Annotated in this window: 53 protein-coding genes, 1 tRNA gene, 4 pseudogenes and 1 riboswitch (2 of these 59 cut by a window edge); of the genes and pseudogenes, 28 read left to right on the top strand and 30 right to left on the bottom strand. The window is 65.3% G+C overall.

Annotation, left to right across the window (positions count from 1 at the left end; translation table 11 throughout):
* From ccoP to ACQ858_RS11155, 3 genes and pseudogenes are all read left to right on the top strand, one after another.
* Positions 1-608, top strand: the 3' portion of a protein-coding gene (gene ccoP / locus ACQ858_RS11165) for a cytochrome-c oxidase, cbb3-type subunit III (protein WP_431276680.1). 316 nt of this gene lie to the left of the window's left edge; only the last 608 of its 924 coding nucleotides appear in the window; its start codon lies beyond the left edge, outside the window; its stop codon occupies positions 606-608.
* A gap of 52 nt (positions 609-660) precedes the next feature.
* A pseudogene (ccoG, locus tag ACQ858_RS11160) lies at positions 661-2,057 on the top strand (cytochrome c oxidase accessory protein CcoG).
* A gap of 20 nt (positions 2,058-2,077) precedes the next feature.
* Positions 2,078-2,344, top strand: a complete 267-nt coding sequence (locus ACQ858_RS11155) for a FixH family protein (protein ID WP_431276679.1) — start codon at positions 2,078-2,080, stop codon at positions 2,342-2,344.
* A 64-nt stretch (positions 2,345-2,408) separates the two neighbouring features.
* Here ACQ858_RS11155 and fnr read toward each other — a convergent pair whose 3' ends face one another.
* Positions 2,409-3,125: a fumarate/nitrate reduction transcriptional regulator Fnr gene (gene fnr, locus ACQ858_RS11150; protein WP_431276678.1), complete on the bottom strand. Its 717-nt coding sequence runs from the start codon at positions 3,123-3,125 to the stop codon at positions 2,409-2,411.
* 121 nt (positions 3,126-3,246) lie between these two features.
* Here fnr and hemN point away from each other — a divergent pair.
* The 4 genes and pseudogenes from hemN (at position 3,247) to ACQ858_RS11130 (ending at position 6,579) form a co-directional block, all read left to right on the top strand.
* Positions 3,247-4,664: pseudogene (gene hemN, locus ACQ858_RS11145) on the top strand (oxygen-independent coproporphyrinogen III oxidase).
* A gap of 2 nt (positions 4,665-4,666) precedes the next feature.
* Positions 4,667-5,380, top strand: coding sequence for a sulfite exporter TauE/SafE family protein (locus ACQ858_RS11140; protein ID WP_431276677.1), 714 nt, complete (start codon positions 4,667-4,669; stop codon positions 5,378-5,380).
* Positions 5,381-5,445: 65 nt separating this feature from the next.
* Positions 5,446-5,898 carry an azurin gene (gene azu, locus ACQ858_RS11135; RefSeq protein WP_431276676.1) on the top strand — a complete coding sequence of 151 codons (453 nt, stop codon included), beginning with the start codon at positions 5,446-5,448 and terminating at the stop codon, positions 5,896-5,898.
* 96 nt (positions 5,899-5,994) lie between these two features.
* Positions 5,995-6,579, top strand: coding sequence for a hemerythrin domain-containing protein (locus ACQ858_RS11130; RefSeq protein WP_431276675.1), 585 nt, complete (start codon positions 5,995-5,997; stop codon positions 6,577-6,579).
* A gap of 3 nt (positions 6,580-6,582) precedes the next feature.
* Here the strand turns inward: ACQ858_RS11130 and ACQ858_RS11125 are convergent, their stop codons facing one another.
* Positions 6,583-7,758 (bottom strand): GNAT family N-acetyltransferase, encoded by a 1,176-nt coding sequence (locus ACQ858_RS11125; protein ID WP_431276674.1) that lies wholly within the window; start codon positions 7,756-7,758, stop codon positions 6,583-6,585.
* Positions 7,759-7,768: 10 nt separating this feature from the next.
* Positions 7,769-8,707 (bottom strand): DMT family transporter, encoded by a 939-nt coding sequence (locus ACQ858_RS11120; protein WP_431276673.1) that lies wholly within the window; start codon positions 8,705-8,707, stop codon positions 7,769-7,771.
* A 90-nt stretch (positions 8,708-8,797) separates the two neighbouring features.
* On the opposite strand from ACQ858_RS11120, the gene ACQ858_RS11115 reads away from it, so the two are divergent.
* Positions 8,798-9,136 carry a P-II family nitrogen regulator gene (locus ACQ858_RS11115; RefSeq protein ID WP_088957270.1) on the top strand — a complete coding sequence of 113 codons (339 nt, stop codon included), beginning with the start codon at positions 8,798-8,800 and terminating at the stop codon, positions 9,134-9,136.
* Positions 9,137-9,250: 114 nt separating this feature from the next.
* Here ACQ858_RS11115 and ACQ858_RS11110 read toward each other — a convergent pair.
* The 5 genes and pseudogenes from ACQ858_RS11110 to ACQ858_RS11090 all read right to left on the bottom strand — a co-directional run bounded on the left by ACQ858_RS11110 (position 9,251) and on the right by ACQ858_RS11090 (position 12,296).
* Positions 9,251-9,840, bottom strand: a pseudogene (locus ACQ858_RS11110) (TIGR00730 family Rossman fold protein).
* Positions 9,841-9,925: 85 nt separating this feature from the next.
* The gene (locus tag ACQ858_RS11105) at positions 9,926-10,411 is read right to left on the bottom strand and encodes an RDD family protein (protein ID WP_431276672.1); all 486 of its coding nucleotides are present in this window, start codon (positions 10,409-10,411) and stop codon (positions 9,926-9,928) included.
* Between the two features lie 83 nt (positions 10,412-10,494).
* Positions 10,495-11,289, bottom strand: a complete 795-nt coding sequence (locus tag ACQ858_RS11100; protein ID WP_431276671.1) for a DUF3106 domain-containing protein — start codon at positions 11,287-11,289, stop codon at positions 10,495-10,497.
* Positions 11,290-11,304: 15 nt separating this feature from the next.
* Complete coding sequence (locus ACQ858_RS11095) at positions 11,305-11,733, bottom strand: DUF3619 family protein (RefSeq protein ID WP_431276670.1); 429 nt, start codon at positions 11,731-11,733, stop codon at positions 11,305-11,307.
* On the bottom strand, positions 11,730-12,296 hold the full coding sequence (locus ACQ858_RS11090) for an RNA polymerase sigma factor (RefSeq protein WP_431276836.1): 567 nt from the start codon (positions 12,294-12,296) through the stop codon (positions 11,730-11,732). Before ACQ858_RS11090 ends, ACQ858_RS11095 begins: the two co-directional genes overlap by 4 nt.
* 279 nt (positions 12,297-12,575) lie before the next feature.
* Here ACQ858_RS11090 and ACQ858_RS11085 point away from each other — a divergent pair, with 279 nt between their 5' ends.
* The 7 genes from ACQ858_RS11085 to ACQ858_RS11055 all read left to right on the top strand — a co-directional run bounded on the left by ACQ858_RS11085 (position 12,576) and on the right by ACQ858_RS11055 (position 21,827).
* Positions 12,576-14,351: an acetolactate synthase 3 catalytic subunit gene (locus tag ACQ858_RS11085; RefSeq protein WP_431276669.1), complete on the top strand. Its 1,776-nt coding sequence runs from the start codon at positions 12,576-12,578 to the stop codon at positions 14,349-14,351.
* A gap of 136 nt (positions 14,352-14,487) precedes the next feature.
* Entirely contained in the window at positions 14,488-14,979 is a 492-nt protein-coding gene (gene ilvN / locus ACQ858_RS11080) for an acetolactate synthase small subunit (RefSeq protein WP_076998466.1), read from the top strand.
* Positions 14,980-15,023: 44 nt separating this feature from the next.
* A complete protein-coding gene (gene ilvC, locus ACQ858_RS11075) occupies positions 15,024-16,040 on the top strand; it encodes a ketol-acid reductoisomerase (RefSeq protein WP_431276668.1) in 1,017 nt (338 codons plus the stop codon).
* A 164-nt stretch (positions 16,041-16,204) separates the two neighbouring features.
* Positions 16,205-17,038: a CDP-diacylglycerol--serine O-phosphatidyltransferase gene (gene pssA, locus ACQ858_RS11070; RefSeq protein ID WP_431276667.1), complete on the top strand. Its 834-nt coding sequence runs from the start codon at positions 16,205-16,207 to the stop codon at positions 17,036-17,038.
* 179 nt (positions 17,039-17,217) lie between these two features.
* Positions 17,218-18,921: a 2-isopropylmalate synthase gene (gene leuA, locus ACQ858_RS11065; RefSeq protein WP_431276666.1), complete on the top strand. Its 1,704-nt coding sequence runs from the start codon at positions 17,218-17,220 to the stop codon at positions 18,919-18,921.
* Positions 18,922-19,001: 80 nt separating this feature from the next.
* A complete protein-coding gene (locus ACQ858_RS11060; protein ID WP_431276665.1) occupies positions 19,002-20,540 on the top strand; it encodes a 2-isopropylmalate synthase in 1,539 nt (512 codons plus the stop codon).
* Between the two features lie 114 nt (positions 20,541-20,654).
* A complete protein-coding gene (locus ACQ858_RS11055) occupies positions 20,655-21,827 on the top strand; it encodes a serine hydrolase (RefSeq protein WP_431276835.1) in 1,173 nt (390 codons plus the stop codon).
* Positions 21,828-21,888: 61 nt separating this feature from the next.
* Here ACQ858_RS11055 and ACQ858_RS11050 read toward each other — a convergent pair whose 3' ends face one another.
* The 3 genes from ACQ858_RS11050 to aat are packed head-to-tail and all read right to left on the bottom strand — an operon-like array spanning position 21,889 to position 24,230.
* Positions 21,889-22,683 (bottom strand): IclR family transcriptional regulator, encoded by a 795-nt coding sequence (locus ACQ858_RS11050; protein WP_431276664.1) that lies wholly within the window; start codon positions 22,681-22,683, stop codon positions 21,889-21,891.
* 54 nt (positions 22,684-22,737) lie between these two features.
* Positions 22,738-23,481, bottom strand: coding sequence for an arginyltransferase (locus ACQ858_RS11045; protein WP_431276663.1), 744 nt, complete (start codon positions 23,479-23,481; stop codon positions 22,738-22,740).
* Positions 23,478-24,230: a leucyl/phenylalanyl-tRNA--protein transferase gene (gene aat, locus ACQ858_RS11040; protein WP_431276662.1), complete on the bottom strand. Its 753-nt coding sequence runs from the start codon at positions 24,228-24,230 to the stop codon at positions 23,478-23,480. The genes ACQ858_RS11045 and aat overlap by 4 nt, the downstream gene beginning before the upstream one ends.
* 118 nt (positions 24,231-24,348) lie before the next feature.
* Between aat and ACQ858_RS11035 the strand changes: the two genes are divergently transcribed.
* A complete protein-coding gene (locus ACQ858_RS11035) occupies positions 24,349-26,679 on the top strand; it encodes a xanthine dehydrogenase family protein molybdopterin-binding subunit (protein WP_431276661.1) in 2,331 nt (776 codons plus the stop codon).
* A 19-nt stretch (positions 26,680-26,698) separates the two neighbouring features.
* Here the strand turns inward: ACQ858_RS11035 and pobA are convergent, their stop codons facing one another.
* On the bottom strand, positions 26,699-27,880 hold the full coding sequence (gene pobA / locus ACQ858_RS11030; RefSeq protein ID WP_431276660.1) for a 4-hydroxybenzoate 3-monooxygenase: 1,182 nt from the start codon (positions 27,878-27,880) through the stop codon (positions 26,699-26,701).
* A gap of 119 nt (positions 27,881-27,999) precedes the next feature.
* Between pobA and ACQ858_RS11025 the strand changes: the two genes are divergently transcribed.
* The 9 genes from ACQ858_RS11025 to ACQ858_RS10985 all read left to right on the top strand — a co-directional run bounded on the left by ACQ858_RS11025 (position 28,000) and on the right by ACQ858_RS10985 (position 36,360).
* Positions 28,000-28,770 (top strand): IclR family transcriptional regulator domain-containing protein, encoded by a 771-nt coding sequence (locus ACQ858_RS11025; RefSeq protein ID WP_431276659.1) that lies wholly within the window; start codon positions 28,000-28,002, stop codon positions 28,768-28,770.
* A gap of 55 nt (positions 28,771-28,825) precedes the next feature.
* The gene (locus tag ACQ858_RS11020; protein ID WP_431276658.1) at positions 28,826-29,485 is read left to right on the top strand and encodes a response regulator; all 660 of its coding nucleotides are present in this window, start codon (positions 28,826-28,828) and stop codon (positions 29,483-29,485) included.
* Positions 29,486-29,492: 7 nt separating this feature from the next.
* Positions 29,493-30,815, top strand: a complete 1,323-nt coding sequence (locus tag ACQ858_RS11015) for an ATP-binding protein (RefSeq protein ID WP_431276657.1) — start codon at positions 29,493-29,495, stop codon at positions 30,813-30,815.
* 104 nt (positions 30,816-30,919) lie between these two features.
* Positions 30,920-32,404 (top strand): DegQ family serine endoprotease, encoded by a 1,485-nt coding sequence (locus ACQ858_RS11010; protein WP_431276656.1) that lies wholly within the window; start codon positions 30,920-30,922, stop codon positions 32,402-32,404.
* Between the two features lie 142 nt (positions 32,405-32,546).
* Positions 32,547-32,873, top strand: a complete 327-nt coding sequence (locus ACQ858_RS11005; RefSeq protein ID WP_431276655.1) for a hypothetical protein — start codon at positions 32,547-32,549, stop codon at positions 32,871-32,873.
* A 345-nt stretch (positions 32,874-33,218) separates the two neighbouring features.
* Positions 33,219-33,605, top strand: a complete 387-nt coding sequence (locus ACQ858_RS11000; RefSeq protein WP_431276654.1) for an FHA domain-containing protein — start codon at positions 33,219-33,221, stop codon at positions 33,603-33,605.
* 74 nt (positions 33,606-33,679) lie between these two features.
* Positions 33,680-34,663, top strand: coding sequence for a LysR family transcriptional regulator (locus tag ACQ858_RS10995; RefSeq protein WP_431276653.1), 984 nt, complete (start codon positions 33,680-33,682; stop codon positions 34,661-34,663).
* Positions 34,664-34,953: 290 nt separating this feature from the next.
* Positions 34,954-35,946 carry a hypothetical protein gene (locus tag ACQ858_RS10990; protein WP_431276652.1) on the top strand — a complete coding sequence of 331 codons (993 nt, stop codon included), beginning with the start codon at positions 34,954-34,956 and terminating at the stop codon, positions 35,944-35,946.
* A 96-nt stretch (positions 35,947-36,042) separates the two neighbouring features.
* Positions 36,043-36,360, top strand: coding sequence for a DUF1090 family protein (locus tag ACQ858_RS10985; protein WP_431276651.1), 318 nt, complete (start codon positions 36,043-36,045; stop codon positions 36,358-36,360).
* Positions 36,361-36,390: 30 nt separating this feature from the next.
* On the opposite strand, the gene ACQ858_RS10980 is transcribed toward ACQ858_RS10985, so the two are convergent.
* A complete protein-coding gene (locus ACQ858_RS10980; RefSeq protein WP_431276650.1) occupies positions 36,391-36,573 on the bottom strand; it encodes a DUF3606 domain-containing protein in 183 nt (60 codons plus the stop codon).
* Positions 36,574-36,961: 388 nt separating this feature from the next.
* The gene (locus ACQ858_RS10975; RefSeq protein WP_431276649.1) at positions 36,962-37,855 is read right to left on the bottom strand and encodes an AraC family transcriptional regulator; all 894 of its coding nucleotides are present in this window, start codon (positions 37,853-37,855) and stop codon (positions 36,962-36,964) included.
* Positions 37,856-37,995: 140 nt separating this feature from the next.
* Between ACQ858_RS10975 and ACQ858_RS10970 the strand changes: the two genes are divergently transcribed.
* Complete coding sequence (locus ACQ858_RS10970; protein WP_431276648.1) at positions 37,996-38,751, top strand: SDR family NAD(P)-dependent oxidoreductase; 756 nt, start codon at positions 37,996-37,998, stop codon at positions 38,749-38,751.
* Between the two features lie 58 nt (positions 38,752-38,809).
* Here ACQ858_RS10970 and ACQ858_RS10965 read toward each other — a convergent pair whose 3' ends face one another.
* The 6 genes from ACQ858_RS10965 to ACQ858_RS10940 form a co-directional block, all read right to left on the bottom strand.
* Entirely contained in the window at positions 38,810-39,157 is a 348-nt protein-coding gene (locus ACQ858_RS10965) for a thermonuclease family protein (RefSeq protein WP_431276647.1), read from the bottom strand.
* 279 nt (positions 39,158-39,436) lie between these two features.
* Positions 39,437-39,512, bottom strand: a tRNA-Asn gene (locus tag ACQ858_RS10960).
* Positions 39,513-39,578: 66 nt separating this feature from the next.
* Positions 39,579-40,526, bottom strand: a complete 948-nt coding sequence (locus ACQ858_RS10955) for a thiamine phosphate synthase (RefSeq protein WP_431276646.1) — start codon at positions 40,524-40,526, stop codon at positions 39,579-39,581.
* The gene (locus ACQ858_RS10950; RefSeq protein ID WP_431276645.1) at positions 40,523-41,341 is read right to left on the bottom strand and encodes a thiazole synthase; all 819 of its coding nucleotides are present in this window, start codon (positions 41,339-41,341) and stop codon (positions 40,523-40,525) included. Before ACQ858_RS10950 ends, ACQ858_RS10955 begins: the two co-directional genes overlap by 4 nt.
* Before the next feature lie 8 nt (positions 41,342-41,349).
* On the bottom strand, positions 41,350-41,547 hold the full coding sequence (thiS, locus tag ACQ858_RS10945; RefSeq protein ID WP_431276644.1) for a sulfur carrier protein ThiS: 198 nt from the start codon (positions 41,545-41,547) through the stop codon (positions 41,350-41,352).
* Positions 41,547-42,602: an FAD-dependent oxidoreductase gene (locus tag ACQ858_RS10940; RefSeq protein ID WP_431276643.1), complete on the bottom strand. Its 1,056-nt coding sequence runs from the start codon at positions 42,600-42,602 to the stop codon at positions 41,547-41,549. Before ACQ858_RS10940 ends, thiS begins: the two co-directional genes overlap by 1 nt.
* Positions 42,603-42,702: 100 nt before the next feature.
* Here ACQ858_RS10940 and thiD point away from each other — a divergent pair, with 100 nt between their 5' ends.
* On the top strand, positions 42,703-43,548 hold the full coding sequence (gene thiD, locus ACQ858_RS10935) for a bifunctional hydroxymethylpyrimidine kinase/phosphomethylpyrimidine kinase (protein WP_431276642.1): 846 nt from the start codon (positions 42,703-42,705) through the stop codon (positions 43,546-43,548).
* Here the strand turns inward: thiD and ACQ858_RS10930 are convergent.
* The 8 genes and pseudogenes from ACQ858_RS10930 to ACQ858_RS10895 form a co-directional block, all read right to left on the bottom strand.
* Complete coding sequence (locus ACQ858_RS10930; RefSeq protein WP_431276641.1) at positions 43,493-44,830, bottom strand: purine-cytosine permease family protein; 1,338 nt, start codon at positions 44,828-44,830, stop codon at positions 43,493-43,495. The two genes, thiD and ACQ858_RS10930, sit on opposite strands and share 56 nt — an antisense overlap.
* Before the next feature lie 74 nt (positions 44,831-44,904).
* Positions 44,905-45,013, bottom strand: a riboswitch (TPP riboswitch).
* 60 nt (positions 45,014-45,073) lie between these two features.
* Positions 45,074-46,143: pseudogene (locus ACQ858_RS10925) on the bottom strand (NAD(P)/FAD-dependent oxidoreductase).
* A complete protein-coding gene (fdxA, locus tag ACQ858_RS10920) occupies positions 46,101-46,430 on the bottom strand; it encodes a ferredoxin FdxA (RefSeq protein WP_340354853.1) in 330 nt (109 codons plus the stop codon). Before fdxA ends, ACQ858_RS10925 begins: the two are co-directional and overlap by 43 nt.
* Positions 46,431-46,472: 42 nt before the next feature.
* Complete coding sequence (locus ACQ858_RS10915; protein WP_431276640.1) at positions 46,473-47,807, bottom strand: sulfate adenylyltransferase subunit 1; 1,335 nt, start codon at positions 47,805-47,807, stop codon at positions 46,473-46,475.
* A gap of 124 nt (positions 47,808-47,931) precedes the next feature.
* On the bottom strand, positions 47,932-48,888 hold the full coding sequence (gene cysD, locus ACQ858_RS10910; protein WP_431276639.1) for a sulfate adenylyltransferase subunit CysD: 957 nt from the start codon (positions 48,886-48,888) through the stop codon (positions 47,932-47,934).
* A 47-nt stretch (positions 48,889-48,935) separates the two neighbouring features.
* Entirely contained in the window at positions 48,936-49,556 is a 621-nt protein-coding gene (locus tag ACQ858_RS10905; protein ID WP_431276638.1) for a phosphoadenosine phosphosulfate reductase family protein, read from the bottom strand.
* A gap of 31 nt (positions 49,557-49,587) precedes the next feature.
* Entirely contained in the window at positions 49,588-49,980 is a 393-nt protein-coding gene (locus tag ACQ858_RS10900; protein ID WP_431276637.1) for a DUF934 domain-containing protein, read from the bottom strand.
* On the bottom strand, positions 49,977-51,758 hold the full coding sequence (locus ACQ858_RS10895) for a nitrite/sulfite reductase (RefSeq protein WP_431276636.1): 1,782 nt from the start codon (positions 51,756-51,758) through the stop codon (positions 49,977-49,979). Before ACQ858_RS10895 ends, ACQ858_RS10900 begins: the two co-directional genes overlap by 4 nt.
* 352 nt (positions 51,759-52,110) lie before the next feature.
* Here ACQ858_RS10895 and ACQ858_RS10890 point away from each other — a divergent pair, with 352 nt between their 5' ends.
* Positions 52,111-52,371, top strand: a complete 261-nt coding sequence (locus tag ACQ858_RS10890; protein WP_431276635.1) for a hypothetical protein — start codon at positions 52,111-52,113, stop codon at positions 52,369-52,371.
* Between the two features lie 15 nt (positions 52,372-52,386).
* On the opposite strand, the gene ACQ858_RS10885 is transcribed toward ACQ858_RS10890, so the two are convergent.
* Positions 52,387-53,841, bottom strand: a complete 1,455-nt coding sequence (locus ACQ858_RS10885; protein WP_431276634.1) for a GntP family permease — start codon at positions 53,839-53,841, stop codon at positions 52,387-52,389.
* Between the two features lie 4 nt (positions 53,842-53,845).
* A protein-coding gene (locus ACQ858_RS10880) for a patatin-like phospholipase family protein (protein ID WP_431276633.1) crosses the window boundary here: on the bottom strand, positions 53,846-54,758 show its 3' portion. 101 nt of this gene lie beyond the right edge of the window; the window shows 913 of its 1,014 coding nt (coding positions 102-1,014); its start codon lies off the right edge, out of view; the stop codon is at positions 53,846-53,848.

Raw genomic sequence — 54,758 nt, 5'->3', positions numbered from 1 at the left:
CCAACCAGGAGCTCGAGCCGGTCTATGCGGCCTACACCGCACTGCCGGTGGAGAAGGTCGCGACCGATCCGGGCGCAATGGCGATCGGCGAACGCCTCTTCCTCAACAACTGCGCACAGTGCCATGGTTCCGATGCGCGTGGCGGCAAGGGCTTTCCGAACCTCACCGACAACGACTGGCTGCACGGCGGCTCGCCGGAAAAGATCAAGGAGTCGATCACCCTGGGCCGCATCGGCGTGATGCCGCCGATGGCGGAAGCCGTCGGCACGCCGGAGGACGTGAAGAACCTCGCCAACTACGTGCTGAGCCTCTCAGGCAGCCCGCACGACTCGGTGCGCGCGGGGCTGGGCAAGAGCAAGTTCACCGTTTGCGCGTCGTGTCACGGCATCGGCGGCGTCGGCAACACGGCCGTGGGTGCGCCGAATCTCACGGACCAGATCTGGCTGCACGGCTACGGGCTTGACGCGGTCATGCAGATGATCAACAACGGCAAGACCAACCAGATGCCGGCGCAGCAAGGCCGCCTGACGGAGGCCCAGATCCACGTGCTGACCGCCTATGTGTGGGGCCTGTCGAACGGCAAGGCTTCGACGGCCGGCTCGCCCTGAAGGTTGAACCGTGTCGGATTCTGCTTCGTCGCCAAGCCCCGCGCCGCGCCGCGTGATCCCGATCGCGGCTGCTGAAAAGGGCGGGGCCTCTACGAGGCGCACAGGAAGGTCTACCCGCGCTCCATCGACGGCGTCTTCGCGCGCTGGCGCTGGGTGATGGTGTTCGTCACCCAGCTGGTGTTCTATGGCATGCCGTGGCTCGAATGGGGGCAGCGGCAGGCGGTGCTCTTCGATCTGGCCAGCCGGCGCTTCTACATCTTCGGGCTGGTTCTGTATCCGCAGGACCTGATCTATCTGACGGGGCTGCTGGTCATCTCGGCGCTGTCGCTCTTCCTGTTCACCGCGGTGGCGGGGCGCCTCTGGTGCGGTTATACCTGCCCGCAGACGGTCTATTCGGAGATCTTCCTGTGGATCGAGCAGAAGATCGAAGGCAACCGCACGGCGCGCATGCGGCTGGACGACAGCGAGCTCTCGATCGAGAAGCTGGTCAAGAAGTGGTTCAAGCACGTGGTGTGGCTGGGCATTGCGCTGTGGACGGGCTTCACCTTCGTCGGCTACTTCACGCCGATACGTGACCTGGGCCTGGCCTTCCTGCAGACGCACATGAGCGGCTGGGAAGTCTTCTGGGTGCTGTTCTACGGCTTCGCGACCTATGGCAATGCGGGCTTCATGCGCGAGCAGGTCTGCAAGTACATGTGCCCGTATGCGCGCTTCCAGAGCGCGATGTTCGACCGCGACACGCTGATCGTGAGCTACGACACCGAGCGCGGCGAGCCGCGCGGCGTGCGGGCCAAGGGGGTGGATGCGCGCGCACTGGGGCAGGGCGACTGCATCGACTGCTCGCTGTGCGTGCAGGTGTGTCCGACCGGCATCGACATCCGGCAGGGCCTGCAGTACGAGTGCATCGGCTGCGGCCTGTGCGTGGATGCCTGCAACACGGTGATGGACAAGCTCGCCTCGCCGCGCGGCCTGATCCGCTACGACACGCAGAACAGCATGGCGGGGCACTGGTCGTCGCAGCAGATGCTGCGCCGCGTGCTGCGGCCGCGGGTGCTGATCTACAGCGGCATCCTGGTCGCGCTGTGCATCGGCTTGCTGGTCAGCCTGGTGATCCGCACGCCGCTCAAGGTGGACGTGGTGCGCGATCGCGGCACGCTGGCGCGCATCGTCGAAGGCGGCCGGATCGAGAACGTCTATCGCCTGCAGATCATGAATGCGACCGAAACGACGCAGCACTACCGCATCGAGGCGCGCGGCCTGGACGGCCTCCATGCCTCGCCCGATCAGCCCGTGGAAGTGGGGCCGGCGCAATCGCGCTGGGTTGCGGTTCGCCTGCAACTGCCGTACGGCGGCGCGGACCCGGGTTCGCATCCGGTGTATTTCGACGTACGCGCGGCCGAGGGCGGGGCGCAGGTTTCGGAGAAGGCGACCTTCATGGTGCCTCGGTGATACGTGTCAAGGAGATGACGATGAACGCAGCGAACGAGAACGATGCAGTCGCAAGCCAACCCTGGTGGCGCTTCCCGCTGCTGTGGATGGTCCTTGCCGGTCCCGCGGTGGTGGTGGTCGCGAGCTTCGTCACCCTGTGGCTCGCCATCCGCTCGCCGGACCCCGTGGTGGCGGAGGACTACTACCGCCGGGGCATCGAGATCAACAAGACCCTCGCCGACAAGAAGCTGATGCCGGCCATGACCGGCCGCAACCACGCCGCGACGCCGGCGGAAGATGTGCAGTGAGGGGCGCGCACTCGGCGGGCCGGCGGAGCCGGTTTCGCGGGTGCCCTGGATCGGGTTGCGCCGATCAGCAGCCTGCCGGTGTGATCAAGCGGCGAAGGCCTTCGGCGTCGACGATGCGCAGGTTGCGCTGCTGGACTTCGATGAGCCCCTCTTCCATGAACTTGGAGAGGGTGCGGCTCACGGTTTCGAGCTTGAGACCGAGGTAGCTGCCGATTTCCTCGCGCGTCATGCGCAGCACGAGCTCGGAGCGCGAGAAGCCGCGTGCATGCAGGCGCTGGGCGAGGTTGGTGAGGAAGGCCGCGAGGCGCTCTTCGGCGCGCATGCTGCCCAGCAGCATCATCACACCGTGCTCGCGCACGATCTCGCGGCTCATGATCTGGTGCACGTGCCGTTGCAGTGCCGTGACCTCGCGCGAAAGCTCCTCGATGCGGTCGAAGGGCATCACGCAGACTTCGGAATCCTCCAGCGCCACCGCGTCGCAGGTGTGCTGGTCGTTGACGATGCCGTCAAGGCCGATGATCTCGCCGGCCATCTGGAAACCCGTCACCTGGTCCCGGCCGTCCTGGCTGGCCACCCGGGTCTTGAAGACACCGGTGCGAATCGCATACAGCGAGGTGAAGCGATCGCCGTTCCGAAAGAGCATCTCGCGTCGGCGGACCTTGCGTCGTTTGGCCACGATGTCGTCGATGCGTTGCAGCTCGCCGGGCTCCAGCCCCACCGGCATGCAAAGCTCCCGCAGATTGCAGCTCGAGCAGGCGACCTTGATGTTTTCGGTTTTCATTGATGTATGTCGAGTATGTTGCCGATTCTGGAGCCGGGCGTGGGCGTGGGCTTTGATTCACATCAAGGATAGGGGGCGCCCCGGCGGCATAGTGCCTGTAGACCGCCCTTGATCGCCTGCGATGAACTCTTCCCCTGCATTCGCAACCGCTTCGCCTTCCCAGGTGCTGCCGTCGCCCGCCGTGCTGCGGCGTTTCGACGTTGCCGGTCCGCGTTATACCTCCTACCCGACGGCGGATCGGTTCGTGGATGCCTTTACGGCCGACGACTACGTCCAGGCGCTGCACCAGCGCAGCGCCACCGGGATGCACGGGCGGCCGCTGTCGCTGTACGTTCACCTCCCGTTCTGCGAATCGCTCTGCTACTACTGCGCGTGCAACAAGATCGTCACCCGCCACAAGCACTGGGCGGTTGAATACCTCGACTACCTGGAGCGCGAGTTGACGCTGCAGGTGGCGGAGCTGGGCCGGGGGGCGTCGGTCAGCCAGTTGCATCTGGGGGGCGGTACGCCGACCTTTCTCGACGACGAGAGCCTCGGCAGGCTGCTGACGATGCTCGGGCGCGAATTCACGCTCTCGCCGGAGCGGGAGCAATCCATCGAGATCGACCCGCGTACCGTGAACGGCGCGCGGCTCGAGCGACTGGCCAGACTCGGGTTCAACCGGCTGAGCTTCGGCGTGCAGGATTTCGATCCGGACGTGCAGAAGGCGGTGCACCGCATCCAGCCTGCGGCCGAGGTCTTCGACCTGATGGCGAGCGCGCGGTCGCTGGGATTCCGCTCGATCAACATCGATCTCATCTACGGGCTGCCGAAGCAGAGCCGGGCCTCTTTCGACCGCACGCTGGCCCAGGTGTGCGAATTGCGACCCGACCGGATCGCGCTCTACGCCTACGCCCATCTGCCGGAGCGCTTCAAGCCGCAGCGGCGCATCGCGGCAGAGGATCTGCCGGACGCGAAGACCAAGGTCGAGATGCTGTCGCGGGCGATCGCCGCCTTCTCCGCCGCCGGGTATGTCTACATCGGCATGGACCATTTCGCGCTGCCGGACGATCCGCTCGCGATCGCCAAGCGCCAGGGGCGGCTGCATCGCAATTTCCAGGGCTACAGCACGCAGCCGGACTGTGATCTGGTGGCGCTGGGTGTCTCGGCCATCGGCCGCGTCGGCGCAACTTACAGCCAGAACGCCAAGACACTCGAGGAGTACTACGACCTGCTCGGCCAGGGGCGCATCCCGGTGGTGCGCGGCCTGGCGCTCACGCGGGACGACGTGCTTCGCCGCGCAGTGATCATGGCGATCATGTGCCAGGGACAGGTGGATTTCGAGACCGTGAGTCTCGCGCACCTGATCGACTTCAAGGACCACTTCGCACCCGAGCTCGCCGCGCTCGGCCCCTGGCCGCGCAAGGGCTGGTGCGCGTGAGCGACCGCGACATCGAAGTCACGCCCACCGGCTGGTTCTTCGTGCGCGCCATTGCGATGGTGTTCGATCGCTATCTGCAGGCCGATCGCAACCGGTCGCGCTTTTCGCGGATCGTCTGACGATGCAGACGGCATTGCTCGGAGCGGCGCTCGTCATGGGGCTTGCCGGCGGGCCGCACTGCGTGGCGATGTGCGGCGCGCCCTGCGCAGGCGTCATCCGGATCGCGCGAGCGCCCGAAGGCAGCGCCGCCGCGCTGACAGGCGCGGACGTGCGCGGGCAGGCCGCGACGCTGGCATTCCACGCAGGGCGCGTGTTGAGCTACGCCGCTGCCGGCGCGATCGCCGCGGTGGCTATGCAAGGCGTCGGATTCGCCAGCGAGCGGCTCGCGGCCATGCGGCCGTTCTGGGTGCTGCTGCATGTGGCGGTGCTCGCATGGGGGCTGTCGCTCGCGGTGCTCGGCCGGCAGCCGGTCTGGGCTCACCGGGCCGGGCGCACGCTTCAGGCGCGGCTTCGGCCGCTGACCGGATCGCCAGCCGGCGTGCTGGCGACGGGGGCGCTTTGGGCCCTGATGCCGTGCGGCCTGCTGTACTCCGCGCTGATGCTGGCAGCGCTGGCCGACGGCCCCGTCCAGGGTGCGATGATGATGGCCGGTTTCGCGGCCGGGAGCGGGGTGTCGCTGATCGCTGCACCCTGGCTCTGGCAGCGGATGAGCGCCGGAGCGGGCGTCGCCCGTAAGGAGTGGGGGAGCCGGGTCGCGGGTGCGCTGCTGGCGGCGGTCGCCTTCCACGCGCTGTGGGCCGACCTCGGCCGGCAGATCGAACTCTGGTGCCGCTGAACGGCGTTCTCGAACCGGCCGTTTGCGCGCAAACTCAAATTTCAACGGAGAGCTAAAAGATGAAGATGAAGATGAAAACAACGTGCGCCGCGGCGCTCTGGCTGGCATTGCTCGGCTCGGCTTCGGCCGCCACCTGCGATGTAGAGATCGAGGGCAATGACGCGATGCAGTTCAACAAGAGCAGCATCGACGTGCCGCAGAGCTGCAAGCAGTTCACGGTGAAGCTCAAGCACGCCGGCAAGCTGCCGAAGACGGCCATGGGGCACAACTGGGTGCTGACGACGCCGGCCGATGCGCAGGGCGTCGCAGCCGATGGCATTGCGGCCGGTCTCGACAAGAACTACCTGAAGCCCGGCGATGCGCGCGTGATCGCCTTCACGCCCATCGTCGGCGGCGGCGAATCGGCGTCGGTGACTTTCGACACCAGCAAGCTCAAGGCAGACCAGAACTACATGTACATCTGCTCCTTCCCGGGGCACTCAGCCCTGATGAAGGGCTCGCTGAAGCTCGTCAAGTAAGGAGGCGGATGCGCGCCGCTTGTGCGCGCGTTTGATCTGCCTCAAGGTCGCCAGGTGCGTCGGGTGCGAAGCTGCCACCATTCACGGAGAGAGGCCATGACACACGCCACCTTGCGAATCATTCGCGATGAACACTCGGCCCTTTCGGCCATGCTGCGGTCCATCGTCCTGTTGCTGGCCGAGCATCGCTCGAAGCGCACGCTGCCCGACTTTGCGGCGCTGCGCGCGATGCTGTTCTACGTCGACGAGTTTCCCGAGAAGCGGCATCACCGCAAGGAATCCGAGCTCTTGTTCCCGAAGCTGCGAGCCCGCACGCCGATTTCGCGCGAGTTGCTGGACCGGCTGGACGATGATCATGCGCGCGGCGAGCGCAAGATCCGCGAGGTGGAGCATGCGCTCCTCGCCTTCGAAATGATCGGCGAGCCGCGCCGGAAGGCTTTCGAGCAGGCGGTCGATCGCTACGTCGAGTTCTATCTGTCACACATGGCGCTGGAAGAAAGGGAGATTCTTCCGCTCGCCGAGAAGGTGCTCACCGAGGAGGACTGGGCGCAGCTGGACGAAGCGTTCAGCGCGAACCGCGACCCGTTGACGGGCTGCGAGCCCGAGCCCGACTACGAGGCCCTCTTCAGGCGAATCGTCAACGCGGTGCCGGCGCCGATCGGGCTGGGCGCGCAGCGCTGAGCTTCAGTCCTCGTGGCGAAAGGGGCTGCGTTCCCCGAGGTGGTCCATGTAGTTCCGGATGCCGGCGTCTTCGCGCTCGAGGAAACGCTCCACCGCATCCGCGAATGCCGGATGGGCCAGCCAATGTGCGCTGGTGGTCTTGATCGGCATCAGGGCACGCGCCATCTTGTGCTCGCCTTGCGCACCGCCTTCGAAGCGCTGCACGCCGTGCTCGATGCACCACTGCAGGGGCTGGTAGTAGCAGGCCTCGAAATGCAGGCAGTCCACGCGCTCGACCGCGCCCCAGTAGCGGCCATAGGCGAGCAGCGGATGGTCGGAGGCGTTGTCGCCGGCCACGCCGGCTGAAAGCGCGATGAGGCTCGATGCGATCGGCTTGCCCTCGCGCTCGGCAATGAAGAGCAGCCACGCCTCCGGCATCGTCGCCGCCATGCGGTGGAAGAAGTCGCGGTTCAGGTACGGCGGATTGCCGTGCTCGCGATAAGTGCGCGCGTAGCAGCGATAGAAGAAATCCCAGTCGGCATTGGAGATGTCCGCGCCGCGCGTCCAGCGGAAGCGCACGCCCGCATCGCGAACCTTGCGGCGTTCCTGTCGGATCTTCTTGCGCTTGTCGTGCGAAAGGCTCGAGAGGAAGGCGTCGAAATCGCTCCAGTGCTCGTTGGTCCAGTGGAACTGGACCGTGTGGCGAAGCATGAGTCCGGCATCCGCGCAGGCCGCGACGTCGTCGTCGGCGCCGAAGAGCAGATGCAGCGACGAAACACCCGTCTGTTCGCACCAGGCGACCAGCGCACGTACCAGCAGCGCACGGCTGAGCGCATCGCGAGCGAGCACGCGCGTGCCGGGGACGGGGGTGAACGGCACCGCGACGACCGCCTTGGGGTAGTAGTGCAGCCCGTGCTGCTGATAGGCATTGGCCCAGGCCCAGTCGAAGACGTATTCGCCGTATGAATGGTCCTTGACATAGAGCGGGCAGGCGGCCAGGAGCCGTTCGTCGTGCCACAGCGTCACGAAGTGCGGAGCCCAGCCGGTGCCCGGCGACGCGCTGCCGCTGGCGTCGAGCGCGCTCAGATACGCGTGGCGCATGAAGGGGGACGGTGCGGCCTGCGCGGCGAGCAGCCCGTCCCAGGCGGCGGCGTCGATCTCGGCGACCGAGCGGTGGATGCGGATGACCGGTTCGCTCAAGGCAGTCTCGTCAGGTCCTTCGGGTGCCGAGGGTCTCGGCCACATAGATGCCGCCGAGCACGAGGGCGAGCGCCGCCGCGTGATATGGGGACAACGGCTCGCCAAGGACGAGCACCGCAAGCAGCGGCCCGAAAATCGGCACCAGATTGAGAAACACGCCGGCCCGCGCCGGTCCGATCAGCCCCACCGCGTGGATGAAGGTGATTTGCGACACGAAGGAGGGAAGCAGGCCGGTGAAGATGATCAGCGCGACGCCCTTGGCGGTCGGCATGAAGAACTGCCCGGTCGCGATCTCCGCCGCGACCAGCGGCAGCGAAACCACGCAGGCCACCGCGGCGGTCGCTGCGAAGAAGACGATCGCCGGCACCGCGGGCCGGTTGCGCAGGCCGAGCGCGTATCCGGCGTACAACAGGCAGGCGACGATGATCCAGACGTCGCCGATGTTGAAGGCGAGGCTCGCCAGCAAGGCCGGATCGCCGCGCGACGCCACGACGCCGATGCCGGCGAGCGTCATCACGACGCCGACGATCTGCAGGCCGCGGATTCGCGTGCCGAAGAAAAGGAAGCTGCCGACAAGCACCAGCACAGGAATGGTGCCCTGGATGATCGCAATATTGATGGCGGTCGTGTGATGCGCAGCCGCATAGAACAGCGCGTTGAACCCGGTGAAGCCCAGCGTGCCCATCAGCGCAATGGAGCGCCACGAGGGGAGCAGTGTTCGCCAGTGCGCCGCGATTTCGCGCCGCGATGTGAGGCCGAGCGCCACGCAGCAGACGATCCAGCGCGAAAAGGTCAGCATCATCGGGGAGACCTCGCCGACGGCGAGCCGCGCGGCGACTGCGTTGGCGCCCCAGGTCAGGGTGGTGAAGACCAGCAGGAAGCAGGCCTGACCCTGTGGGCTCGGGATGACCGAGTCGAGGAGGTTGGCGAAGGGAGAACCTGTGCGCATGGCTGGGAGAGGGTAACAGCCCTCGCGATCACGTGTGGGTCGAGGGCTTGCGGGCCTGCGCCCCGAAATGCGGATGACATAATGGTTTGTATGAAGCAAATCACAGCCATCCTCAAACCGTTCAAGCTCGATGATGTGCGCGAGGCCTTGGCCGAGGTGGGCGTCACCGGGCTCACCGTGACCGAAGTCAAGGGTTTCGGCCGCCAGAAGGGGCACACGGAACTCTACCGGGGTGCCGAGTACGTCGTGGACTTTCTGCCGAAGATGAAGGTCGAGGTCGTGGTCAACGAGAACGACGTCGACCGGTGCGTCGACGCGATCGTCAGTGCTGCGCGCACCGGCAAGATCGGCGACGGCAAGATTTTTGTGACCAACGTCGAGCGGGTGGTTCGCATCCGCACCGGCGAAGAAGACGAAGCCGCGGTATAGGCTCGCCTCCAGGCTGCGCGCACTTCGTGTCGCTACGCCAACCCCTTCCGGGGGCAACACCGGCGGCCCGGCAGAGCCGGCTCCGCGGTGTTTCTGGTTTGATCCGTGGGCCGTTTAGAGGACTTCGGCGAGTTTGTCGCCTCGGGGGTGGCGGCCGGCTTCTTCGACGAGGGCTTCGAGCAAGGCGGGTGCGTCATTGCTGGAGCGGACGAGGTCCATTTGCCATTCGCCCATGAAGCCTTCGCGCACGCTGTGAGCCAGGAAGCTCAGCAGGGCGTCGTAGTAGCCCGCCACGTTCAGGATGCCGACCGGCTTGTCGTGATAGCCGAGCTGGCGCCGGGTCCAGATCTCGAACAGTTCCTCGAAGGTCCCGATGCCGCCCGGCAGGGCGAGGAAGGCATCGGCGCGCTCGCCCATCATGGCCTTGCGCTCATGCATGGTGTCGACAACGTGGAGTTCGTCGCTCTGGCGGTTGGCCAGTTCCTTGTCGACCAGCACCTTCGGGATGATGCCGACCACGCGGCCGCCGGCGGCCGGGTGGCTTCGGCGACAGTGCCCATGAGCCCGGTCCGGCCGCCACCGTAGACCAGCTGGCCGCCGTGCTGGCCGATCCAGCGGCCGACGGCCTGCGCCACCTGGGCGAATTCCTGCCGCTCGCCAGGGCGCGAGCCGCAGTACACACAAATCGAAAAAGAAGGAGTCATCCCCGAATCATGCACGCCCCCGGCGTCGACGATGTGGCAAAGCGTTGCCACGAGGCAGCGATCCAGGCGAGGGGCTCGGTGCCGCTCATCGATTGCCGAGCGGCTTCGATGCGACAAGGCGGGTGCCGGCCCATGCGTCATGCCAGAACTGGCGTTCGGGCTGAAAACGCGCCAGCAGCGCCCACACGGCGACCCAGCCGAAGACCAGCACCGCCGATTCGCCCGCACCGAGCCCGAACGGCGAGATGGCCGCCAGCGGCGGCAGGAACCAGATCCAGCTCAGCAGATAGCGCAGCAGCGCCCGAGCTTGGGTGAGTGCGCGCCCATGTCGGTCGACGACCCGGATGCCCCAGGTTTTCATCGCCAGCGTCTGCCCATGGGCCCAGAACCAGACGAAATAGACACCGAAGACGATGAACAGAAACGCCTGAAGCAGATGCCGCCGCGAATCCATGCCGCTGCGCATCTGGCCGAGGGTGCTGAAAAGCCAGCCGGCGACGAACACGACGGCGAAAAGCAGCAGGCCCTCGTAGAGCCAGCAGGCCATGCGGCGCCACAGTCCGGGCGCCATCAGGGACGCAACCGCGGTGTCGTCGGTGGGCGGACCAAGGGAATCGGGATTGCCAGAAGAAGCAGAACGCATCGGCACCTGGCTCAGGGCGTCGAAGCGGGTTGTTGTTCCGACGCCCTCGGCGGGACGTCGGTTGCGCCCGGCGGCGGAACCTGCGCCTCGGCGCTGACCGGCGGAAGGTTCGGCGCCGGGGCTGGAGCGGGCGCAGGAACCGGCACCGGGCGCGCGGCCGCGACGGGGGCTGGAGCGGGCGGCGGCGCAAGCTGAATCCTCGGTGTGTGCTGGCCGTCTTGCCCGGCGGCGGGAATGGGCACGAGCTTTTGTTCGGGAACGGGGCGGATGGTCGGCGCCGCGCCGGGTGCCTTCGCCCTCTTGGCGCGCTCCGCCAGCTCGCTCTTTTCCTCGTCGCTGAGCGCCTGGTAGGCCTCCCATTTCGCCTTGCGCTCATCGACAGGAACTTGCTTGACGGTGGCAAAGTTGACCCGCGCCTGAGCGCGTTGCTGGTTGGTCAGGCCCGCCCATTCGGTCATGCGACTATGGAGCACCGCCTGGTCCTCCGGCGTCATCCTCGCGTAGTCGCGGGAAAGCGCCAGCCACTTGCGCTTGTGGGGTTCCGTCAACTCGTCCCAGTAGGGCGCGAGCGGCTGCAGCGCCTTCTGCTGTCGCGCAGTGAGATCGCGCCACAGCGGCTTGGAGGCAACTGCCGGCTTGGCGGGGGTGGTTTGCGGCGACGCCGAACTTTTGACCGACTGGGCCTCTGCGGACGGCGCGGCGAGACCAGCGGCCCCGATGACGAGACCGGCGCTCAACCAGACGGCGGCCGTCAGCGGACGCGCGAAATCGAGCGCTTCAGCGCGGGAGAGGAGGCACGGACGCATTCGGCTGCGGGGCGATCAGCGTTCGGACGCGTCGTCCGACGTCTTCACGAACTGAGCGAATCCCGGGTCGGTGTAGGCCGCGGGCGGGAGATCGTCGGTGAGCAGGGCGGAGTCGATTGCGGCAATCTCATTGGCACGGTTGTCTTCCTGCATCACGCTGATCGCGACCAGGCCTGCGACAAGGGCGACCAGCGGAATCACCGAGCCGATCCGCGTCCACCAGCCTCCGCCGAGCGTCGCTGCTCCGCCGCGCGACAGCACCACGGGCGCCGGGCGAAGCTGCTGGGCGACCTTGCGGCGAGCGACTGCCTGCACTCGCGCAGCTCGCAAGCGCTCGCTGACCTCGTGCGGCAACTCGACGTTGCCGGCAGTCAATCGCGCGGCCAGCAGGCGGCCAAACCGCTCCTCGAGTGCGGCGGAAGAGGCAGATTGCGTTGTGTTCATAGCGAAATTCCCTTGGCTTTGAGCGCCTTGCTCAAGGCGTGGACGGCGCGCGAGCAGTGGGTCTTGACGCTCCCTTCGGAACATCCCATGGCGGCCGCCGTCTCTGCGACATCCATTTCCTCCCAGTAACGCATCAAGAAGGCCTCGCGTTGACGACCCGGCAGCGCCGCAATTTGTTCCTCGATCTCGCGAAAAATCTGCGCCCGCCGCGTCGTGTCTTCGGCGCTCTCGGATTCCTGGCCTTCCGCCGAAAGCTGGATGTGTTCGAGGAGGTCGAAATCACCGTCGTCGTCCAGATTCTCGAAATCGCTCAGGTTGGAAAAGAGTGCCTTGCGGGTCTTCTGCCGTCGGAACCAGTCGAGGGTGCAGTTCGACAGGATGCGCTGGAACAGCAGCGGCAGCTCGTTGGCCGGCTTGTCGCCGTAGTGCTCGGCCAGCTTCATCATGCTGTCCTGCACGATGTCCAGCGCCGCTTCTTCGTCCCGGACGTGGTAGACGGACCGCTTGAAGGCGCGTCGTTCGACGCTCTTCAGGAAATCGGATAGTTCTTTCTCAGTGGCCAAGCGAGTCTGGCGCCGGGAGCGCCGCGTGGGAAGTGTCTCGGGGAGAAGGGGGCTTTTTCGCCGCGGATTATGCCTTGGAGGCTTTATTGACTGCGCTGAGGCCTTTGGATCGGCTTCCGGTGTCATAATCCGCGCTGCAAGTCAAAAGGCAAACGGGTCACGATCCGGTGGTATGACAAATCCGCCCATGGTTGTGGCCTCAAGTTCCGACGCGGCTTCAAAAGAGCTGGCGAAGGAGCACCCAAGGTTTTTCGTTCCCGAAAATCGCAAAGGTTGATCATGGAAATGTCAAAGGCGGAACTTGCTTCCGCAGCAGCCGTCACCGGCAGTCAAACGCAAGAACTCATGGGCGCCGAGGTGCTGATCAAGGCACTTCAGGCAGAAGGCGTCAAGTACGTCTGGGGCTATCCGGGCGGCGCGGTTCTCTACATCTACGACGCGTTCTACAAGCAGGACACCATCCAGCACGTGCTGGTTCGCCACGAGCAGGCCGCCGTGCACGCGGCAGACGGTTATGCGCGCGCCACCGGCGACGTGGGCGTGGCGCTCGTGACGTCCGGCCCGGGCCTCACGAATGCCGTGACCGGGATCGCCACCGCGTACATGGACAGCATTCCGATGGTCATCATCTCCGGCCAGGTGCCCACGGCGGCGATCGGCCTGGATGCCTTCCAGGAATGCGACACGGTCGGCATCACCCGGCCCATCGTCAAGCACAACTTTCTCGTCAAGGACCCGAAGGATCTGGCCCTGACGATGAAGAAGGCCTTCCATATCGCGCGCAGCGGCCGTCCCGGTCCCGTGGTGGTGGACGTGCCGAAGGATGTTTCCTTCAAGAAGGTCACGTACAGCGGCTATCCCGAGAAGGTGGAGATGCGCTCGTACAACCCGGTGCGCAAGGGCCATGGCGGACAGATCCGCAAGGCGCTGCAGCTGCTGCTGAGCGCCAAGCGTCCTTACATCTATACCGGCGGCGGCGTGCTGCTCGGCAATGCGACGAACGAGCTGCGCACGCTGGTCGACATGCTGGGCTACCCGGTCACGAACACGCTGATGGGCCTGGGCGCCTATCCGGCGTCCGACCGCAAGTTCCTCGGCATGCTGGGCATGCACGGCACCATCGAAGCCAACAACGCGATGCAGAACTGCGATGTGTTGCTCGCTGTCGGTGCGCGCTTCGACGATCGCGTGATCGGCAACCCCAAGCACTTCGCGCAGAACGAACGCAAGATCATCCACATCGACATCGACCCGTCGAGCATTTCGAAGCGGGTGAAGGTCGACATCCCGATCGTCGGCGACGTGAAGGACGTGCTGACGGAACTGATCTCGATGATCCGGGAAAGCTCCACGCGCCCCGACGCTTCCGCGCTCGCGAGCTGGTGGGACACGATCGAAGGCTGGCGCAGCAAGGATTGCCTGAAGTACGACCGCGGCAACAAGGACGTGATCAAGCCGCAGCACGTGATCGAAACCCTCTGGAACATGACCAAGGGCACGGACACGTACATCACGTCGGACGTCGGCCAGCACCAGATGTGGGCGGCGCAGTACTACCGCTTCGACGAACCGCGCCGATGGATCAATTCGGGCGGACTGGGCACGATGGGCGTCGGCATTCCGTACGCGATGGGCATCAAGCTCGCCAAGCCGGATTCGGAAGTCTTCTGCGTCACCGGCGAGGGCTCGGTGCAGATGTGCATCCAGGAGCTGTCGACCTGCCTGCAGTACAACACGCCGATCAAGATCTGCTCGCTCAACAACCGTTACCTGGGCATGGTGCGGCAGTGGCAGGAGATCGAGTACTCGGGCCGCTACAGCCACAGCTACATGGACGCGCTGCCGAACTTCGTGAAGCTCGCCGAAGCCTATGGCCATGTGGGCATGCTGATCGAGCGTCCGCAGGATGTGGAGCCGGCGCTGCGTGAGGCGCGCAAGCTCAAGGACCGAACGGTGTTCATGGACTTCCGCACCGACCCCACCGAGAACGTGTTCCCGATGGTGCAGGCCGGCAAGGGCATCACCGAGATGCTGCTCGGCTCCGAAGACCTCTGAGCAAGTAATAGAAGCGACACCAAAGTCCCCGGTCCCGAGGACCGGGTTTCAACCTTAATTCGACGAATCTATTGCCCGCCAAGCCCGCGCATTACCGTGCGCGGGGGAGGGCGGCGAAAAGAGGAGTCCCATTGCCATGAAACACATCATTGCCGTGCTGCTCGAGAACGAGCCCGGTGCCCTTTCCCGCGTGGTCGGGCTGTTTTCCGCCCGCGGCTACAACATCGAGTCGCTGACCGTCGCGCCCACCGAAGATCCGAGTCTTTCCCGGATGACCATCGTCACGGCGGGTTCCGACGATGTGATCGAGCAGATCACCAAGCATCTCAACCGGCTGATCGAGGTCGTCAAGGTCGTTGACCTCACCGAAGGCGCCTACACCGAGCGCGAGCTCATGATGGTGAAGGTGCGCGCCGTCGGCAAGGAGCGCGAGGAGATGATGCGGATGGCCGAGATCTTCCGCGGACGCATCATCGACGTGACCGACAAGAGCTACACCATCGAGCTCACCGGCGACCACGGAAAGAACGACGCATTCCTCGAGGCCATCGATCGCGGCGCGATCCTCGAGACCGTCCGTACCGGCGCCAGCGGCATCGGCCGTGGCGAGCGCATCCTGCGCGTCTGACAACCACCGTTCCACATCCACCGAATCAACGAAGGAGAAATCTCATGAAGGTCTACTACGACAAGGACGCCGATCTCAGCCTCATCAAGGGCAAGACGGTTGCAATCATCGGCTACGGCAGCCAGGGTCACGCGCACGCCCAGAACCTGAACGACAGCGGCGTGAAGGTCATCGTCGGCCTGCGCAAGGGCGGTGCGTCGTGGTCCAAGGTCGAGAAGGCCGGCCTCAAGGTGGCCGAGGTCGCCGAAGCCGTCAAGGCGGCCGACGTGGTCATGATCCTCCTGCCGGACGAGCAGATCGCCAATGTCTACAAGAACGACGTCGCGCCGCACATCAAGGAAGGCGCTTCGCTCGTCTTCGCGCACGGCTTCAACGTGCACTACGGCTTCGTTCAGCCGCGCGCCGATCTCGACGTCTGGATGGTCGCGCCCAAGGCGCCTGGCCACACCGTGCGCAGCACCTACACGCAAGGTGGCGGTGTTCCTCACCTGATCGCTGTCCACGCCGATCGCAGCGGCAAGGCCCGTGACCTCGCGCTGTCGTACGCCACTGCCAACGGCGGCGGCAAGGCGGGCATCATCGAAACCAACTTCCGCGAAGAAACCGAAACCGACCTGTTCGGCGAGCAGGCCGTTCTGTGCGGCGGTACGGTCGAGCTGATCAAGGCGGGTTTCGAGACCCTGGTCGAAGCGGGCTATGCCCCCGAAATGGCCTACTTCGAGTGCCTGCACGAACTCAAGCTGATCGTCGACCTGATCTACGAAGGCGGCATCGCCAACATGAACTACTCGATCTCGAACAACGCCGAGTACGGCGAGTACGTGACGGGTCCGCGCGTCGTGACCGAAGAGACCAAGAAGGTCATGAAGCAGGTTCTGAAGGACATCCAGACCGGCGAATACGCGAAGAGCTTCGTGCTGGAAAACGCAGCTGGAGCGCCGACGCTCATCAGCCGCCGCCGCCTCAATGCCGAGCATCAGATCGAAGTGGTCGGCGAGAAGCTTCGCGCGATGATGCCGTGGATCAAGAAGAACAAGCTCGTCGACCAGACCCGCAACTGATCGGATTTTTCTCGATCATGTTCAGGGCCACCCTTCGGTGGCCCTTTTCGTTCTGGGGCGCCATGGCGCCTGAACTACACTGCGAGCGATGCGATCGACCCCCTCATTCGTCCTGATTCCTACAGTCATCCGCGCCGCGACGGCGCGCGCTGGAGGCCGGCTGCATGCATGACGACGTGGCGCCCGACGTGGCCGACGAGATAGCGCCAAAGAAGCGTCGCAAGGGCATCTACATCCTGCCGAACCTGTTCACGCTCGCGGCCTTGTTCGGTGGGTTCTACGCGATCGTGATGGCGATGAATGCGCGTTTCGATCTGGCCGCGCTGGGCGTCTTCGCCGCCATGATCCTCGACAGTCTCGATGGTCGCGTCGCTCGACTCACCAACACGCAAAGCGCGTTCGGCGAGCAGATGGATTCGTTGTCCGACATGGTGTCTTTCGGTGCGGCTCCGGCGTTGATCGCTTACGAGTGGTCGCTCAAGGGGCTCGGACGCTGGGGATGGATTGCCGCCTTCGTCTACTGTGCGTGTGCCGCGTTGCGACTGGCCCGGTTCAACGTCAATACCGGCGTCGTCGACAAGCGCTGGTTCCAGGGCTTGCCGTCGCCTGCCGCGGCGGCGCTGGTCGCGGGGTTCATCTGGCTGGTGACCGAATGGGGCAAGCGTGGCGGCGAGGTGCTGTATCTCTCGTGGCAGCAGATCACCTGGGTCACCTTCGGCTTCACGCTGTACGCCGGACTCTCGATGGTCACCAATGCGCCCTTTTACAGCTTCAAGGACGTGCAGATGAAGAGGAGCGTGCCTTTTGCCGTGATCGTTCTGATCGCGCTGGGGATCGCCGTCGTCAATATCCATCCACCGACGGTTCTCTTCGGCGTGTTCGTGGCCTATGGCCTCAGCGGTTATGTCGTCTACGGCTGGCGCAAGGCGAAGGGGCAGCAGGTGAGTGTCATCAGCATCTCGACCGATGAACCCGATGAGCGCGGTCTGCACAAGTAGTCACGGCTGTGCTACATTCCAGCTTCCCATGAACAAGATCTCGCTGGCCCTACTACTGATCCCCCACGGGCGGAGAAGGTAGCGCGCGCGCAAGATCCTCACAACGGCCCGTTCGCACCAGCAACGGGCCGTTTGTCTTTGGGGTTGCTGGTTGATCCAACCACAGCGAGAAATATCAGATGTTGAAGCAACCCAACCTCAAGTACCGTGCGTCTGCGCCGGTCGGCCTCAAGGATCGCACCTGGCCGGACGCCGTCCTGACCGAGGCGCCGATCTGGCTGTCGACCGACCTGCGTGACGGCAACCAGGCGCTGGTGGAGCCCATGGACATCGCCCGCAAGATGCGGATGTTCGAGATGCTGGTTGAGATCGGCTTCAAGGAGATCGAGGTCGGATTTCCTTCCGCCTCGCAGATCGAGTTCGACTTCGTACGCAAGCTTATCGAGGAAGACCGCATCCCGGACGACGTGACCATCCAGGTGCTCACGCAGGCCCGCGACCATCTGATCGAGCGCACCTTCGAGGCCTTGCAGGGTGCTCCGCGCGCGATCGTTCACCTGTACAACGCCGTGGCGCCGATCATGCGCCGGGTGGTGCTCGGCATGGGCGAGGACCAGATCGTCGAACTCGCGACCACGCATGCGCGCATGTTCAACGAGCTCGCCGCCAAGCAGCCTCATACGCATTGGACGTTCCAGTATTCGCCGGAGATGTTCTCGGGCACGGACCTCGCGTTTTCCAAGCGCGTGGTGGATGCGGTGACGTCGGTGTGGGCCCCGACGCCGGAGAGAAAGTGCATCGTCAACCTGCCGTCGACGGTCGAGCACTCGACCCCGAACATCTTCGCGGACATGATCGAGTGGATGCACCGCCATCTCGCGCGCCGCGACTCGATCGTCCTGTCGGTCCATCCGCACAACGATCGCGGCACCGGTACGGCGGCCGGCGAGTTCGCCCTCATGGCGGGCGCCGACCGCATCGAAGGCTGCCTCTTCGGCAACGGTGAGCGCACTGGCAATCTCGACCTCGTGAACGTCGCGCTCAATCTCTATACGCAGGGTGTATCGCCCGAACTCGATTTCTCGAACATCGATGAAATCCGCGCGGCTGTGGAGCATTGCAATCAGTTGCCGGTGCATCCGCGCCATCCGTATGTGGGCGATCTGGTCTACACCTCCTTCTCGGGCTCGCACCAGGATGCGATCAAGAAGGCGTTCGCGGCGCGCAAGGAAGGCGACATCTGGGACATGCCCTACCTGCCGATCGATCCCAAGGACGTGGGGCGGACTTATGAAGCAGTGATTCGTGTCAACAGCCAGTCGGGCAAGGGCGGCATCTCCTACCTTCTCGAGAGCGAATACGGGCTGGAACTGCCCCGCCGCCTGCAGATGGAATTCAGCCAGATCGTCCAGCGCGTGATGGACGTGGCAGGCAAGGAACTCACGGCAGCCGATCTCTGGTCCCTCTTCGAGGGCGAGTACCGCGTTCGCGATGGGGCCGGGCCGCAGCATCGTGTGATCGAAGAGCAGGGCGATGGCCCTGACGCCTGGGTGATCCTGCGCGCCGACTTGCCATGGGACGGGGAAATTCGCCGGATCGAGGGTCGCGGCAACGGGCCGATCGATGCCTTCATCCATGCGCTGGCGCAAGCCACCGGGCACTCGATCCGCGTCATCGACTACCACCAGCATGCGATCGGCTCCGGAGCCGATGCCCAGGCGGTCGCCTACCTCGAGCTCCGCGTCGACGAGTCGAAGACGCTTTTCGGCGTCGGGATGGATGCGAACATCATCTCCGCTTCGCTCAAGGCCATCGTCTCGGGATTGACGAGGGCTCGGATGCAGGCCGCAGCCAGCGCACAATCGGTGGCTGAACCCGCCTAACGCGGCGAAAGGGCCGCAATGCGGCCTTCGCCCGGCAGCGCGTGCTGCCGGGCGGCGATACGGAACAAAGGAGATCCACGATGGCCGACAAACTCATCATTTTTGACACCACCCTGCGCGACGGCGAACAGTCGCCCGGGGCCTCCATGACCAAGGACGAAAAGCTGCGCATCGCGCGCCAGCTCGAGCGACTTCGGGTCGACGTGATCGAGGCCGGATTTCCGGCCAGTTCCAACGGCGACTTCGACGCCGTGGTCGCCATCGCCAACGCCATCAAAGAGTCGACCATCTGCGGCCTATCGCGCGCCAACGACCGCGATATTTCGCGTGCAGCAGAGGCGCTCAAGGGCGCGGCGCGCGGCCGGATCCACACCTTCATTGCAACATCGCCGCTCCACATGGAGAAAAAGCTGCGGATGACGCCTGACGAGGTGTTCGAGCAGGCAAAGCTGTCGGTGCGCTTCGCGCGCAATCTGATCGCCGATGTCGAGTTCAGCCCTGAGGATGGCTACCGAAGCGACCCCGATTTCCTCTGTCGGGTGCTGGAGGCGGTGATCAAGGAGGGCGCCACCACCATCAACGTGCCCGATACGGTCGGCTACGCGATCCCCGAGCTGTACGGCAACTTCATCAAGACGCTGCGGGAGCGGATCCCGAACAGCGACAAGGCGATCTGGTCCGTCCACTGCCATAACGACCTGGGCATGGCGGTCGCCAATTCGCTCGCCGGCGTGAAGATCGGCGGCGCCCGGCAGGTCGAGTGCACCATCAACGGGCTGGGCGAGCGCGCCGGCAACTGCTCGCTCGAGGAGATCGTGATGGCGGTCAAGACCCGCAGGGACTATTTCGGCCTCGATCTCGGCATCGATACCCGGCACATCGTGGCGGCGAGCCGCATGGTCAGCCAGACGACCGGTTTCGTCGTCCAGCCGAACAAGGCGGTCGTGGGGGCCAACGCCTTCGCGCACGCTTCTGGCATCCACCAGGACGGCGTCCTCAAGGCACGCGACACCTACGAGATCATGCGGGCCGAGGATGTGGGATGGAGCGCCAACAAGATCGTCCTCGGCAAGCTCAGCGGACGCAATGCGTTCAAGCAGCGTCTCCAGGAGCTGGGCGTGACGATGGAGAGTGAAGCGGACATCAACGCCGCATTCGCGCGCTTCAAGGAGCTGGCAGATCGCAAGAGCGAAATTTTTGACGAGGACATCCTCGCGCTGGTCAGCGACGAGGAACTCTCGCACGTTATTGAGCAGTTTGGCTTTGTTTCCCTGTCGCAGCATAGTGAAACGGGTGAGCGGCCACATGCCCGCATCGTGTTCACCGTGAACGGCAAGGAGGTCACCGGAGAGTCGGACGGCAATGGTCCGGTCGACGCTTCGCTGAAAGCGATCGAGGCGCATGTCAAGAGTGGAGCCGAGATGGTGCTCTATTCGGTCAATGCGATCAGTGGATCGACGGAGAGTCAGGGAGAAGTGACCGTGCGGCTGCAAAATGCAGGCCGGGTCGTCAACGGTGTTGGGGCTGACCCCGACATCGTGGTGGCGTCGGCCAAGGCTTATTTGAGTGCGCTCAACAAGTTACAGAGCCAAGCTGAGAGAGTGGCGGCACAAGGTTGAATATTTAAGTGCTCCTTGTTTTCGAATGAAGAAGAGGATGCAAGTAACTGATATTGCGTGTCTTTTTTGATTTCGATACACTGCGGAGCCTTATCGTCCGCTGGAGAGTTTTTAATGCCCGAAGCCCGTTCCCATCGAGTTTCACGCCAGCGGTTCCTTCCCGCGTTTCGCATGCTCGCCGTCGCGCTGTGCGCCACGGCGTTTTTGTTGCCTGCCGCCCAAGCCGCCGAAAAGAAGGGACCGGCAACCAAGAAGACGGCCGCCGCCGACAGCAAGCGCAAGACGGCATCGGTGCCGACACGTGAAACCGCGTCTTCCAAGCGGAAGGCTGGTGCGGACAGGGACGAGAAAGTCGTCAGCGGCGGCCGGAACGTGGTCGCCTCGGTTCGCCAGAAGAATGGCCGGACCGTCGTGGCTGTGCAACGCCGATCGGTGGTGCGTGTTGCGGAGCCGGCGCGTCTTTCTTTCGGCCAGTTGGCCGGTCTGCACCAGACGCCGGATGCACTCGATCTGAAGTCCAGCGTGGCGCTGGTCATCGACCAAGACACCCACGAAGTGCTCCTGAGCAAGAACGACCATGCCGTTCTTCCCATCGCTTCATTGACCAAACTCATGACTGGCTTGCTCATCAGCGAGGCCCAGCTGCCGTCCGACGAGCTGATCACCATCACGCAGGACGATGTCGACACCGAGAAGCGTAGCGGTTCGCGCCTGAGCGTCGGGACGACCTTGCCGCGTGGCGAGCTTCTCCATCTTGCCTTGATGTCCAGCGAAAACCGCGCAGCGCACGCGCTCGGCCGCACCTATCCCGGCGGTCTTGAGACCTTCGTGAGCGTCATGAATGCGAAGGCGAAGATGCTCGGCATGAAGGACACCCGCTACGTCGAGCCGACCGGCCTGTCGAGCCGCAACCAGTCGAGCGCGCAGGATCTTGCTCTGCTGGTGAACGCGGCTTCTGCGGATGCCACGGTGCGTCAGCTTTCGACTTCGCCCGAATATCAAGTGGAGGTCGGCAATCGCGTGCTCCAGTTCAACACGACCAACCGTCTCGTGAAGAACCCGGATTGGGACATCGGCGTCCAGAAGACCGGCTACATCACTGAAGCAGGCCAGTGTCTGGTGATGCAGGCGAAGATCGCCGGTCGCAAGCTGATCATGGTGTTCCTCGACTCGGCCGGAAAGCTGAGCCGCATCGGCGATGCCGAGCGCGTTCGCCGCTGGGTGGAAGCCAATCACATGATCAACAAGGCCGCGCAGCAGCACGTGGCATCAAGCAACGCGACCTGATCCCGCCGGATCCTTTGGGACGGGGCCGCTTCATCCATCCCGGATGGCGGCCCTTTCGCTTTCAGGCTGAACCAGCCTGGCTCGCCTTGTAGCCCAGCGCGCTGGAGATCTCGTTCGCGGTGGCCTGCAGCTTGGGCAGCCAGCCGTCGTCCAGTCGATCGGCGGGGGCCGAGATCGAAAGCCCGGCCACCAGTTTCCCCTGGTCGTCGTAGATTCCCGCTGCCATGCAGCGCACGCCGAGTTCGAGTTCTTCGTTGTCTCGCGCGATGCCGTACTGGCGCGCTTTCGACAGCTCCCGCTCGAGAACGGGCAACTGCGTGATGCTGTTGCGTGTGTGACCGGCGAGACCGGTTCGCGTTGCATAGCTGCGCACGCGCTGCGGCTCGTCCATCGCCAGGAAGAGCTTGCCAGTCGAGGTCAGATGCAACGGCGCCCGACCGCCGATGGCGCGGACCACCTGCATGCCGGAGCGTTCGCTGTAGGCGCGCTCGATGTAGACGATCTCGTCGCCTTGCCGCATGCTGAGATTCACCGGCTGCTGCGTGAGCTTGTGCAGCTCGCGCATCGGCGCCATGGCAGCGTCGCGGACATTCAGGCGGCCTTTGACGAGATTGCCGAGTTCCAGCAGGCGCATGCCGAGCCGATAGCTCCCGGCTTCCGGGCGATCGACGAAGCGGCCGACCGCGAGGTCGTTCAGGATGCGGTGAGTCGTGGACGGGTGCAGTCCCGTCTTCTCGCTGATTTCCTTGAGCGAAATCGCTTCTTCCCGGGAGGCGAGCACGTCGATGAGCGCGAACATGCGCTCGATGACCTGGATCACGGGCGTGGCGGGAACGTCAGATTGGAGCTTTTTCATTTGCAACACGGTTCAAGGCCGGTCGCGATTTTACCAAGTGAAATGGGCCGACGGTCACTGGCTCGGTGGAAACTGCCACTGGCCATTGATGAGCACTTCGTGGGGGATGTACCGCGCCTTGTAGTTCATCTTGGCGCTGCCCTCGATCCAGTAGCCCAGATAGACATGGGGCAAGCCGAGCTTGCGGGCCTGCTCGATCTGCCAGAGCACGCTGTAGTTGCCGTAGCTTGCACCGGCCTCCGGCTCGTAGAAGGTATAGACCGCGGACAGGCCGTCGTTGAGGACGTCGAGGATGGACACCATCTTGAGCACCCCCGCGCGGCCGTCCGGCCCCGTCTCGCGAAACTCCACGAGCCGCGAGTTGACGCGGCTTTGCAGCAGGAACTGCGTGTACTGGTCGATGCTGTCGTGGTCCATGCCTCCGCCCGAATGCCGGCCGTTCTGGTAGCGGAGGTAGAGCTGATAGTGCTCGGGCACGAAGCAGAGCTTGAGTACCCGTGCCTGGAGATTCGAGTGTCGCGTCAGTGCGCGGCGCTGGCTGCGGCTGGGTGTGAATGCGTTGACCAGCACGCGCAACGGAACGCAGGCGTTGCATCCGTCGCAATACGGCCGGTAGGTGAACATGCCGCTGCGGCGGAAGCCGCTCAGCACGAGGTCCGAATAAGCGTCGTTGTGGATCAGGTGGCTCGGCGTGGCGACCTGTGATCGGGCCTGCCGGTCCGGCAGATAGCTGCACGGATAGGGCGCCGTCGCGTAGAACTGCAGCGTGTGGAGCGGGAGGTCCTTGAGGTGCGTCACGTCTTCAAGAAAGTTCGCGCGGACAGGAGTTGATCCCAGTATACGGGCTCGAAGCGCCACACAGGGCCGGTGATCCGGCGGGCGTCGGCCACGTGCGACACGAAGCTCGCCCGCGGCATTTCGCGCGCGCCGAGGCTGGCGAGATGGGCCGTGTTCTGCTGGCAATCGATCATCGAAATCCCATGCCTTCGGCAGAAGCAGACCAGCGCGGCCAGTGCAATCTTGGAGGCGTCGGTCCGCCGCGCGAACATCGATTCGCCGAAGACCGCGCGCCCGATCGCCACGCAATAGAGGCCGCCGACGAGTTCGTCGTCGATCCAGGCTTCGACACTGTGGGCATGGCCGGCTCGGTGGAGCGCGGTGTAGGCGCGGACCATGTCGGGCAGGATCCAGGTGCCGGTCTGGCCAGGGCGGGGCGATTGCGAGCAGCGGGAGATCACCGACTCGAAGGCATGGTCGATGCGGATTTCGCAGCGCGGGTCGTGAGCGAAGCGGGTGAGAGTCTTGCGCAGCGAACGATGCAGGCGGAATTGATCGACTTCGAGCACCATGCGCGGGTCGGGGCTCCACCAGAGGATCGGCTGGCCTTCGCTGAACCAGGGGAAGATTCCGTTGGCGTAGGCCTGCAGCAGATTGCCGACGTGGAGCGCTCCGCCGGCCGCCAGCAGGCCAGGCACGGGATCGGCATCTCCCCACGCCATCGCGGCGTCAGGAAGCGGGTCGTTGGGCTCGAGCCAGGGAAGTTGCATGACGGAATGTTTGCATGCTTTGAGGCGCACGGGGGCGCATCGAGCCGAAAGTACCCGAAGACCCTATAGTCGTTCGTGGCCCCGACAAAATTCCCACGACCCCACACAAAGGACGACGGTGACAACTGAAACGAACCCCACGCGCTTCGGAAGCGGCCAGGCGGTCAGGCGACTCGAAGACGAAGCCTTGTTGGCCGGTGCCGGCCGCTATACCGACGATGTTTCGGTGCCGGGCCAGGTCTGGCTCAGCTTCGTGCGATCTCCGTATCCCCATGCGAGGCTGGTCTCGATCGACCGCGATTCGGCGGCGGCGATGCCCGGCGTGCTCGGCGTCTTCACCGGTGCCGATCTGGAGGCGGCCGGCGTCAAGCCGATGCCCGGCGCAGCGGCCTTCAAGCGCGCCGATGGCTCGGATTGCGCGACACCCGCGCGCCGGGCGCTGGCGTTCGACAGGGCGCGCTTCGTCGGCGAGCCGGTGGCGATCGTGGTGGCTGAAACCGCCCGGCAGGCGCGCGATGCCGCCGAGGCGGTCATGGTCGACTATGAAGAGCTCCCGATGGTCGTCGACATCGCGAGCGCCGTTGCCGAGGGTGCACCGCTGGTCTGCGACGCCGCGTCGGGCAACATTGCCGCTGAAATGCGGCATGGCAGCGCCGAAGCCACTGCCGCGGCATTTGCCAAGGCCAGCCACGTGGTCGCCCTCGACATTGTCAACCAGCGCGTCGTGGCGCTCACGATCGAGCCGCGTTCGGTGCTCGCCGACTTTGATCCCGCGTCGGAGCGCATCACGATCCGGATGAGCACCCAGATGCCCTCGGGGGTTCGTGATTCCGTGTGCGACGCCATCGGCCTGCCCAAGGAGAAAGTGCGCGTGGTCGTCGGCGACGTCGGCGGAGGCTTCGGCATGAAGACCGGCGCCTATCCGGAAGACATCGCCGTGGCCTTCGCGGCACACACGCTGCGGCGGCCGGTCAAGTGGATCGCGGACCGAAGCGAGGAATTCCTCTCAACGTCGCACGGCCGCGACATCGAGGCGCACGCCGAACTGGCACTCGACGCCGACGGAAAGATCCTCGGCCTGCGCATCAAGTCGCATGCGAACGTCGGCGCCTATGCGACCGGCACGGGGGTGGCGATCCAGCTCCTGATCGGGCCATGGGTCCAGACCAGCGTCTACGACATCCAGACCATCGACTTCCACTTCGAAGCGGTGCTGACCAACACGGCACCGACCGGCGCCTACCGCGGTGCCGGACGCCCGGAGGCGATCTACAACATGGAGCGTCTGATGGACGAAGCCGCGCGCCAGACCGGCATCGACCGCGTCGAGCTGCGCCGCCGGAATTTCATCCGGCCCGAGCAGATGCCGTACACGAACCCCATGCGCCAGACCTACGACACGGGCCGGTTCGAGTCGGTCATGAACCAGGCGCTCGCGCTTGCCGATTGGGACGGCTTCGCGGCGCGCGCCGCCGAGTCGAAACGCGCGGGCCGCATGCGCGGGCTGGGCATCGCGACCTTCCTCGAATGGACGGGCGGCAACGTCTTCGAGGAGCGGGTGACCGTATCCGTGCAGGCCGACGGCGTGATCGAGGTGTTCTCGGCGGTGAACGCCATGGGGCAGGGCATCGCGACCACGCTCGCGCAATTGGTGGTCGATGCCTTCGGCGTGCCGATCGAGAAGGTTCGCATCGTGCTGGGCGACACCGACCGCGGCGACGGGTTCGGAAGCGCCGGCTCCAGGTCGCTCTTCACCGGCGGTTCGGCAGTGCGCATCGGCGCCGAAAGGACCATCGACAGGGCCCGGGAACTTGCGGCGCAGGAGCTCGAGGTTTCCGCGGCCGACGTCCAGTACGACGCCGGCCTCTTCAAGGTCGCCGGAACCGATCTCGAACTCGATCTCTTCACGCTGGCCGGCCGGCAGCCCGAGCGGGAAATCTTCGTCGATTCGACCAGCACGGTGTCCGGTCCGACCTGGCCCAATGGCTGCCACATCACCGAGGTGGAGGTCGATCCGGCGACGGGCGACGTCGGGGTGATGACCTATGCGTCGGTCAACGACGTGGGCCGTGTGGTCAACCCGCTGATCGTGCGCGGCCAACTCGAGGGCGGCGCGGTGCAGGGGATCGGGCAGGCGCTGTACGAGCAGGTCGTCTACGACCCGCAGACCGGCCAACCCTTGACCGGGAGCCTGATGGATTACGCGGCGCCGCGCGCGGACATCATCGCCACCATGTTCCGCATGGAAATGGACGAGTCGACGCCCTGCAAGAACAACCCGCTGGGGGTGAAGGGCGTCGGCGAGCTCGGCACCATCGGCGCGACGCCGGCGATCGTGAACGCGGTCGCGGACGCCCTGGCGCGCAACGGCATGGCCGCACTGGCGCCGCGCCTTCACATGCCGCTGACGCCGGGCCGGCTCTGGCAACTGATGACTTCAGCCGCCTGAAAAGCGCCGCTCGGGCCGCTCAGAAGTCCTCGAGCGGCAGGCCGACGTAGTTCTCGGCGAGCGAGGTCGAGGCTGCGCGCGAATGAACCAGGTAGTCGAGCTCGGCTTCCTGGATCTTCTGTCCGAACTCGCCGGTCTCGGGAAAGCGGTGCATCAGCGAGGTGAACCACCACGAGAAGCGCTCGGCCTTCCAGACCCGGCGCAGGCACAGGTCGGAATAGCGGTCGAGCGCCGAGGCCGATTTCTCCGCATAGAAGATCTCGAACGCGCGCGACAGGTAGCCGACGTCCGCCGTCGCGAGGTTCAGCCCCTTGGCGCCGGTCGGCGGCACGATGTGCGCCGCATCGCCGGCCAGGAACAGACTGCCGAAACGCATCGGCTCGGCCACGAAGCTGCGCAGGGGCGCGATGCTCTTTTCGAGCGAAGGGCCGGTGACGAGGTGCTCGCGCGCTTCGGGGTCCAGCCGCAGGCGCAGTTCGTTCCAGAATGCCTCGTCGCTCCAGTTCTCGACGCGCTCCTCGGTCGGCACCTGCACGTAGTAACGGCTGCGCGTGGCGCTGCGCATGCTGCACAGGGCAAAGCCGCGCGAGGTGTTGGCGTAGATCAGTTCGTGGGAGACAGGCGGCACGTCCGCCAGCACGCCGAGCCAGCCGAAGGGATAGACCTTTTCGTAGGTATGGATCGATTGCGGGGGCACGCTGGCGCGGCTGACACCGTGGTAGCCGTCGCAGCCGGCGATGAAGTCGCATTCGATCTCGTGCGCGGCGCCGTCTTTCTCGTAGCGGACGCGGGGCTTTGCGGTGTCGAAGTCGTGCAGGCTGACCGAGGCTGCGCTGTAGATGGTGGTGAGGCCTTCGGCGTGCCGCGCATCCATGAGGTCGCGCGTGACTTCGGTCTGGCCGTAGACCATGACCTGCTTTCCGCCGGTCAGGCCATGCATGTCGATGCGGTGGCGGGCGCCCTTGAACAGCAGTTCGATGCCCTCGTGCGGCAGCCCCTCGGCGTGGGCGCGGGCATCGACGCCCGCGCGCTTGAGCAGGTCCATCGAGACCTGCTCGAGCACCCCGGCGCGGATGCGGCCGAGCACGTAATCGGCCGACTGCCGCTCCACGATGATGTTGTCGATGCCGGCCTTGTGCAGCAGTTGCCCGAGCAGCAGTCCGGCCGGTCCGGCGCCGATGATGGCCACTTGTGTTCGCATGGTGTCTCCAGATGACGATCCCTCCGAGGGTAGGGGCGACGACGGGGGGCGTCGGCGGACGCGCAGGCTCTGTGCGATCATGAGCCGGCTTGCGCGATGATCGCGCAACTCTTTCGCCCATGACCATCGCAAAACCCGACTTCATCGAAGGCATCGCCAAGGGAATGGCCGTGCTCGAGAGCTTCGACACCGAACGCCAGCGGCTCAACGCCACGCTGGCTGCCGAGCGCGCCGGACTGACTCGCGCCGCGGCTCGCCGCCATCTGCTGACGCTGGCGCATCTCGGCTACCTGGAAACCGACGGCAGCTATTTCTGGATGTCGCCCAAGGTGCTGCGCTTTTCGGGCAGCTATCTCGCGTCGTCGCGGCTGCCGCGCGCGCTGCAGCCGACGCTCAACCGGCTTTCGGCGCAGACCCGGGAGTCGTTCTCGGCCGTGGTGCTCGATGGCGAAGAGGTGGTCATCGTCGCCCGCAGCGGCAGCTATGGGGCGCCGACGCGCGTGCTGGCCTACGGCCTGCACCTCGGCGCCGGGCTGCCGGCACATGCGACGTCGACCGGGCGCGTCCTGCTGGCCGGGCTGAGTTCCGCCGAGCTCTCGCACTGGCTGAAAGGTCGCACGCTGCCGCGCCTGACACCGCACACGATCACGAAGACGAGCGTGCTGCGGCAACGGATCGCCCAGGTGCGCAAGGACGACTTCTGCTTCGCCAGCGAAGAGCACGAACTCGGCGTGCAGGCGCTCGCGGTGCCGTTGCGTGACATGCGGGGGCATACCGTCGCCGCGCTCAACGTGGTGCTTTCCGGCGGCGATCACAAGGAAGAGGTGCTGCGGCGCGACATGCTCCCGCTGCTGTTCGAGGCGGCCCGGGAGGCCCGGGCACTTCTGTAGCCGCGGGCGATCGCCGCTACGATCTCCCACACTGGGCCGGAAGGACCGAAGAGCCATGCGACTGCTGCTGCTTGAAGACGACGTGATGATCGGCGAGACCGTGCTCGACCTCTTGAGGGCCGAGCAGTACGCCGTCGACTGGGTCAAGGACGGCGAGATGGCCGACAGCGCGCTGCGATCTCAGCAATACGACCTCGTGATCCTGGATCTGGGCGTGCCGCGCCGCGACGGGCTGGACGTGCTGCGTGCGCTGCGCGCCCGCAAGCAGCGGATGCCGGTGCTGATCGCCACGGCGCGCGATTCGGTGCAGCAGCGCATCGAAGGGCTCGATGCCGGCGCGGACGACTACGTGCTGAAGCCGTACGACCTCGACGAACTGCTCGCCCGCATCCGCGCCTTGCTGCGCCGTGCATCCGGGCGGGCCGAGCCGGTCTATGAGCACATGGGCGTCACCGTCAATCCGGCCACGCGCGAAGTCTCGGTCGGCGGCCAGCCGGTGACGCTTTCCGCGCGCGAATGGGCGGTGCTCGAGCCGCTGATCGCGCGACCCGGCATGGTGCTGTCGCGCGCACAGCTCGAGGAAAAGCTCTACAGCTGGAAAGACGAGATCAGCAGCAACGCGGTGGAGGTGTACGTCCACGGCCTGCGCAAGAAGCTCGGCGCGGACCTGATTCGAAACGTGCGAGGCGTCGGCTACATGGTGCCGAAGGAATGACCGGCCGATGAAATCCCTTCGTGCGCGCCTGTTGTGGTTTCTCCTGGCCGCGATCGTCGTGGCTGCCGGCATCCAGGCCTTCGTGGCCTACCGGACCGTGCTGGATGAAGCCGACGACATCTTCGACCACCACATGCAGCAGATGGCGCTTTCGTTGCGCGCAGGCTTGCCGCCGAGTGGGACGGTGGGCGGGCTCGGCAACCTGGGCGCGACGGAGGAGAACTTCGAATTCATCGTTCAGGTCTGGACGGTGGACGGGATTCTCATCTTCCAGTCCGCATCGCATGCCGCGTTGCCGCAGCGCGCGGTGCTCGGCTTCTCGAACGTCCAGGCACGCAGCACGACCTACCGGGTGTTTTCGATGACGGCCGGCCCGTTGGTGATCCAGGTGGCGCAGGACATGGCTGCGCGTCGGCGCATGGCCGGTTCGCTCGCGCTGCGCACCGTCGGGCCGATCGCGCTGGCGGCGCCGCTGCTCATGCTGGTGGTCTGGTGGGTCGTGAGTTTCTCGCTCGCGCCGGTGGCTCGCGTGCGGCGCCAGGTCGCGGAGCGGCAGGCCGACGACCTCTCGCCGCTGAGCGAAAGTGATCTCCCCGAGGAAGTCCGGCCGCTGGTCCACGAGCTCAACCTGCTGTTCGATCGCGTCCGGAAGGCCTTTGAGGCACAGAAGCACTTCGTCGCCGATGCGGCGCACGAACTGCGCTCGCCCCTTGCCGCGCTGAAGCTCCAGGTGCAGGGATTGCAGCGGGCGACGGACGATCCGACCCGAGAGCTTGCCGTGGCACGCCTCGCCGCGGGCATCGATCGCGCGACCCGGCTCGTCGAGCAGATGCTCGCCCTCGCGCGCCACGAAGCGAGCGCCGCTTCGGGCGCCGAACGGGAAGAGGTCGGCCTGCCCGAACTGGCGCGGCTCGCGATTTCCGACGCGATTGCCGCCGCTCAGGCGCGGCGCATCGACGTCGGTGTCGTGCAGGCGGATCCGGTCCGGGTGGCGGGGCAGGCAGAGGCGCTCCGGATGCTTCTGCGCAACCTGCTCGACAACGCCATCAAATACACGCCGGAGGGCGGGCGGGTGGACGTGAACATCGCGGCGGTCCCGGACGGGGTCGAACTGAGCGTGGATGACAGCGGTCCGGGCATCGCGGTGGATGAGTGCGAGAGGGTGCTGGACCGCTTCTATCGATCCGGCGAGCCGCAGGTTCCCGGAAGCGGGCTCGGACTGGCCATCGTGAAATCCATCGCCGATCTGCATGGCGCGACGGTGAGGCTCGAGCGCTCGGCGTCGCTCGGCGGGCTGCGCGTGGTGGTGCGCTTTCCGGCCCCGGCCTGAGCCGTCCTCGCGGCAGAGCGCGCATGCGCGCGTGTTTAAGTCGGGCTTAAGCGGAAGCCACGACATTCCTTTCGTCGATTTCCAAACCCTCGAAAGGATCTCCAATGAAGAAAAGCCTGACTTCACCCCGCGCGCTCGTCCTTTCGCTGGCGGCCGCCGGCGTGATCGGCGCAGCCGCCACGGGTGCGTACACCAGCGCGAACGCCGTCGCCTCCAACCAGCCCGCAGCCGCGGCCACCACCACGGCGTCCGCTCCGCTGGTCAGCATGCCCGATTTCTCCAGCGTGACGGCCCAGACGGGTCCTGCGGTGGTCAACATCAGCGTCGTTGGAACGACCAAGACCGCCGAAGGCCCGCAAGGCATCCCCGGCATGGACCCGGACGATCCGATGTACGAGTTCTTCCGCCGCTTCCAGGGCCAGGGCATGCCGCGTGGCAAGCAGCAACAGCAGCGCGAGGTGCCGGTGCGTGGCCAGGGTTCCGGCTTCATCGTGAGCCCGGACGGCATCATCCTGACCAACGCGCACGTGGTGAAGGATGCGACGGAAGTGACCGTCAAGCTGACCGACCGCCGTGAATTCCGCGCGAAGGTGCTGGGCTCCGATCCGAAGACCGACGTGGCGGTCATCAAGATCGACGCGAAGAACCTGCCGACGCTGGCCATGGGCAAGACCAGGGATCTGAAGGTCGGCGAATGGGTGCTCGCGATCGGCTCGCCTTTCGGCTTCGAGAACACCGTGACCGCCGGCGTCGTCAGCGCCAAGGGCCGCACGCTGCCGGATGACAGCTATGTGCCGTTCATCCAGACCGACGTGGCGGTGAATCCCGGCAACTCCGGTGGTCCGCTGATCAACACGCGCGGCGAGGTGGTCGGCATCAACTCGCAGATCTACAGCCGCAGCGGCGGCTATCAGGGTGTGTCGTTCGCCATTCCGATCGACGTCGCGATCCAGATCAAGGACCAGATCGTCGCCACCGGCAAGGCCAGCCATGCGCGCCTCGGCGTCGCGGTGCAGGAGGTCAATCAGACCTTCGCCGACTCGTTCAAGCTCGACAAGCCCGAAGGCGCGCTGGTCTCGAACGTGGAGAAGGGCAGTCCCGCGGACCAGGCCGGCCTGCGTTCGGGCGACGTGATCCGCAAGGTCGATGGTGAGCCGATCGTGGCGTCGGGCGATCTTCCGGCCCTCATCGGCCAGAAGAAGCCGGGCAGCAAGGTCACGCTCGAAGTGTGGCGCCAGGGCTCGCGCGAGGAACTCACCGCAAAACTGGGCGACGCCGCCGAGAAAACCGCCACGGTCGCCCGGAACGAGGACGGCGCGTCACAGGGCAAGCTGGGCCTCGCGCTGCGTCCGCTCCAGCCCGATGAGCAGCGCGAAGCATCGGTCGACGGCGGCCTGCTGATCGTGAATGTGGGCGGTCCTGCCGCGTTGGCAGGCGTCCAGACGGGCGACGTGCTGCTGGCGATCAACGGCACGCCTGCGAAGAACATCGAGCAGGTCCGCGAAGTGGTGGCGAAGTCCGACAGGTCGGTTGCTTTGCTCATCCTGCGCGACGGCGACAGGATCTTCGTGCCGGTCCGCCTGGGCTGATCGTGTCGGTTCGCGAGCCGGAGTCCTTTGAGACTTAGTTCCGGTTCGCGGACCGCACCTGAGTTCAATGTGCAAAAGTGCCTTGGTCGATCTTTCTTGCAGCTGTGACAATTATTGAAACAACTGAATAAGAGATTTCCCTATGGCGCTCCGCGATATTGCTCTCACTGTTCTCGAACTGGAACCCAATGAATTTCATTGGGTTCTGATGGAGCCGGTGCAGGCCGAGTCCGAAGAATGCCTGGGCTATCGTCCCATCGATTCCTCGACCCAGGGACTGCCCGACTACTCGGAAGCTCTGATCCAGGGCGCTTCAGCCCTTCGCGTCCTGCAAGGGCTTGCGCCGTTCGGCAAGCCGGTCAATCCGGTGGGTTTGGGCGAGAACTGCGGATCCACCGACGATGAAGAGTCGTCGGGTGAGGGGCCTGATTCCTGCATGTTCACCACCACCGATCACCCGGCGCTGTGAATTCGGAATCCGGCTTCTAGCGTGCGCCGATCCTGAAGTCGAGCGCAGTCACTGCGATCACCTTGGCGGCACGCGACCGGATGGTCTCCCTTTGCGAAACGCCGCGCAGAACCATCAATGGCTCTGGAGCGCGAGTGCAGCCAGCCTCTCGCGACCGATGCATGCACGGCGAGGAAAACGCGATCCGAAATCTTGTTGCGAGTGTGGCGATCTGTTGCATGGGCCGAAATTACGCGAGCCCGGCTTCTTCGGGAATCTCTCTAATGGGGCACTGATCCACCGGGCGGCATACTCCGGAAGATTGGAGGCTTGGCGCGCAGGCGCCAGCGAGTAAAGGATTGAAGAATGGCCAGACTCATCGTGCTGCAGAAAAATGGATCGGCCAGGCAGGTCAGTATCACGACCACGCCATTCGTGATTGGTCGGTCGGACGCAAGCGACCTGGTGTTGGACAACCAACTGGTCAGCCGGTCGCATGCGGTGTTCGAGACGGTCGGCGCCACGATGATGATCCGCGACCTTCACAGCCATAACGGCACCTACGTCAATGGCGAGCGTCGGGAGTCAGCCGCCTTGGTCAACGGCGATGAAATCAAGATCGGCAGCTACCAGATCCGCTTTCTGGGAAACAGCGGCCCGATCGGCGATGCGCAAGCGCTGCGGCTGGTCACCATTCCGGGGCGCCTGGACGAACTGGATCTCATCAAGCTGGGCGTCAAGCCTGAGTCCTGAAGCGCCGCATCCGGGCGCGAAGGCCTGGTGCGATACTTTGGCGGGCGAATTTCGCGCCGACGCCAAAGGAGCACATGCAACAAAAGCGCAATGACACGGGCGAGCTGAACTTCCACCTCCTGAAGTGCCTGGTCGCCCTGGTCGACCATTCGCATGTTTCACGCGCAGCCGATGCGGTATCCATCAGCCAGCCCGCGATGAGTCGCGCAATGAGTCAATTGCGCGCAGTCACGGACGACCCGATCCTCGTGAAAGGCGGTAGCGGGCTCATTCCCACTGCCAAGGCCGTCCAGCTTCGCGAGTTCGCCGATCGAATCCTCCAGGAAATGGATCGGCTGCTCGGCAACGCAGTCGCCTTTGATCCCAAGGCCACGCGGCACGAATTCCGGATGGTCGTTTCGGACTATGTGGAGTGCATCTTCATGGAGGGCCTGCTGCAGCACCTCGGTGCGGCGTTCCCCGGGGTCGGCGTTTCGGTTCGACATCCGGTCCATCCATCCCAGTTCACCAAGGTGCTCGAAACCGGCGAGGTGGACTTTGCCATCGGAATCCTGCCATCGACCCTTCGCGATCTGCGTCATCGCCCGCTGCTCAAAGACAGGATCGTGTGCGCAGCCCGAGCTGGCCATATGGCGGCGGGCAAGAGGCTCAGCATGGAGGAGTTCGCCGCGCTCGAGCACCTCGTGATCATGCCGAACGCGGTGAATTGCTTTGCCGAATCCGTCGATGTGGCGCTCGAAAAGTACGATCTCAGGCGCAACCGGCGCTACGTCACGCCGAACTATGCGACGGCGCCTCAGCTCGTTGGAAACTCCAACATGGTGGCGCTTCTTCCCGAGCTTCTGCTGGCGCGCTTCCGTTCGCAGATGGATTTGATCGAGATCCACATGCCGATAGAGGTTCCGCCTTTCGAGGTCTATCTCTCCTGGCACGACCGGACGCATCGCCATGCCGCGCACATGTGGTTTCGTGAGCAGGTGATGAAAAGTCTTGAACCCGATTGGGAAGCGTCCTTCTTCGCCAGGACTGCCAGACAAGAAAATTCAATAAGTGCATAGCGATCATTCTTTGTCGTTATGGACAACGGATGAGCGTCTCTGAATACTCGGCCATCGCCGTAACGTCGCGGCAAGCCTGAGAAAGAAGCATGCAGTTGGATTTCCACGTCGAGCACAAGGGCAGGGCGAGGCGAGCCCTCCAGTTTGGTTACCGACGACAACTACCGTTACCCAGCGCTGAGAACGCTGACCGCACAGTCATTCACTGTTTGCACACCCCTGAAGTCGGCGAGTGTGTCGTACCCGTGCCTCAATGACATTTCCGGGTACACGATTCAGTAGAGGGTCCCATGTCGAATCGAACCATCCGATCCGTTGACGACCTGGCGCAACTGCCAGACGGAGAACTGCTGGCGTGCCTTGGCGCATTGCGCGCAGCCGTCGTCGAAGCGAAGCGCCAGCACGCCATCGCGCTCCGAGAGCACCTGATTCCTGTCGATTCGCCGTTCACGTTTCCCGCGTTCAACTGGCGGCCGAAGGGGCCGCAGAGGCTGGATACGCCGGTCCAACTGAAGCCCGAAACGCCGATCGACGAAATTTCTGTGCGCGCGAGTGCACGCGAAGCATTGAGAGACCTAAGCATTTTCTGCATCGAGGACCTCTCCGCCATCAGCGAGCAGGAGCTTCTGCAGGAAGAGGCCATTGGCGCCAAGACGGTCGGGCGCCTGCGCGAGATCCTCGCGCGCGTCGGGTTGGACTTCCTTCCGAATCCGAATTCGGAAGAACGCGCGCGCGAGCAGAGCAAGGCTGTGCTCGCGCTGCCCTACGAGGCTCGTGCGCTTGCGCTGCGCAATCTCGAGGATTCGGCGCCGGTGTCGGCGCTCGGGCTCCGACCGTCGACCTTGAGCCGCGCATTGGCGAATGGTCATGAAGTGGTGGGTGAGTTGCGCCGCCTCCCGCTGCCCGTGTTGTGCGAAAGCTACGGGAAGCGCGAGGCACGCGAAATCTACGATTTGTTGATGCTGACCGACCGACCGTTCTCGGGCTCGGCGGCGCCCATCGAACTGTGGAGGCATGGCCTCGTCGCCGCGAAGGAGCTGTCGGTTCCAACGGCACCGGAAACGCCGATTGCGGAATTGCGTCCCTGGCTGGGTACGTCCGTCGATTCCCTGAATGCGTGTGGAATCCATACGCTCGGTGCGTTGCGAGCGGCGGCTTCTCGCGGAGACGTCGCATCGTTCAGGGGGATCGGCCGCGTCACTGCCGAGCGTGTCGTCGGCTTTCTGGGGGCCTATGTCACACCTCAGCCGTACCGGCGCGGCGTGTCGGCCACGGCGGGCTGAGTCGCGCCCCTCCATTTGCAGGGATGGGACTTGGTGCAACATGTCGTATTCCATGACCTAATCCGACCCATGAAATTTCACCTGTGCCTTGTCTCCTTGGCGATCGGCCTGCTTGCCTCGATGCAGGCGAACGCACAGTCCGAGCCTTCGAAGAAAACGGAGGCCGACTGCTACGCCCAGCAGGCGACCCTCGAGAAAGACATGAGGGATGCGCGCTCCAGAGGCCAAATGCTGCGCCGCCGGCAACTGCAGGAATCGCTGGACGCGCTGCGTGCGCGTTGCGATGAAATCGCCTCCAAGGACACGCACGAGGCGCGCGTGATGCGCCAGAAGAACGTGATCATGCAGTTGAGACTCGATCTCGCCAATGCGGAAGACGAACTGCGGCGGATCGTCTCCGAGAAGAACAAATAGAGCGTCAGACGGCGATTGCTGTCTGCAAGGTCATTTCTTGGAAGCCAGTCTATCGCGCACTGCGGTGACGTGATCGCCGACCTGTGTGATGGCGTCGTGCAATTGCGCTTCGGTGCAATGAAGCTCCTTGCACCAGTACTGCAACTCGACGGGGTCCAGCGTATTGATCCGCCCGGGATCCAGGGGTTTGAAGTGGCTGAGATCGACAGACATGTCTGCTCCTTCGCGAATCCAGAGCACGTCTTATAGGAGGAGAAGGGAGCGACTTCAAGCGCCGAGGCATTGCGATGCATTGATGCTGAACAAGACATCCAAAGAAAATGCCCCGCCATCTTTTGAATAGCGGGGCATTCCAGAGGCCTTGCGGCTTGTAGGTGGCTCCTCGACCTGGGCTCGAACCAGGGACCTACGGATTAACAGGCGGAGGGCTGAGCCGGGCGCCAAGCCGCATGGAAAGAAAACTTCTCGCAACCGTATCAATCCGCAGGAATAGGACGATTACCCCATGAAGGGCTTGCTTTCAGACGCTTTGTGGCATGCCGCGGTTCGAAGCCGATGGGCGATGTGACCGCCAATTGATTCGGCGCAGCCTGGCAGGCCGTCAAGCCGCAAATGCTGGCCTTCGCAGCGCCGTCTTGACCTCTCGAGCGGGGGACGAGCCAAACATGCGGCCATAGTCGCGGGTGAACTGTGGAACGCTCTCATAGCCCACGTCGTGCGCTGCTTGGCCCACCGTCAGACCCTCTGACAACAGCCTGCGACGCGCTTCGATGAGCCGGAGCTGCTTTTGCAATTGGATAGGCGTAAGCGAGGTGATGGTGCGGAAGTGCTCGTGGAAAGTCGAGACGCTCATGCCGGCAACTGCCGCAAGTTGATCCACGCGCAGAACCTTGGCGTAGTCGCTACGGATGCGAGCCACCGCCCGGCCGATTCGTTGGGCATGGCTATCCACCACCCCAAGAGCCCTGATGGCGCCACCGTGCTGGCCCGCCAGCAGCCAGAAATGCAGTTCGCGCAGCATCTGCGCTTGCAAAACCGTGAGCGAGGCCGGACGTTCGAGCAAGGCCATCAGTCGCAAGGCGCAATCTGCGACGTCCGCACCGGTCGCTTCGACTCGCACCGCCTGACCGATCGCTTGAGGCGCACCGCTCATCTCCACCACTAGACTTTCGAGGATGGCGATGTCCAAGTCGAAGACGATGGAAACATAGGGTGCCGCCGCGTCGGCTCGAATGATCTCGCTGACCGTCGGGACATCGGTTGTGATGAGAAGCGACTCCCCCGCTCCGAATTCAAACGTCTTGCGTTCCATAACGACACGCTTGCGGCCTTGCAGCACCAGCGCGACCAATGGCCTGTTGATGGCGTACTGCATCGCGCCCTTAACAGTCTCGCGGATAACTGTCACGCCAGGGATGGGCGTACGTGCCACGCCATCGCGGTCGGCATGCGACTCGGCAAAGCGGGAAGCAATCTCAAGAAGCTTCTTGCTCATGTATTCAGTTTATGCCTGGAACATGCGAGCGCGGCGTCGCGTCGGATTTTTGAGCAAGAATCGCCGACTACCGCGCAACTCCTCATGTGGTCTTGGCAGAAGAATTCATCGTCTTCAACAATGAACCTTCAAGGACCGATATGAGCACCATTTCCTTGGTCACTGGCGGCAGCCGCGGGCTGGGTCGCAACACCGCATTGAGCATCGCGCGCCAAGGCGGCGATGTCATCCTGACGTACCTCAAGGGTGCCGAAGATGCTAAAGCCGTCGTGGCCGAGATCGAGCGTATGGGCCGCAAGGCCGTGGCGCTGCAGTTGGACGTCTCCAACATTGCGGCCTTTCCGGCCTTCGCAAATGCCGTGCGAAGCGCGCTGACGGAGCGCTGGGAACGTTCGAGCTTCGACCACCTCATCAACAACGCGGGCCACGGCGAAATGGCCACCCTGGCGGACACCACGGAAGAGCAGTTCGACGCGCTGTTCAATGTGCATGTGAAGGGCGTGTTCTTCCTGACGCAGGCGCTGCTCTCCCTCCTGGCCGACAAGGGCCGCATCATCAACTTCTCGTCTGGTCTGACCCGTGTTTCGTTCGCGGGCTTCTCGGCGTACTCGGCAGCCAAGGGGGCCGTGGAAACCTTGACGCTCTATATGGCGAAGGAACTGGGCAGCCGCGGCATCACCGCCAACACCATTGCGCCGGGCGCAATCGAGACGGACTTCCTCGGCGGAGCCGTGCGTGATATCCCGGGCTACAACGAAGCCTTCGCCACCATCACCGCGCTGGGCCGGGTGGGCCTCCCTGACGACATCGGCCCCATGGTGGCCAGCCTGCTGCGCCCGGACAACCATTGGGTTACCGCGCAGCGCATCGAGGTCTCGGGCGGACAAAGCATCTAAGAGACAACGGGCCGGCCTTCGCTGACGTACCTGCTTCGACCCAAAGGGTCGCAGCAGGTCACAAGACGGATGCCCGCACCGGAAAGACGGTGCACAGCGCCTGCGCTGCGTCGCATCTCCGCGAACTCGTACTGGCCGCGCTCCTGCGGCGTCTGCTCACGCGCGTAGTCGCGATACCACATGCCATGCCGACTGTGAGCATGGCCAGCCCAGCGTCGAGGGTCTTCGGGCCACGCGGAGCCGGCGCCGGCGCGACGTGTGCACGGCAGACACTGCGGCCGTATCGGTCAGTCTTCGGGCAGTCGAGTTCGGCCTCCTTCATGTAGACCAGATCGGACATCGCCTGCTTCGAACGCTCGCCGAAGGTCTGGCGCTTCTCCGGCGCGTCGATGCCGTTCAGTCGCACCTTGATCTCTTCGAACTGGCCCGGAGCGCCGCATCAAGCCTTCAGCGTATCGCCATCGGGGGCGCCGACGATTAGACACGTGCGCGGCGCGGCGCCGGCGGCGAAAGAAAGGGTGAGGAGGAGAGAGGAAAGGAGCAGTCGAATGCGCCGATTCTCGGCGCTGGATAGGCAGCCGGCCGACACTGGATATTTGGCAGTTGCCAAATAGGCAGCCTAAAAACTGAAATGCCCCGCTATCTTTTGGATAGCGGGGCATCAAGTACCCACAAGGGTTTGTGGTGGCTCCTCGACCTGGGCTCGAACCAGGGACCTACGGATTAACAGTCCGGCGCTCTACCGACTGAGCTATCGAGGAACAAGACTTAAATTATAGCGTCGTTTTTTGGCCTTCCCGATTGCACTCAAAATCTTTTGATGTTTTTTATCGTGCGGTCGCCGGGGCGGCAACGAAGCCCATGAGTTTAACCGCTGCCGCTTCGGGGTCCGGCGCGGCGACCAGTGCACGAACCACCGCGACGGAACCGACGCCGGTGGCCAGCACTTCGGGCATGCGCGCAGCATCGACACCGCCGATGCCCACTTGCGAATAGCCGCGCATGAGGCGGGCATAGGCCGCGAGCCGCGCAACGCCCTGCGGCGCAGTCGCCATCTGCTTGAGCGTGGTGGGGTAGATCGCGCCCATCGCGACGTAGCTCGGGCTCACGGCATCTGCGCGGACCATTTCAGCGTAGCCGTGCGTGCTGACGCCGAGGCGAATACCCGAGTGACGGATGGTCTTCAGCGCCTCGGGTGTCAGGGCGTCGAGATCTTCCTGTCCAAGGTGCAGGCCATAGGCTCGCGCTTCGATCGCTGCTCGCCAGTGGTCGTTGATGAAGAGCAGGCTGCCGGTGCCCTGGACGGCCTCGACGGCGGCATTCACTTCACGCGCAATCGCATCGGCATCGTTCGACTTGAAGCGCAACTGAACGGTGGGAACACCGGCGCGTGCCATGCGGCCGACCCATTGCGCGTCCGGCAGCACGGCGTAGAGGCCGAGCTTCTCGGGGCAGGGCGGAAATGCATCCTGACGGGCTCCCGGCGGAAACGGCCGCATTCTGAAGTCGACCGGATGATCGGGCCATGCATCGGGGGCGAACGACCCTGTGCGTTCCGATTGCGCCTGCCATGCACGAGCGAGGCATTCGGCATCGACGTCGATGAATCCGAGCGTCGCGCAAGCCTGCTTGGCGCCCCGATAGATCACATCGTCGGACGAGAAAGAGGCCACCTTGCAGTCGGCCCTGCCGAAACGCGACGCGTGCGCCGCAACGATGGCCTGCGCAATCGCCTCGGGTGTGTTGAGTTCGGTCATCGCGTTCGACGTCTTCATTGCGTGGAGGCGTGATGCCAGAACGGCGTGCCCAGGACCGGTGTGCTCGGTTGCGCGGATTCCTGTGCCGCCATGGCGCCCGCTCTGTACGCGCTGCGGCCGGCCTGCACGGCGTCGGCGAACGCGCCCGCCATCGCGACCGGGTCCTGCGCGAGCGCGACGGCGGTATTGAGCAGCACGCCGTCATAGCCCCATTCCATGACCTGGCATGCATGCGAAGGAAGGCCGAGTCCCGCATCGACGAGCAACGGAACATCGAGGCGCTCACGCAGCACCTGCAATGCGTAGGGGTTGACCGGGCCGCGTCCGGTGCCGATCGGCGCCGCCCAGGGCATCACCGCCCGGCAGCCGACGTCGACCAGCCGCTGGCACAGCACGAGGTCCTCGGTGCAGTAGGGCAGCACCTGGAAGCCGTCGCGGATCAGCTGCGACGCGGCATCGACGAGATTCAGCGTGTCCGGCTGCAAGGTGTAGTCGTCGCCGATCAGTTCGAGCTTGATCCACGGCGTCCCGAAGAGCTCGCGCGCCATCTGGGCTGTCGCGATCGCTTCCTGCACGCTGTGGCAACCGGCGGTGTTCGGGAGCACTGGCACGTCGAGGCGCTTCAGCAGTTCCCAGAAGCCGTTGTTACCGCCCGATGCGTTCGGCGTCGCGGTCTGGCGGCGCAGCGACGCGGTGAGCATCGCGGGCTTCGCGCGGCGTACGGCAGCCTCGAGGACATCGGGCGAGGGATAGCGCGCGGTGCCGAGCAGAAGGCGGCTCTGGAAGCGTTGCCCGTACAGGACGAGCGGGTCGTTGTCGGAGGGATGTGTCATGGCTCTTTTCAGCCGCCCGTGACGGGGCGGATCACTTCGATGCGGTCGTCGGTCTGCAACTCGTGCGATTCGTAGTTGGATCGCGGCACGAACTGGCGATTCACCGCTGCCGCGAAAGGCGGGGTGGCGCTGATCAGGCGCAGCGCGTCGGCGAGCTTCGCCTCCGGCGGCAGCGTGTGGGGAATGTCGTTGATCAGGATGTTCATCAGAGGGTTTCTTCCAGGCTGGTCGCCAGGTCGAATCGGCTCGCGAGTGTGGAGTGTCCGTTCGCAAGCAGTTCCACCGCCACGTCGAGCACCGCTGGGGAGATCATGAAGCCGTGCCGGTAAAGGCCGTTGACCTGCATGACGCCGGGCCTCGGCTGCCGGATGGCAGGCAGGTTGTCGGGCAGGGTGGGGCGGCACTGCGTCGCGATTTCGATGATGCGTGCCTCGGCAAACCCGCTGTGTACGGCGTAGGCGGCGCTCAGCAGTTCGAGTGTCGAGCGGACGCTGGCGGGCGACATGTCGTCGGACTCGATCTCGGTCGCGCCGATCACGAACACGCTCCCCGGCTTCGGCGCGATGTAGATCGGGTAGCGCGGATGCACCAGCCGCGTGGGGCGCTTAAGCAGGACCTCCGGCGCATGCACGCGGATCACTTCGCCGCGCACCCCTCGCAGGGTGCTCCAATCGGGACGCGCGCCGAGGCCGCGGCAGTCGATGATGCGATCGGGCTGCCCTGGCTCGCCCGGGCTGAAGGTGTCGAGCGTGCGCGGGGAGTTCCAGTGCAGGCGGACTTCCGGCATCGCCTGCAACGTGGCGAGCAGCGCGGCGAGCAACTCGCGGTTCTCGAGCTGGCCCTCGTCCGGCAGCAGGAGGCCTTGCGCGAATCGCCGGCCCAGTGCGGGTTCCAGCGCATCGATGGCGGCTGCGTCGAGCCGTTGCATGGCGGGCAGTTCGGGGACGGCGTCGGTCGTGCCGGTCAGCACACGCGCCAGTCGCGCAGCCTCGGGCGCGTCCTGGCGATGCCACAGGACGAGCGTGCCCTCGCGCTGAAAGAACACCGGCTTGTCGAGCGACGCGATCAACTCGGGCCAGCGCGACAGCGCGTAATGCCCCATGCGGACCACCGACGGCGGTGCCACCGCGGACTCGGCCAGAGGCGCCAGCATCGCGGCAGCCACGCGAGCCGCTGCGCCGTTCGCTTCCGGATCGCCTGCTTCGTAGACATCCACCTTGCAGCCCGCCTGCGCGAGCGTGACGGCAAGCAGCCGCCCCATGAGGCCAGCGCCAAGAATCGCTGCGCTGCGGAAAGGAAAATCGATGCGGCTCGTCATTGACCCTCACGCTGCACGTACGACGTGCCCGATAATTTTCAGCATGACCCATGCATTCTCCCGCTATGTCCGCGTGCTCTCGATCGCGGGCTCCGACAGTGGCGGCGGCGCCGGTATCCAGGCGGACCTCAAGACTTTTGCGGCGCTCGGTTGCTACGGCATGACCGCCATCACGGCGCTGACCGCGCAGAACACGCTGGGCGTGTCGGGCATCCACGGCGTGCCGCCCGAGTTCATCAAGGCGCAGATCCAGTCCGTGGTCGAGGACATCGGTGTCGATGCAGTCAAGCTCGGCATGCTGCATGCGCCCGAGGTCGTCGAAGTCGTCGCCTGGGCGATCGATCGTTACAAGCTGCCGAACGTGGTGCTCGATCCGGTGATGGTCGCCACGAGCGGTGACCGGCTCATCGCCGCCGAGACGGTACAGGTGCTGGTGCGCGAGCTGTTCCCGCGCGCGGCTGTCGTGACACCCAATCTCGACGAGGCGGCGCTGTTGATCGGCCACGCGATCGACGGTGTCGATGCGCTGGACGATGCGGCCAGCGAACTGCTCGCCCTGGGCGCCCGCGCCATTCTTCTCAAGGGCGGTCATCTGCCCGGGGAAGACGTGGTCGATCTGCTCGCGCAATCCAATGGCGATCGGCTGCAGCTCGCATCGACGCGCATCGCGAGCCGCAATCTGCACGGGACCGGCTGCACCCTGTCGTCCGCCATCGCGTCGCATCTGGCGCTTGGCTATGACCTGGCGCAGGCCGTCGAACGTGCGCGCAACTACGTCGTCGCCGCCATGGCGGCGGGTGCCGACGTCAAGGTCGGAAGCGGACATGGCCCTCTCAACCACGGGTTTGCGCCAGTGCCGACGTACCGCCTGCCGTTGACGGGCGCGTGATCCAGGCCAGCACGAAGGTGACCGCGAGCGTCGGTAGCGCGGAGCCCCACTGAGGCGCCCACGCGGCGCACGAGTGATAGATCGCGATGCCGCCGATCCAGATCGCGGCCGCCGCGATGTCCACGCGGCGCGCACCGATCGCGTCGATGCTCACGCCGACGCCGAGCCGCCCGAGAATCACGCCGTAGAGCGGCACGAAGACCGAGCTCAGGAGCAGCAGGAAGGGCTCCAGCGAGTGCATGGGCAGCACCAGCGCCAGGGCGATGCACATCGCCGCGAGCATCAGGCCCCAGCGTCGGACGCTCCATTGCGGGAACAGGCTGTGCGAACACACGGAGCCTGAATAGACGTCGCCGTAAGCGTTGTCCAGTTCGTCGACGAGGATCAGCCCCAGTGCCACCAGGCCGCCCTGCGCCAGCAGTAACGCGGCGAGCATGTCGGTGCCCGGCTCCGCCACGCTGACGACCATGACGCCGAGTGCATAGCACCAGACATTTGCCACCGCATAGCCGAGCCAGGTGCCGCTGAATGCGCCGCCGAGGCCGCCCGCGCTGCGCTTGCCGTGGCGGGCGTAGTCGGCCACCAGCGGCAGCCAGGACACGGGCATCGCGATCACCAGATCGAGCGCGCCGAACATGCCCATGCTTCCGTCGCCGGGCCGCGACCAGAACGCCTCGAACCCCTTGGCGTGAAGCCGGGCGGCGAACTGCCAGCTCAGCCACACCAGCGACAGGATCACCAGCGGCAAACCGAAGCGGCTGACGAAGCGCCGAACCAGTTTCACCATCGAGCCCGCGAGCAGGGCGAGCAGGACCGCGCCCCAGATCAGCGTGGTGACGACCGTGCCCGCGGCGCCGTCCAGCGACCACCCGAACGCCTGCTTGCCGATGGCCTGCGTTCCTTCGCGCATGATCACGATCTCGAAAGTGGTCCAGCCGATCAGTTGCACGATGTTGAGGATCACGGGCAGCCGGGCGAATGCGCTGCCGTACGTGGCATGCATGAGACCTGCGCTCGCCAGCCCGCTTTCGCAGCCGATACGTGCCGTCCAGGCCAGCAGACCCGCGCCGACGAACGAGCCCAGGACGATCGCCACCGCCGCATCGCGCGTGCCGACCGCCGGAACGAGGAATGCGCCGACCTGCATGACCAAGAGGCCGACCCCGAGGCTGAACCACAGTGCCATGTGGTCGTGCCACCGGAAGACGCGCCCGGCCTCGCGAAGCGGGGTGAGCGCCTCATTGGCGCCGGAGGGCGCCTCGGTGTTGTTGGTGTTTGCCATCCATTTGCTCCATTGCAAATTGTTTGGCAGGTGGGCGAGGCCACGGCGACGGATCCGGCACGCGAGAAAACGTGCGGCCGCCGGACCAGCTTCCCTGCGCGAGGATTACCTCAGTCAGGTTCAAAGGGACTCTCTCAGCCGACTCACCGATGAAACGGCGGGCCGGCACCCCTAGCGTTGCTTCAGTCTGGCGAAGCAGGATGGATTGTAGGCCCGTGACGCGCAGCCATGGCTCGCGAGCGATCAGTGCTTCACGCCGAGCAGCGCGTGCAGGCGGGTGCTCGTGGTCGTGTATTGGAGAGGAATCGACTTGTCGGGAAAGACGACGTCCGTCGCACCCCACGCGGCCAGCGTGGCTTCGTGGAAGCCGCAGACGATGAGCTTCTTCTTGCCCGGGTAGGTGTTGATGTCGCCGACCGCAAAAATGCCGCGCTCGCAAGTCTCGTACTTTTCGGTATCGACGGGAATCTGCTTGCGCTCCAGCGCCAGGCCCCAGTTGGCGATCGGCCCGAGGCGGGGGAAATGCCGAGGCACCCGATGAGCGCATCGAAGGGCAGCACGAGGTTCTGCGCCTCCGGTGTCACGAGTGTCAGGCCCGTATCGTCGAAGCTGGCAGGCTGGCCGATGACGAGCCGGATCGCTCCCTCGGCGATGCGCTGACGGAGCGTGGCGATCATGGGCTCATCGGCCTGGAAGACATCGCGCCGGTGCACGAGCGTGAGCCGCTTCGCGATCGGCGCGAGCGCCAGTGCGGTTTCGACCGCCGCATCGTCGCCGCCGTTGACCACGACCGACTGGCCGGCGAAGCGTCCGAGCGCATTGGTGTCGGGGTGGTAGAAGAGCTTCGTGCCGTCGAGCCGGTCGATGCCCTCGACGGAGATCCGCTTGGGCACGAAGGCGCCGACGCCGGCCGCGATGAACACCGTCCTGGCCAGAAACGCCGTGCCGCGCTGCGTCGTCAGCAGCAACCGGCCATCGTCCTGCCGCACGACGGTGGCGACCTGCTCGCCGAAGTGGAATTGCGGTTTGAAAGGCGCGATCTGCTGCAACAACGATTCCACAAGGCCGCGACCGGTGGTCTTCGGCGTACCGGGAATGTCGTAGATCGGCTTGTCGCCATACAGCTCGACGCACTGGCCGCCCGCTCGGGGCAGTGCGTCGACGATATGGCAGGAGATTTCGAGCAGGCCCAGCTGGAAGGCCTGGAACAGCCCGACCGGCCCGGCGCCGATGACCAGCGCGTCGGTTTCGATCGGGGCGGGTGCTGTGCTCAGCGCACCAGCTCCGAGATCTTGCCGGTCTTGTCCTTCCATTCTTCAGCGTCAGGCAGCGCCGGCTTGCGCTTGGTGATGCTCTTCCAGCCGTCGGCCAGGGCCAACTCGGCGTTGAGCTTGATGAAGGCGAGCTGGTCGGCCGGAAGGTCTTCCTCGGCGTAGATCGCGTTGACGGGGCATTCGGGGATGCAGACCGCGCAATCGATGCACTCGTCGGGGTCGATCACCAGCATGTTCGGCCCCTCGCGGAAGCAGTCGACCGGGCATACGTCGACACAGTCGGTGTATTTGCAGCGGATGCAGGCTTCGGAGACGACGTGGGTCATGGTTGGGCTGGAACGAGTGTTTGATCGGGAAAACCCCGAATTTTAGGCGCTTGTGACAGAAGGCTGCACGAGCACGGCGGCGGAGGTGCGATGCGAGGCCGTGTCGACCAGGATCAGCGACCCCAGCGCGCGAGATTGCGTGAACGGCAGCACCGCGAGCGGCTGCTGCAGGCTGAGCACCACATCACCGATCGCATTGGCTTCGAGTTGGTCGGCCGGCTCGGATTCGAGCGTGGTGATGTTCACGCGATCCACGATGCGCGCCACCTTGGCCTTGACCCACCGATGGCCCTGCAGCGCCCAGTAGACACGGCCCGGCACGAGCGGCTCGTCGTCGAGCCACGCGATGGTCGCGGTGATTTCGCGCTGCGGCTCGAACGCACCGGGTTCCAGCAGCCAGTCGCCGCGCGACACGTCGAGCTCGCGATCGAGCACGACGCCGGCGCTGTGGCCCGCATGCACGGTCCTGGGCTGGCGGGTGTGGCTCAGCACTTGCGCGACGGTGGCGGTCTGGTTGCCGGGCAGCACCGTGACGCGCTGGCCGGGTTCGACGTGACCGCTGGCGACGCGGCCCCAGAACACGCGGCGGCCGCGCGAGGTATCGGCCGAGGCGGAGAACTTCTCGACCCACTGGACCGGGAAGGCAAAGGGAACGGCTTCGTCCTGCGCGGTGACCGGCAGCGATTCGAGCAGCTCGAGCAGGCTCGGGCCTTCGTAGCCCGCCCAATGGGCGTGGCGAGAAGCGACGTTCCAGCCCTTGAGCGCCGAGATCGGCACGGTCGCGGCGACCTGAACGCCCGCGGCTTCGGCGAAGTTCGAGAGGGCCGCGGAAATGCGCTCGAAGGCCAGTTCGGCATCGTCGATCGCATCGAGCTTGTTGACCGCGAAAACGATCGATTGCACGCGCAGGAGGTGGCACAGCAGCGTGTGGCGGCGGGTTTGCGGGAGTAGCTCGCGCTTCACGACTTCGCCGTCACCGACTTCTGCAGCCCATGGAAGCTTGGTCGCATCGACCAGCACCACGGCGGCATCGGCGCTCGATGCGGCCGTGACCATGTTGCGGGTGTACTGCTCGTGGCCCGGTGCGTCGCCGATCACGAACTTGCGGTGCGCGGTCGAGAAATAGCGATAGGCCACGTCGATCGTGATGCCTTGCTCGCGCTCGGCCGACAGGCCATCCGTGAGAAGCGCCAGATCGACTTCGCCGCCGCGCTGCACGCCGGCGAGCTGGTCCTGCAGCACCGTCTTGCTGTCGACCAGCAGCCGGCCGATCAGCGTGCTCTTGCCGTCGTCCACGCTGCCGCAGGTAATGAAGCGCAGCGCGGCGCCGGTTTCGGCGGCAATCGAGTGAGGAGAAGCAACAGCAGTCATGTTCATAGCAACCTAAAAAAACCAACGGACCCAACCCAGAAACACCGCGGAACCGGCTTCGCCGGGCCGCCGGTGTTGCCCCCGGCAAGGGGTGGGCGGCTACACGAAGTGAGCAAGCCTGGGGGGCGAGTTAGAAGTACCCGTCTTTTTTCCGCTTTTCCATCGAAGCTTCGGACGTCTTGTCGTCCATGCGCGTCGCGCCGCGCTCGCTCACGTCGGCGGCGAGCGTCTCCACCACCACGTCGGCGGCATCGGCCGCGAGGCTTTCCACCGGGCAGGTGCAGGTGATGTCGCCGACGGTGCGGAAGCGCACATCGCGCACTTCGACTTGTTCGCCGTCGCGCGGCGGCGTGAGTTCGGTCACCGGCACCAGCAGGCCGCGGCGCTCGACCACTTCGCGCTTGTGGGTGTAGTAGATCGAGGGCAGGGCGATGTGCTCGCGCTCGATGTATTGCCAGACGTCGAGCTCGGTCCAGTTCGAGATCGGGAACACGCGGAAGTGCTCGCCCGGTGCGAGGCGCGTGTTGAACAGTGTCCACAGTTCCGGGCGCTGGTCCTTGGGCTGCCACTGGCCGAAGCTGTCGCGGTGCGAAAAGATGCGCTCCTTGGCGCGCGCCTTTTCCTCGTCGCGGCGCGCGCCGCCGATCAGTGCGTCGAAGCGGAATTCCTCGATGGCTTCGAGCAGCGTGACCGACTGGTGCACGTTGCGCGATTCGCCCGGGTGGGCGAGGCGCACCGTGCCGCGCTTCATCGAATCCTCGACGCTGCGCACGATCAGCTCGGCGCCGAGCTCCCTGGCGCGCTGGTCACGGAAGTCCGTCACTTCGGGAAAGTTGTGGCCCGTGTCGATCATCAGGAGCGGGTACGGGATGCGACCGGCGCCGAAGGCCTTTTCCGCGCACTTGAGCAGCACCAGCGAATCCTTGCCGCCGGAGAACAGCAGCGTCGGACGCTCGAAGGAGGCCGCGACTTCGCGAAGGATGAAGATGGTCTCTTCCTCGAGTGCGTCGAGGTGCGTGTTGGACAGGCGCGCAAGCGACTGCGTCGTGGATTGCAGCAGCAGGTCGTGTTCGGTACGGGCGTTCATGGGGACGGGGCGCTCAGAAAAAGGTGGTTCGGGGGCGGCGTGAGCCTTCAGTGCGAGAGGTGCAGCCCGCATTCCCGGTTGTCCTCGCCCTTGGTGGGATCCACGTAGTCGAAGTTGTTGGGCAGGCCGTGCGTCTGGCAGTACTCGTACAGATCCTTGGACGACCAATGCAGCAGCGGCGCGACCTTGATCAGGCCGTCGGGATTGATGCTGACCGGGTCCATCTGCGCGCGCACGGCCGTGTCGGTGGCGCGCAGCGCGGTGAACCACACCTTCGGCGCCATTTCGCGCAGTGCGCGCGCGAAGGGCTCCAGCTTGACCTCCTCGGTGAAGGCGGCGTGGCGCGGATCGTCGAGCGCCGGGGTCGGGCCTTCCACCGCTTCGCGATGCGCGCGCGAACGCCGGGGAACGAAGATGCGCAGATCCAGGCCGAGCAGCTTCGTCACTTCGTCGGCGAAGCGGTAGGTCGCCTCGGTGTTGTAGCCGTTGTCCATCCAGATCACCGGCACGTCGGGCTTGGCGCGCGTGACCATGTGCAGGATGACCGCCTCGAAGGGCCGGAAGTTGGTGGTGATGATCGCCGGCTGGCCGAGGCCGACGGCCCAGTCCACAAGGCCTTCGGCATTGCGGCCGAGCTTGGCGTTGACTTCTGCGAGATCGATGCTCATGGGGGCGGATTCCGATGGCGGCCGGGGGCGTTCAGGCGCGCGTGAACAATGGGGCGGCTTCGACTGCGTCGCCCTGGTAGTAGGCGGCGAAGCGGTCGAACTGGCGTTGCGCCGCCGTGGCGTCCACGCCTTCCTTCAGGACAGCGCTGGAAAAACCCGTGCGCTGCATCTGCACCAACTGGTCGATCAACACGTCGCCCGTGGCGCGGATGTCGCCCTTGAAGCCGAGGCGCCGGCGCAGCAGGAATGCCCGGCTGTACGCGCGGCCATCGGTGAATTTCGGGAAGTCGAGGTCGATGCGCTCCACGTCGTCGAGGCACACCTCGATCGCCAGCGGATCGGCGTCGTTCGCCAGCTGCAGCACATTCGGCTCGCCGTTGTCGACGTGCTCCTCGGCGGCAAGGATCTTCAGGGTCTGGTTCATGCTGCGGCCTCCTCGACCTTGAAGCGTGCGGCGTTGGCCGCGGTCTTGAAGGGCTCGATGCCCACGCGGCGCAGCGCGTCGATGAAGGATTCGCCGGATTCGCGCGTGTCGCGGTAGGTGTTGAGCACCGCCTCGATCACGCCGGGCACCTCGGCCGCCGAGAACGACGGGCCGACGACCTTGCCGGCCTGCGCCGGACCGCTCAGGTCCGAGCCGTCCGAGCCGCCGAGCGTGACCTGGTACCACTCCTTGCCGTCCTTGTCGACGCCCAGGATGCCGATGTGGCCGCTGTGGTGGTGGCCGCACGAGTTGATGCAGCCGCTGATGTGCAGGTCGATCTCGCCGAGGTCGTCGAGCTCGTCGAGGTCCTGGTAGCGCTCGGTGATCGCCTCGGCGATCGGGATCGATCGCGCGTTGGCCAGCGCGCAGAAGTCGCCGCCGGGGCAGGCGATCATGTCGGTCAGCAGGTGCACGTTGGCGCTCGCGAAGCCGGCTTCGCGGGCCGCAAGCCACAGGGCGTGCAGGTCTTCGGCATGCACCCAGGGCAGCAACACGTTCTGGTCGTGCGTCACGCGGGCTTCGCCAGCGCTGAAGCGGTCGGCCAGGGTCGCGACGGTTTCGAGCTGGGCGGCCGATGCATCGCCGGGCGCCTGCAGGCGGCGCTTGAAGGACAGCGTGACCGCGCGCAGCGCCGGGTTCTTGTGCGGTGCGACGTTGCGGGCCAGCCAGCGCGCGAACATCACGTCGTCGGCCGCCTGGGCACGCAGCTCGGCGTCGGTTTCCTCGGCGCTGCGGAACACGCGGGTCGCGAGTGTCGGCGGCACGAAGGAGGCGTTCACGCGGTCCAGCTCGGCCTGCGAGATGGTGTGCGGTGCGCCGTCGTGCTCGATGATCTGTTTGTACTCGGCCTCGACATCGTCGATGTAGACCTGGCCTTCGGCCTTCACGAGGATCTTGATGCGCGCCTTGTAGATGTTGTCGCGGCGGCCGTAGCGGTTGTAGACCCGGATCACCGCTTCGAGGTAATTCATGATCTGGTTCCACGGCAGGAACTCGCGCAGCACGGTGCCGATGATCGGCGTGCGGCCCATGCCACCACCGACCTGCACGCGGAAGCCCAGCTCGCCCCGGTCGTTCCTGACGAGGCGCAGGCCCACGTCATGCCAGCCCGTCGCGGCGCGGTCTTCGGCGGCGCCGGTGATCGCGATCTTGAACTTGCGCGGAAGGAAGGCGAATTCGGGATGCAGCGTGCTCCATTGCCGCATGATTTCCGCGAAAGGGCGTGGGTCGGCAACCTCGTCGCCGGCGATGCCGGCGCGCTCGTCGCTCGTAATGTTGCGGATGCAATTGCCGCTGGTCTGGATGCCGTGCATGTCGACCGAGGCGAGCAGGTCCATCACGTCCGCCGACTTGGAAAGCGGAATCCAGTTGTACTGGACGTTCTGGCGCGTGGTGAAGTGCGCGTAATGCGTCGGCAGCTTGTGCGAGCCGAGCTTGCCCTGCGTGGCGACGGCGTTCTTGTAGACCTCGGCCTCCGGCTCGTCGTACTCGCGTGCGATCTTCGCGAGCACGCGCAACTGCTTGCTCGACAGCTCACCATAAGGCACGGCGACGCGCAGCATCGGCGCGTAGCGCTGCACATACCAGCCGTTCTGCAGCCGCAGGGGGCGGAATTCATCCTCGGACAACTTGCCCGTCTGCCAGCGTTCGAGTTGGTCGCGGAATTGCGCCGCGCGCAGGTGCACGAACTGGCGGTCGAAATCTGTGTATTGGTACATCGTGTGTCAGTTGTTGAAAGGCAGTGCGTCCACCGACCCCGGTCAACGAGTCCGCAACTCTAGAAGCACGCCTTATGGAAACAAACTATTTTTTGGTTCGTGCCTTATGCGGATAAGCATATTCGCCAGTCTCCATGCGGGTTGGCGGGCGATCAGTTGCTGGTTCGGGATAAGGCGGACGGCACTGGAACAGCCGGCCCTTGCGGTCGGGCCGCACTCGAAACCCGCCGGATTCTGGGAACGTGCCTCGCGTCATCCGGTCAAATGTCTACCGCCTTTGCGGTATGGACCTACACACTGAAAAGTAATACATAAGTAGTCTTGAAGATGCTTCCCAACTTCAGGAGGACGTGTGCCGCAGGCAAGAGGTGGCGAGCTGACCCAGCTCTATCAGGCCGTTGTCGTGAGTCGCCTCGCGGTGGAAGCCGCGCGTGGCGAACTCATCGAGGCGCTGGGCGACTGGCTGTGCGGCGGCGATGCATTGCCGCCGGGGTCGGTGGAAATCCAGGCGCTCGCGCGCCTGTGCGAGGCCCGGGAGCGGGCCGAGGCCGAATACGCCAGATGCGTCGCGGCGCTGTCTGAAAGGCTGGTCCGGCGAGCCCGGGTGGCGTGAGCGGTCGAAAGAGGCTCAGAACGAGCCGAAGGTCGAACCCAGCAGGATCACCGCGATCAGCGCTACCACTGCGCCGACGATGCCCACCATCACGATGTCGAAGTAGCTCTCCTTGTGGCCCGTGCCACAGACGGCGAGCAGCGTGACCACGGCGCCGTTGTGGGGCAGGCTGTCGAGCGTGCCCGCGCCGATGACCGCCACGCGGTGCATCAGGGCCGGATCGAGCCCGATCGTCGCGGCGAGTTGCATGTAGGTCGCGCCCAGCGCGTCGAGCGCGATCGTCAGCCCGCCCGAGGCCGAGCCGGTGAGCGCTGCGAGGATGTTGGTCGACAGCGCCAGCGACACCAGCGGCCCGCCGCCGATGCCCAGCACCCATTCGCGCACCATCTCGAAGGCCGGCATCGCGGCCACCACCGCGCCGAAGCCCACGAGGCTCGCCACCGACACCACCGGCAGCACCGAGGCATTGGCGCCCGCGTCGATCGTCTCGCGCAGCGAAGGCAGGCGGCTCCAGTTGCACGCGATCAGCACCACGATCGCCGCCATCAGCGCCACCAGCACCGCCCAGACGCCGCCCACATTGGCGATCGAGATGCCCCCGAAGCGCGGGTCTGCGAGGTAGCTGGTGTCCAGGCGCGGCAGCACCACCAGCGCCATCAGCAGATTGACCATGACCACGACGACGAGCGGCAGCAGCGCGATGAAGACGCTCGGTTCCGTGTCGCTGTGACTGCCGCGCGTGGCCTCGGCGGGATCGAAGCTGCCCGAAGTGCTCGCGCGCTCGCGGACCACCGGGTCGGCGGAGGCGTCCACGTGCTTGTCCACAGTGACGGTGCCGAAGCCTTCGCCCGCCTTGCGCGCGGCGTTCTCGGCCCGGCGCAGCCACCACATGCCGAAGCCCAGCATGATCGCGGCGGCGATGATCCCCAGGCCCGGCGCAGCGAAGGCCGTGGTGCCGAAGAAGGGCATCGGGATCGCGTTCTGGATCGCCGGCGTGCCCGGCAGTGCGGACATGGTGAAGGTCGAGGTGCCGAGCGCGATCGCCGCGGGCATCAGCCGCGCGGGCACGTTGGCCGCGCGGAACAGCGCCTGCGCCATCGGCGCGAGCACGAAGAACGCGACGAAGAGGCTCACGCCGCCGTAGGTCACCATCGCGCCGGCCAGCACCACCGCGAGCATCGCGCGCTGCGGGCCGAGCTTTTCGGTCATGAAGCGCGCGATGGTCTGCACCGAGCCGCTGTCGTCCATGAGCTTGCCGAAGATCGCGCCGAGCAGGAACAGCGGAAAGAAACTGGCCAGGAAGCCGGCCGCGGAGCCCATGAAGGTCTGCGTCCAGTGCGCGAGCAGCGGTTCGCCGGCGAAGAGCGCCGCGATGAGCGCGGCGAGTGGCGCGAGCACCAGCACGCTCCAGCCCCGGTACGAGAGCCAGATCAGCAGGCCGAGGCCGACGAAGATTCCTGCGAGTCCCATGCGTTCAAACTCCTTCGAGCAGTGCGTCGAGATCCAGTGTCGAGCGCTTGCCGATGTCGCCCTTGTGATCCGCGAGGAACGCGGTGGCCACGCGGCGTCCTTCGTCGCGCAGCTTGCAGAGGAATGCCCATTCGGCGATCAGCTTCGACGAATAGCCGAGTTCGAGCATCGCGTCGGTCGCGATGCGGTGGATGCGCATGCGCGCCCATGCCGCGCCTTCTCCGTGGCCCGGGTCCGCCACCTGATGCAGCAACGAGATCATGCGCAGCTCCTTCAGGAGCGGCGAGTTGAACGAGATCTCGTTGAGACGGTTGTTGATCTCCTGCGCGCTGCGCGGAACGCCTGGACGCTCCACCGGATTGATCTGCACCAGGATGGTGTCGCTCGACGAGCATTCACGGATCAGCGGCGTCATCGTCGGGTTCCCCGCGTAGCCGCCGTCCCAGTAGGGGTCGCCGTCGATCTCGACCGCGTGGAACATCGACGGCAGGCAGGCCGAGGCGAGCAGCACGTCGGGATTGATCTCGGCATTGCGGAACACGCGGCCCCGGCCGGTGCGCACATTGGTGGCGGTCACGAAGAGCTTGATCGGCGACGAGGCCAGTCGCTCGAAGTCGATCAGTTCCTGGAGGATGCCGCGCAGCGGGTTCGTGCCCTGCGGGTTGAGGTCGTAGGGCGACCAGACGCGCATCGCGAGTTCCGCGGCGAGGAAGGCCGGCGAGTTGTCCAGCGTCCAGCGGCCGCTCATCATCTCGATCCAGCCGCGGCGGAAGGGGCTGAACTGGGCTGCTTCCGAAACACCGCGCCAGAACTTCTCGAGCGATTCGCGCGCGCCCTCGGGTCCGCCGCCCGCATGGCCGCACGCAAGCACCGCGGCGTTCATCGCGCCGGCCGAGGTGCCGGAGATGCCCTCGATG

This window comes from Variovorax ureilyticus (assembly GCF_050632185.1).
Lineage (GTDB): Bacteria > Pseudomonadota > Gammaproteobacteria > Burkholderiales > Burkholderiaceae_C > Variovorax > Variovorax ureilyticus_A.
This window is presented reverse-complemented; position numbering and strand designations above follow the sequence as displayed.

Excerpts from the sequence above, each read along its gene's own strand:
- ACQ858_RS10905 (WP_431276638.1), bottom strand. The coding sequence starts at position 49,556 with ATGAGCATCGATCTCGCAGAAGTCAACGCCAAGCTCGGCCGCAATGCC.
- ACQ858_RS10915 (WP_431276640.1), bottom strand. The coding sequence starts at position 47,807 with ATGAACATGACTGCTGTTGCTTCTCCTCACTCGATTGCCGCCGAAACC.
- ACQ858_RS10900 (WP_431276637.1), bottom strand. The coding sequence starts at position 49,980 with ATGAACCAGACCCTGAAGATCCTTGCCGCCGAGGAGCACGTCGACAAC.
- ACQ858_RS11140 (WP_431276677.1), top strand. The coding sequence starts at position 4,667 with ATGCAGACGGCATTGCTCGGAGCGGCGCTCGTCATGGGGCTTGCCGGC.
- pssA (WP_431276667.1), top strand. The coding sequence starts at position 16,205 with ATGCATGACGACGTGGCGCCCGACGTGGCCGACGAGATAGCGCCAAAG.
- ACQ858_RS11005 (WP_431276655.1), top strand. The coding sequence starts at position 32,547 with ATGGCGCTCCGCGATATTGCTCTCACTGTTCTCGAACTGGAACCCAAT.
- ACQ858_RS10980 (WP_431276650.1), bottom strand. The coding sequence starts at position 36,573 with ATGTCTGTCGATCTCAGCCACTTCAAACCCCTGGATCCCGGGCGGATC.
- ACQ858_RS10990 (WP_431276652.1), top strand. The coding sequence starts at position 34,954 with ATGTCGAATCGAACCATCCGATCCGTTGACGACCTGGCGCAACTGCCA.
- ACQ858_RS10970 (WP_431276648.1), top strand. The coding sequence starts at position 37,996 with ATGAGCACCATTTCCTTGGTCACTGGCGGCAGCCGCGGGCTGGGTCGC.
- pobA (WP_431276660.1), bottom strand. The coding sequence starts at position 27,880 with ATGCGAACACAAGTGGCCATCATCGGCGCCGGACCGGCCGGACTGCTG.
- ACQ858_RS10940 (WP_431276643.1), bottom strand. The coding sequence starts at position 42,602 with ATGGGGCGGCTGCTTGCCGTCACGCTCGCGCAGGCGGGCTGCAAGGTG.
- fnr (WP_431276678.1), bottom strand. The coding sequence starts at position 3,125 with ATGAAAACCGAAAACATCAAGGTCGCCTGCTCGAGCTGCAATCTGCGG.
- ACQ858_RS11105 (WP_431276672.1), bottom strand. The coding sequence starts at position 10,411 with ATGGCGCCCGGACTGTGGCGCCGCATGGCCTGCTGGCTCTACGAGGGC.
- ACQ858_RS11025 (WP_431276659.1), top strand. The coding sequence starts at position 28,000 with ATGACCATCGCAAAACCCGACTTCATCGAAGGCATCGCCAAGGGAATG.
- ACQ858_RS11100 (WP_431276671.1), bottom strand. The coding sequence starts at position 11,289 with ATGCGTCCGTGCCTCCTCTCCCGCGCTGAAGCGCTCGATTTCGCGCGT.
- fdxA (WP_340354853.1), bottom strand. The coding sequence starts at position 46,430 with ATGACCCACGTCGTCTCCGAAGCCTGCATCCGCTGCAAATACACCGAC.
- ACQ858_RS11000 (WP_431276654.1), top strand. The coding sequence starts at position 33,219 with ATGGCCAGACTCATCGTGCTGCAGAAAAATGGATCGGCCAGGCAGGTC.
- thiS (WP_431276644.1), bottom strand. The coding sequence starts at position 41,547 with ATGAACATCCTGATCAACGACATTCCCCACACGCTGCCGCCGGAGGCG.
- ACQ858_RS11050 (WP_431276664.1), bottom strand. The coding sequence starts at position 22,683 with ATGAAAAAGCTCCAATCTGACGTTCCCGCCACGCCCGTGATCCAGGTC.
- thiD (WP_431276642.1), top strand. The coding sequence starts at position 42,703 with ATGACCCATGCATTCTCCCGCTATGTCCGCGTGCTCTCGATCGCGGGC.
- aat (WP_431276662.1), bottom strand. The coding sequence starts at position 24,230 with ATGCAACTTCCCTGGCTCGAGCCCAACGACCCGCTTCCTGACGCCGCG.
- ACQ858_RS11155 (WP_431276679.1), top strand. The coding sequence starts at position 2,078 with ATGAACGCAGCGAACGAGAACGATGCAGTCGCAAGCCAACCCTGGTGG.
- ACQ858_RS11060 (WP_431276665.1), top strand. The coding sequence starts at position 19,002 with ATGGCCGACAAACTCATCATTTTTGACACCACCCTGCGCGACGGCGAA.
- ilvC (WP_431276668.1), top strand. The coding sequence starts at position 15,024 with ATGAAGGTCTACTACGACAAGGACGCCGATCTCAGCCTCATCAAGGGC.
- leuA (WP_431276666.1), top strand. The coding sequence starts at position 17,218 with ATGTTGAAGCAACCCAACCTCAAGTACCGTGCGTCTGCGCCGGTCGGC.
- ACQ858_RS11055 (WP_431276835.1), top strand. The coding sequence starts at position 20,655 with ATGCCCGAAGCCCGTTCCCATCGAGTTTCACGCCAGCGGTTCCTTCCC.
- ACQ858_RS10955 (WP_431276646.1), bottom strand. The coding sequence starts at position 40,526 with ATGAAGACGTCGAACGCGATGACCGAACTCAACACACCCGAGGCGATT.
- ACQ858_RS11115 (WP_088957270.1), top strand. The coding sequence starts at position 8,798 with ATGAAGCAAATCACAGCCATCCTCAAACCGTTCAAGCTCGATGATGTG.
- ACQ858_RS11120 (WP_431276673.1), bottom strand. The coding sequence starts at position 8,707 with ATGCGCACAGGTTCTCCCTTCGCCAACCTCCTCGACTCGGTCATCCCG.
- ACQ858_RS11010 (WP_431276656.1), top strand. The coding sequence starts at position 30,920 with ATGAAGAAAAGCCTGACTTCACCCCGCGCGCTCGTCCTTTCGCTGGCG.
- ACQ858_RS10975 (WP_431276649.1), bottom strand. The coding sequence starts at position 37,855 with ATGAGCAAGAAGCTTCTTGAGATTGCTTCCCGCTTTGCCGAGTCGCAT.
- cysD (WP_431276639.1), bottom strand. The coding sequence starts at position 48,888 with ATGAACGCCCGTACCGAACACGACCTGCTGCTGCAATCCACGACGCAG.
- ACQ858_RS10950 (WP_431276645.1), bottom strand. The coding sequence starts at position 41,341 with ATGACACATCCCTCCGACAACGACCCGCTCGTCCTGTACGGGCAACGC.
- ACQ858_RS10895 (WP_431276636.1), bottom strand. The coding sequence starts at position 51,758 with ATGTACCAATACACAGATTTCGACCGCCAGTTCGTGCACCTGCGCGCG.
- ilvN (WP_076998466.1), top strand. The coding sequence starts at position 14,488 with ATGAAACACATCATTGCCGTGCTGCTCGAGAACGAGCCCGGTGCCCTT.
- ACQ858_RS10930 (WP_431276641.1), bottom strand. The coding sequence starts at position 44,830 with ATGGCAAACACCAACAACACCGAGGCGCCCTCCGGCGCCAATGAGGCG.
- ACQ858_RS11095 (WP_431276670.1), bottom strand. The coding sequence starts at position 11,733 with ATGAACACAACGCAATCTGCCTCTTCCGCCGCACTCGAGGAGCGGTTT.
- ACQ858_RS10995 (WP_431276653.1), top strand. The coding sequence starts at position 33,680 with ATGCAACAAAAGCGCAATGACACGGGCGAGCTGAACTTCCACCTCCTG.
- azu (WP_431276676.1), top strand. The coding sequence starts at position 5,446 with ATGAAGATGAAAACAACGTGCGCCGCGGCGCTCTGGCTGGCATTGCTC.
- ACQ858_RS11015 (WP_431276657.1), top strand. The coding sequence starts at position 29,493 with ATGAAATCCCTTCGTGCGCGCCTGTTGTGGTTTCTCCTGGCCGCGATC.
- ACQ858_RS11130 (WP_431276675.1), top strand. The coding sequence starts at position 5,995 with ATGACACACGCCACCTTGCGAATCATTCGCGATGAACACTCGGCCCTT.
- ACQ858_RS10885 (WP_431276634.1), bottom strand. The coding sequence starts at position 53,841 with ATGGGACTCGCAGGAATCTTCGTCGGCCTCGGCCTGCTGATCTGGCTC.
- ACQ858_RS11085 (WP_431276669.1), top strand. The coding sequence starts at position 12,576 with ATGGAAATGTCAAAGGCGGAACTTGCTTCCGCAGCAGCCGTCACCGGC.
- ACQ858_RS11020 (WP_431276658.1), top strand. The coding sequence starts at position 28,826 with ATGCGACTGCTGCTGCTTGAAGACGACGTGATGATCGGCGAGACCGTG.